This window comes from Fibrobacter sp. UWB7 (genome assembly GCF_900142945.1).
GTDB lineage: Bacteria > Fibrobacterota > Fibrobacteria > Fibrobacterales > Fibrobacteraceae > Fibrobacter.
In genome coordinates this window covers 57672-115342 of sequence record NZ_FRCO01000007.1, presented here as the reverse complement: position 1 = coordinate 115342, position 57671 = coordinate 57672, and the positions used below count along the sequence as shown (strand labels likewise).

The 57671-nt window shown below is 48.6% G+C and carries 42 protein-coding genes, 2 tRNA genes and 1 other RNA gene (2 of these 45 cut by a window edge); 13 read left to right on the top strand and 32 right to left on the bottom strand.

Annotated features, from left to right (window positions below):
- The 12 genes in view from BUC30_RS14485 to BUC30_RS14430 are tightly spaced (at most 26 nt apart) and all read right to left on the bottom strand, a layout consistent with a single transcriptional unit that may run on beyond the window.
- A protein-coding gene (locus BUC30_RS14485; RefSeq protein WP_073442983.1) for an NADH-quinone oxidoreductase subunit N crosses the window boundary here: on the bottom strand, nucleotides 1-667 show its 5' portion. 776 nt of this gene lie to the left of the window's left edge; 667 of the gene's 1443 nt are visible here — the first part of the coding sequence; it begins with the start codon at nucleotides 665-667; the stop codon falls past the left edge of the window.
- An 11-nt stretch (nucleotides 668-678) separates the two neighbouring features.
- Nucleotides 679-2193, bottom strand: a complete 1515-nt coding sequence (locus tag BUC30_RS14480) for a complex I subunit 4 family protein (RefSeq protein ID WP_073442981.1) — start codon at nucleotides 2191-2193, stop codon at nucleotides 679-681.
- Between the two features lie 9 nt (nucleotides 2194-2202).
- On the bottom strand, nucleotides 2203-4158 hold the full coding sequence (nuoL, locus tag BUC30_RS14475) for an NADH-quinone oxidoreductase subunit L (protein WP_073442979.1): 1956 nt from the start codon (nucleotides 4156-4158) through the stop codon (nucleotides 2203-2205).
- Nucleotides 4151-4456, bottom strand: coding sequence for an NADH-quinone oxidoreductase subunit NuoK (gene nuoK / locus BUC30_RS14470; protein ID WP_014546971.1), 306 nt, complete (start codon nucleotides 4454-4456; stop codon nucleotides 4151-4153). Before nuoK ends, nuoL begins: the two co-directional genes overlap by 8 nt.
- Nucleotides 4453-5025 carry an NADH-quinone oxidoreductase subunit J family protein gene (locus BUC30_RS14465; RefSeq protein ID WP_073442977.1) on the bottom strand — a complete coding sequence of 191 codons (573 nt, stop codon included), beginning with the start codon at nucleotides 5023-5025 and terminating at the stop codon, nucleotides 4453-4455. Before BUC30_RS14465 ends, nuoK begins: the two co-directional genes overlap by 4 nt.
- The gene (locus BUC30_RS14460) at nucleotides 5025-5498 is read right to left on the bottom strand and encodes a NuoI/complex I 23 kDa subunit family protein (RefSeq protein ID WP_073442975.1); all 474 of its coding nucleotides are present in this window, start codon (nucleotides 5496-5498) and stop codon (nucleotides 5025-5027) included. Before BUC30_RS14460 ends, BUC30_RS14465 begins: the two co-directional genes overlap by 1 nt.
- A 26-nt stretch (nucleotides 5499-5524) precedes the next feature.
- Nucleotides 5525-6646, bottom strand: a complete 1122-nt coding sequence (locus BUC30_RS14455) for a complex I subunit 1/NuoH family protein (RefSeq protein ID WP_083555955.1) — start codon at nucleotides 6644-6646, stop codon at nucleotides 5525-5527.
- 3 nt (nucleotides 6647-6649) lie between these two features.
- Nucleotides 6650-7789, bottom strand: a complete 1140-nt coding sequence (locus BUC30_RS14450) for an NADH-quinone oxidoreductase subunit D (protein ID WP_073442971.1) — start codon at nucleotides 7787-7789, stop codon at nucleotides 6650-6652.
- Complete coding sequence (gene nuoB, locus BUC30_RS14445) at nucleotides 7786-9045, bottom strand: NADH-quinone oxidoreductase subunit NuoB (RefSeq protein WP_014546975.1); 1260 nt, start codon at nucleotides 9043-9045, stop codon at nucleotides 7786-7788. Before nuoB ends, BUC30_RS14450 begins: the two co-directional genes overlap by 4 nt.
- Entirely contained in the window at nucleotides 9036-9416 is a 381-nt protein-coding gene (ndhC, locus tag BUC30_RS14440) for an NADH-quinone oxidoreductase subunit A (protein WP_014546976.1), read from the bottom strand. The genes nuoB and ndhC overlap by 10 nt, the downstream gene beginning before the upstream one ends.
- Nucleotides 9417-9442: 26 nt before the next feature.
- Entirely contained in the window at nucleotides 9443-10036 is a 594-nt protein-coding gene (locus BUC30_RS14435) for a hypothetical protein (protein WP_072827343.1), read from the bottom strand.
- Entirely contained in the window at nucleotides 10033-12180 is a 2148-nt protein-coding gene (locus BUC30_RS14430; protein ID WP_073442969.1) for a RelA/SpoT family protein, read from the bottom strand. Before BUC30_RS14430 ends, BUC30_RS14435 begins: the two co-directional genes overlap by 4 nt.
- Before the next feature lie 280 nt (nucleotides 12181-12460).
- On the opposite strand from BUC30_RS14430, the gene BUC30_RS14425 reads away from it, so the two are divergent.
- Complete coding sequence (locus BUC30_RS14425; protein WP_244536670.1) at nucleotides 12461-14059, top strand: glucuronyl esterase domain-containing protein; 1599 nt, start codon at nucleotides 12461-12463, stop codon at nucleotides 14057-14059.
- Nucleotides 14060-14192: 133 nt separating this feature from the next.
- On the opposite strand, the gene thrH is transcribed toward BUC30_RS14425, so the two are convergent.
- Nucleotides 14193-14810 (bottom strand): bifunctional phosphoserine phosphatase/homoserine phosphotransferase ThrH, encoded by a 618-nt coding sequence (gene thrH / locus BUC30_RS14420; RefSeq protein ID WP_014546980.1) that lies wholly within the window; start codon nucleotides 14808-14810, stop codon nucleotides 14193-14195.
- 146 nt (nucleotides 14811-14956) lie between these two features.
- Nucleotides 14957-15844 carry an Hsp33 family molecular chaperone HslO gene (locus BUC30_RS14415; protein ID WP_073442965.1) on the bottom strand — a complete coding sequence of 296 codons (888 nt, stop codon included), beginning with the start codon at nucleotides 15842-15844 and terminating at the stop codon, nucleotides 14957-14959.
- 138 nt (nucleotides 15845-15982) lie between these two features.
- Between BUC30_RS14415 and BUC30_RS14410 the strand changes: the two genes are divergently transcribed.
- Nucleotides 15983-16528, top strand: coding sequence for a DJ-1 family glyoxalase III (locus BUC30_RS14410; protein ID WP_073442963.1), 546 nt, complete (start codon nucleotides 15983-15985; stop codon nucleotides 16526-16528).
- Between the two features lie 363 nt (nucleotides 16529-16891).
- Here BUC30_RS14410 and sufB read toward each other — a convergent pair whose 3' ends face one another.
- The 5 genes from sufB to BUC30_RS14385 all read right to left on the bottom strand — a co-directional run bounded on the left by sufB (nucleotide 16892) and on the right by BUC30_RS14385 (nucleotide 24271).
- Nucleotides 16892-18307: a Fe-S cluster assembly protein SufB gene (sufB, locus tag BUC30_RS14405; protein WP_014546983.1), complete on the bottom strand. Its 1416-nt coding sequence runs from the start codon at nucleotides 18305-18307 to the stop codon at nucleotides 16892-16894.
- Nucleotides 18308-18541: 234 nt separating this feature from the next.
- Nucleotides 18542-21736 (bottom strand): type IA DNA topoisomerase, encoded by a 3195-nt coding sequence (locus BUC30_RS14400; RefSeq protein WP_073442961.1) that lies wholly within the window; start codon nucleotides 21734-21736, stop codon nucleotides 18542-18544.
- Nucleotides 21737-21819: 83 nt separating this feature from the next.
- The gene (locus BUC30_RS14395) at nucleotides 21820-22176 is read right to left on the bottom strand and encodes a hypothetical protein (protein WP_073442959.1); all 357 of its coding nucleotides are present in this window, start codon (nucleotides 22174-22176) and stop codon (nucleotides 21820-21822) included.
- On the bottom strand, nucleotides 22173-22754 hold the full coding sequence (locus tag BUC30_RS14390) for a hypothetical protein (protein WP_073442957.1): 582 nt from the start codon (nucleotides 22752-22754) through the stop codon (nucleotides 22173-22175). Before BUC30_RS14390 ends, BUC30_RS14395 begins: the two co-directional genes overlap by 4 nt.
- Before the next feature lie 110 nt (nucleotides 22755-22864).
- Entirely contained in the window at nucleotides 22865-24271 is a 1407-nt protein-coding gene (locus BUC30_RS14385) for a tetratricopeptide repeat protein (RefSeq protein WP_083555951.1), read from the bottom strand.
- Between the two features lie 174 nt (nucleotides 24272-24445).
- Here BUC30_RS14385 and BUC30_RS14380 point away from each other — a divergent pair, with 174 nt between their 5' ends.
- The 5 genes from BUC30_RS14380 to BUC30_RS14355 all read left to right on the top strand — a co-directional run bounded on the left by BUC30_RS14380 (nucleotide 24446) and on the right by BUC30_RS14355 (nucleotide 31837).
- Complete coding sequence (locus tag BUC30_RS14380) at nucleotides 24446-26212, top strand: PA14 domain-containing protein (RefSeq protein ID WP_073442955.1); 1767 nt, start codon at nucleotides 24446-24448, stop codon at nucleotides 26210-26212.
- Between the two features lie 440 nt (nucleotides 26213-26652).
- The gene (gene leuA2, locus BUC30_RS14370) at nucleotides 26653-28209 is read left to right on the top strand and encodes a 2-isopropylmalate synthase LeuA2 (RefSeq protein WP_073442951.1); all 1557 of its coding nucleotides are present in this window, start codon (nucleotides 26653-26655) and stop codon (nucleotides 28207-28209) included.
- A gap of 75 nt (nucleotides 28210-28284) precedes the next feature.
- Nucleotides 28285-28647 (top strand): hypothetical protein, encoded by a 363-nt coding sequence (locus BUC30_RS14365; protein ID WP_073442949.1) that lies wholly within the window; start codon nucleotides 28285-28287, stop codon nucleotides 28645-28647.
- A gap of 114 nt (nucleotides 28648-28761) precedes the next feature.
- A complete protein-coding gene (locus tag BUC30_RS14360) occupies nucleotides 28762-30456 on the top strand; it encodes a fibrobacter succinogenes major paralogous domain-containing protein (RefSeq protein ID WP_073442947.1) in 1695 nt (564 codons plus the stop codon).
- A 64-nt stretch (nucleotides 30457-30520) separates the two neighbouring features.
- On the top strand, nucleotides 30521-31837 hold the full coding sequence (locus BUC30_RS14355) for a pyridoxal phosphate-dependent aminotransferase (protein ID WP_073442945.1): 1317 nt from the start codon (nucleotides 30521-30523) through the stop codon (nucleotides 31835-31837).
- A 131-nt stretch (nucleotides 31838-31968) separates the two neighbouring features.
- On the opposite strand, the gene BUC30_RS14350 is transcribed toward BUC30_RS14355, so the two are convergent.
- Nucleotides 31969-33789 carry a glycoside hydrolase family 9 protein gene (locus tag BUC30_RS14350; protein WP_073442943.1) on the bottom strand — a complete coding sequence of 607 codons (1821 nt, stop codon included), beginning with the start codon at nucleotides 33787-33789 and terminating at the stop codon, nucleotides 31969-31971.
- Nucleotides 33790-34015: 226 nt separating this feature from the next.
- On the opposite strand from BUC30_RS14350, the gene BUC30_RS14345 reads away from it, so the two are divergent.
- Entirely contained in the window at nucleotides 34016-36148 is a 2133-nt protein-coding gene (locus BUC30_RS14345; protein ID WP_073442941.1) for a pectate lyase family protein, read from the top strand.
- 238 nt (nucleotides 36149-36386) lie between these two features.
- Nucleotides 36387-39113, top strand: coding sequence for a cellulase family glycosylhydrolase (locus tag BUC30_RS14340; RefSeq protein ID WP_244536669.1), 2727 nt, complete (start codon nucleotides 36387-36389; stop codon nucleotides 39111-39113).
- A 179-nt stretch (nucleotides 39114-39292) separates the two neighbouring features.
- On the opposite strand, the gene tgt is transcribed toward BUC30_RS14340, so the two are convergent.
- From tgt to BUC30_RS14305, 7 genes are all read right to left on the bottom strand, one after another.
- Nucleotides 39293-40432, bottom strand: coding sequence for a tRNA guanosine(34) transglycosylase Tgt (gene tgt, locus BUC30_RS14335; RefSeq protein ID WP_014546993.1), 1140 nt, complete (start codon nucleotides 40430-40432; stop codon nucleotides 39293-39295).
- A 146-nt stretch (nucleotides 40433-40578) separates the two neighbouring features.
- A tRNA-Leu gene (locus BUC30_RS14330) sits at nucleotides 40579-40662 on the bottom strand.
- 185 nt (nucleotides 40663-40847) lie between these two features.
- Nucleotides 40848-40931: transfer RNA gene (locus tag BUC30_RS14325), tRNA-Leu, on the bottom strand.
- A gap of 82 nt (nucleotides 40932-41013) precedes the next feature.
- The gene (murD, locus tag BUC30_RS14320) at nucleotides 41014-42375 is read right to left on the bottom strand and encodes a UDP-N-acetylmuramoyl-L-alanine--D-glutamate ligase (protein WP_073442937.1); all 1362 of its coding nucleotides are present in this window, start codon (nucleotides 42373-42375) and stop codon (nucleotides 41014-41016) included.
- 149 nt (nucleotides 42376-42524) lie between these two features.
- The gene (gene secG / locus BUC30_RS14315) at nucleotides 42525-43025 is read right to left on the bottom strand and encodes a preprotein translocase subunit SecG (RefSeq protein ID WP_073442934.1); all 501 of its coding nucleotides are present in this window, start codon (nucleotides 43023-43025) and stop codon (nucleotides 42525-42527) included.
- 25 nt (nucleotides 43026-43050) lie between these two features.
- The gene (gene tpiA / locus BUC30_RS14310) at nucleotides 43051-43812 is read right to left on the bottom strand and encodes a triose-phosphate isomerase (protein WP_073442932.1); all 762 of its coding nucleotides are present in this window, start codon (nucleotides 43810-43812) and stop codon (nucleotides 43051-43053) included.
- Between the two features lie 241 nt (nucleotides 43813-44053).
- Entirely contained in the window at nucleotides 44054-44497 is a 444-nt protein-coding gene (locus BUC30_RS14305; RefSeq protein WP_073442930.1) for a hypothetical protein, read from the bottom strand.
- Nucleotides 44498-44577: 80 nt separating this feature from the next.
- Between BUC30_RS14305 and BUC30_RS14300 the strand changes: the two genes are divergently transcribed.
- On the top strand, nucleotides 44578-45564 hold the full coding sequence (locus BUC30_RS14300; protein ID WP_073442928.1) for a hypothetical protein: 987 nt from the start codon (nucleotides 44578-44580) through the stop codon (nucleotides 45562-45564).
- Here the strand turns inward: BUC30_RS14300 and BUC30_RS14295 are convergent.
- The 3 genes from BUC30_RS14295 to BUC30_RS14285 all read right to left on the bottom strand — a co-directional run bounded on the left by BUC30_RS14295 (nucleotide 45484) and on the right by BUC30_RS14285 (nucleotide 48082).
- Nucleotides 45484-46161, bottom strand: a complete 678-nt coding sequence (locus BUC30_RS14295; protein WP_073442926.1) for a hypothetical protein — start codon at nucleotides 46159-46161, stop codon at nucleotides 45484-45486. The two genes, BUC30_RS14300 and BUC30_RS14295, sit on opposite strands and share 81 nt — an antisense overlap.
- A 248-nt stretch (nucleotides 46162-46409) precedes the next feature.
- The gene (recA, locus tag BUC30_RS14290; protein ID WP_073442924.1) at nucleotides 46410-47510 is read right to left on the bottom strand and encodes a recombinase RecA; all 1101 of its coding nucleotides are present in this window, start codon (nucleotides 47508-47510) and stop codon (nucleotides 46410-46412) included.
- A gap of 41 nt (nucleotides 47511-47551) precedes the next feature.
- Nucleotides 47552-48082, bottom strand: a complete 531-nt coding sequence (locus BUC30_RS14285) for a CinA family protein (RefSeq protein ID WP_073442922.1) — start codon at nucleotides 48080-48082, stop codon at nucleotides 47552-47554.
- 291 nt (nucleotides 48083-48373) lie between these two features.
- Between BUC30_RS14285 and BUC30_RS14280 the strand changes: the two genes are divergently transcribed.
- Entirely contained in the window at nucleotides 48374-49447 is a 1074-nt protein-coding gene (locus BUC30_RS14280; protein WP_073442920.1) for a DUF5683 domain-containing protein, read from the top strand.
- 107 nt (nucleotides 49448-49554) lie between these two features.
- Here the strand turns inward: BUC30_RS14280 and BUC30_RS14275 are convergent, their stop codons facing one another.
- Nucleotides 49555-50178, bottom strand: a complete 624-nt coding sequence (locus tag BUC30_RS14275; protein ID WP_073442918.1) for a histidine phosphatase family protein — start codon at nucleotides 50176-50178, stop codon at nucleotides 49555-49557.
- A gap of 72 nt (nucleotides 50179-50250) precedes the next feature.
- Nucleotides 50251-50347: signal recognition particle sRNA small type (gene ffs / locus BUC30_RS14270), an RNA gene on the bottom strand.
- A gap of 225 nt (nucleotides 50348-50572) precedes the next feature.
- On the opposite strand from ffs, the gene BUC30_RS14265 reads away from it, so the two are divergent.
- Both BUC30_RS14265 and BUC30_RS14260 read left to right on the top strand, forming a co-directional pair.
- Nucleotides 50573-56308, top strand: coding sequence for a cadherin domain-containing protein (locus BUC30_RS14265; protein ID WP_073442915.1), 5736 nt, complete (start codon nucleotides 50573-50575; stop codon nucleotides 56306-56308).
- 285 nt (nucleotides 56309-56593) lie between these two features.
- Nucleotides 56594-57671, top strand: partial view of a cadherin repeat domain-containing protein gene (locus BUC30_RS14260; protein ID WP_073442913.1) — the 5' end (the start) only. Its footprint extends 7526 nt past the window's final position; the window shows 1078 of its 8604 coding nt (coding positions 1-1078); it begins with the start codon at nucleotides 56594-56596; its stop codon lies off the right edge, out of view.

Here is a 57671-nt window from a genome sequence, read left to right as displayed (position 1 = left end):
TGAATCCGATTCCGCAGAAGAGGAACAGCACGGCAATCCACAAGAGCGGGCTAGAACCGCTTGCGACGGCGGCCTGAATCTCGTTGAAGTGGAGGCTTCCGGAGAAACCGTAGAGGTAGCTGAAGCCGAACAGTTCAAATGCTGTGGCGACAGAGCCCATCAAGATGTACTTGGTGGCGGCTTCGGAACCGTACTGGTCGCGTTTGTTCCAGGCGGCGAGTGCGTACATCGGGATGGTCGCAATTTCAAGGCCGAGGAAGAACGTGAGCAAGTCGCAGGCACTCACGACCGTGAATCCGCCGAACGTCGCAAAAGCGATGGCGCCGATGAATTCGGCAATCTGGTGCATGGGCGGTTTCTTGTCGGCGCCGTGTTCGAAGTAATCTTTGGAAAGCCTCATGCCAAGCAGTGCGCTCACCATGAGCACTTCGCGCATGAGCACGCCAAAGTCGTCCACTTTCCAGTTGCAGATAAAGAACTTACCATTGCCGCTCGCGAGCGGAATGAAGTTCAGCAAGAAGAAAATGGCGATAAAGCCGATGTTTGCCATGCGCCAAGGAACCTTGGATTGTGTAGTCACGAAAAGGCGTATCCCAATCACGACGAACGGGAAAATCAGCAGCAAAACGTCAGGTAGAATGAAGTTTGGAATTGCAAAATTTGTCATAATTAAACCTACTATAAACCTGCCGATGAAATCTTTTCAAAAATCGGAGCTATGCTCTGGTCCAGAAGTTCCGAAATCCAGCCGGGGCAAATACCGATGAACAACAAGCAGGCAACGAGAACGACGATGACCAACTTTTCGCGGAAGCATCCATCGGTGAGGCCTTCGTACTTTTGCGGGAGCGGGCCGTGAAGCATACGGTTTGCCGTTTGCAAAATGTAGACGGCGGTCGTCGTGATGGAGAGAATGGCGAGAATCGTCACGATGCGCGTGAGCGTGGAATCTTGCTGGAATGCGCCAATGAAGATGGTGCTTTCGGCGATGAATCCGCTAAAGCCCGGGAGGCCAAGCCCTGCGAAACCGGCAAGCACAAAGCCAACGCCGAGGAACGGCATCTTGCGCATGATACCGCCCATTTCCGTGATGTCGCGGGTGTGGGTGCGTTCGTAAATCATGCCGATGGTCGCGAAGAAGAGGCCTGTCAAGAATCCGTGAGAAATCATCTGGAGGCTAGCGCCGCGAAGTCCAATTGGCGTGAGGGCTGCAAGTCCGAGGAAGATGAGGCCCAAGTGGCTGATGGAGCTGTAAGCGGTGATGTACTTGAGGTCCTTGTGGCGGATGGCGATGAACGGGCCGAGAACCACGTTAAAGATGAGGAGTGCTACAACGTACGGGAGCCAAATCTTGGCGGCTTCGGGCATGAGGAACATGGCGACGCGCAAGCATCCGTAGGCACCCATCTTCATCATCACGCCGGCAGCGAGCATGGAAACGGCTGTCGGTGCGGCGGAGTGACCGTCCGGGCTCCAGAAGTGGAACGGGAAGAGCGAACTCGAAACGGCAAATCCCATGAACATGAGCGGGAATGCCCACATCTGGAAATCCATCGGGAGTGTCGTCTTTGCAATTTCAATGAGATTCCAGCTTGTGGCGCCACTTTCGAAGTAAAGCCCGAAGAGCGTTGCAAGAATCATCGAAGAGCCAAACGCAAGTGTCAAGGTGAGCTTTTTACCACCGTAGTCGCGCTTGCCACTGCCGTAGCAGGCAATCATCAAGTACATGCAGAGTGCTTCCATTTCGTAGAACACGAAGAAGAGCACCAAGTCAAAGCTCATGTACACGCCGTAAACGCTTGTTGCCAAGAGCTGGATAAGCGCAAAGAAAATCTTCTGATTCCCTTTGATCTTCAGGCTTACAAGCACGCCTGCCCAGACGATAAACGCCGTGAGTGCAAGCAACAGCATGTTGAGACCGTCTGCGCCAACAATATAGTGGGCGTTGAACATCGAGAGCCACGGGATGTCCGTGAAGAATCGGAGCGCAAGCGGTGCGGCAGCCGGATCTGTCGGAGTTCCCGAGAGGGCGTAGATGGCGTAAGTCAAGTAGCAGACAATTGCAAGGACAATCGTTGCCGACGTGACGTGGATGGTTCGGAGCGTCTTTTCGTACGTGGCGGGAATCAGTACGCAGGCGAGAACCGTTAAGAGGGGGAGGACCCAAATGGAGTTAAAAAGTATTGTATTCATGGGTGCGCCTTACAGGGGAAGCTGGCCGAAGAATCGCCAAAGGAGAACGCCAACAATCAAAGTACCCAAGTAGAACGGCAGGTAGCCGGCCTGGGCAAAACGGACCAAGTCACCGAGCTTGTGGACAAACCAGACCGTAAAGGCGAGGAGTCCTTCAATCACGTAATCGTTGAATGCGCGGGCAACGCGGGCGATGCCACCAAAGATGAACTGGCGGACAACGGCGTAGTACATTTCATCAAAGTAGAACTTGTGGTAAATGACTTTATAAATGCCGCTGCGGTTCGTTTCGTCGAGAGCGCGTTGGACTTTTGCCCACGGGCTTGCATAAAGCAACCAAGCAATTACAAGTGCGATAACGGCAATGCCCACAGCTACAAACGGAATCCATTCGGCATGATCGAATCTCACCAACTGCGGAACATGCAACGCACCCGGCTCAAAGAACTTCTCGAAAAGTCCCTTGCCGAGGATGCCACTCAAAAGTGCGGGAATTGCAAGGATGGCTATCGGGAGGGTCATTGCGAAATCTTCGTGCACATGGCCAGCCTTGACGCCTTCGTGACGCGGTGCGCCATGGAATGCAAGGAAGAACAGACGGAACATGTAGAATGTCGTAAGTCCGCTCGTGAGGAGTGCAAGCCCAAAGACGACGTAATGATGCCCCTGGAATGCGGCAAGAATGATTTCGTCCTTGGAGAAGAATCCGGAGAACGGCGGAATGCCCGAAATAGCGAGAATCGAAATAAGCGTGCAAGCGTAAGTGAGCTTCATCTTCTTGCCGAGACCGCCCATGGCATCGAGATCGTTTGTACCGACCTGATGAATAAGGCTACCGGCGATGAGGAACAAGCTGCACTTGAAGAAAGCGTGCGTGAAAATGTGGAACGTAGAGGCTGTCCAACCGGTAACGGCGACAACCTGACCAATCTTGCAAGCGCCAAGTGCAAACATCATGTAACCGAGCTGCGAAAGCGTGGAGTAGGCGAGGATGCGCTTGATGTCCTTTTGCGTGCAAGCGATGACGGCTGCAAAGACCATCGTGAATGCACCAACCCACATGATGAGTGTGAGGGCGTTATCGCAAATGGCAAAGAACGGGAAGAGTCGAGCGACAAGGTAAACGCCTGCGACGACCATCGTTGCACTGTGAATGATAGAGCTGACGGGTGTCGGACCTTCCATCGCGTTCGGGAGCCAGATATGCATCGGGAACATGGCGGACTTGCCCCAGCCACCGGTGAAAATCAATATGGAACCGAGAACGAGTGCTTCGGACTTTGGAATTGTCACAAGGCCGAGGTTGATGAATTGCTTCTGGAAATCGATGAGGCTGAGCGAATTGAGCGTCGAAAAGTCGAAACTTCCGACGACGTAGCTCACAAGCACAATGCCGAGCAAGAAGAAGCTATCGGCAAAGCGGGTGAGGATGAACGCCTGCTTGGATGCGCTTACGGCACTTGGCTTGTGGTACCAGAAACCGATGAGCAAGTAACTCGAAACGCCGACGAGTTCCCAGAAGATGAACATCTGGAAAAGGTTTGTAGCGATGACGAGTCCGAGCATGCTAAAGCTGAACAGCGAGAGCAGTGCAAAGAAACGCCCGGCGGCGCGGTCTTCGCGCATGTAGCCGATGCTGTAGATATTCACCATGAAGCTGATGAACGTGACAACCACGAGCATCATCACGGAGAGCGGATCTACGAGCATACCGATTCTTGCGACCAAATTCCCGACGAACGGGATAAACGTATGGTCGAACAGAATTGCCTTTTGCGGTGCAAAGTCCGAGCTGAAGTAGTGGAAGGCGAGTGTGCCTGCGGCGGCAAAGGCAAGGCCGTTGCAAATGACAGCGAGAATCGCTGCGGCTTTTGCGCACTTGTTTCCGAGGAAAAGCCCGTTCACGACGAACGTGATGAGCGGGAACAGAAGGATCAAATAGCCGAGAGTGATATCATCAATCATGGAGGTCCCTCAACTGGTCAACGTCAAGACTCTTATGGCGGCGGTACATGGTCACGATAATCGCAAGGGCGATGGCCATTTCGCAAGCCGTCACGGCAATGACAAAGATACTGAACAGAGCGCCTGCAGTCGCATCGTGTGCGGTGAAGTAGGCGAAACTGATAAAGTTGATGTTTGCGGCATTCAGCATGAGCTCAATGGAAATGAGCATGCCAATGAGATGGCGGCGGCGCATCAGGCCCCAAACGCCAATCCCGAACAGCAAAAATGCGAGAATCAAGCAATTCAAAAGATTCATTTGGAAGCCTCCTCTTCGGCATCTTCCTTGGTGCGGCGGGCGACCGTGATAGCGCAAATGAGCGTCATCAAGAGGAGCACGCTCACGATTTCAAACGGGATGATGAATCCGTTCGGATCGTTACCGAGTAAGCGCAAGGCGAAGTTCTGGAGTGAAGAATAGTCGGCGGGGGAGTTCACGATGCCGCTTGCCAAGTCCGGAGTCGGCAGCACGCATTTGACCATCACGAATACAAACGCGATGGAAAGCGCAAATGCGGTAAAAATTCGCGGCATCTTTGTCGAGAAGGCGTCTTCGCCCAAATGGCTCGTAAGAAGAATCGTAAACACCACGAAAATCACGACACCGCCCACGTAAACCATCACCTGGGCAAGCGCAATGAATTCTGCGTGCATAAGCATGTAGAGAATGGCGGTCGTGACAAAGCTAAAGATAAGGAACACGGCGCTTTGCAGGATGTTTTTCACGGCAACGCAACAAACTGCCGTCATTAAAATCACGAGTGCGACGACATAGAACGCAATGTCCATGCCTCCCATCGGGAATGATAAAGGCAAATCCGGGAACATTAACCTTGCCCCTCCTTCTTATTTAAAATCATTTCAAGATCGTTCGGGTCAGTTGTCGCAACTTCGAATGCGGGACTCATGCGGATGGCTCCAAACGGGCAGGCTTCCACGCAGAGGCCACACTGGGTGCAGCTGGCGAAGTGGTACACGTAACGTCCGAGAACCTTCTTGCCTGCAATGTTCTTTGTGGCAAGCACGTTGATGGAGGCGTTCGGGCAGGCACGTTCGCACATGCCGCAAGCAGTGCAGTGGTTGTTGCCGTCTGCATCTTCGATCATCTCGAGGCGGCCGCGGTAGCGGTCGTGCATTTTGAGCGTCTTGCGGTTTTCGGGGTACTGTTCCGTAACGATGCGCTTAGGATTGAAAAAATACTTGAGCGTCACGGACAATCCGCAAATAAGGCTCCACGGACCCGTAATGCAACGCTTCAGGTAGCGCTTGATATATTGTAATGTTGAAATCTGCTTATTCATAGTCAATAGTCATTGGTCAATAGTCATTAGAGACCGATTGCAATGAACGCTGCTCCTGCTACCAGCAAAACAAGGTTGACGGGCAAAAGGAATTTCCATTCAAAGTCCATGAGCTGGTCCACGCGCGGGCGCACAAACGTCCAGCGGACCATCATGTAGCACCAGACCATAAAGTAAATCTTGGCGAAGAACCATACGACGCCAGGTACCATGTTCAAGACGTTGTCCACAGCAGCGATGCCGATGCACGGCGGGAAGAATCCACCGAGGAAGCATGTGGTTGCAAGTGCGGAGTTCGTGATGAGGGCGATGTATTCGGCAAGGTAGAACATGGCAAACGGGGTGCCATTGTATTCCGTGTGGTAACCGCCCGTAAGTTCTTGTTCTGCTTCGGCAATGTCGAACGGAGCGCGGTTCATTTCGGCGGTACTAGAAATAAAGAAGAGGATGAATGCTATGAAACCGAGGACCGGGATTTTGAAAATCCACCAGTCAAAAATGGTTCCTTCCTGGCCCATCGTAATGCTCATGAGGTTCGTGGAACCAGAAATCATGACGACGAACAGGAGAATCATCGCAAACGAGATTTCGTAGCTGATCATCTGGGCGCCACTGCGGAGCGCACCGAGCAAGGAATACTTGTTGTTACTGCTCCAGCCGCCAAGCAAGATGCCGAGCACGCCAAAGCCGTTCACTGCGATGATGAGCGGGATGCCCATCGAGACGTCGGCCACGACGAGATTCTTGTCGAACGGAATCAAGGCGCAGACGATAAACGGTGCAATCAAGACGATTAGCGGAGCCAAGTAGAACATGAGCTTGTCTGCGCCACTCGGAGCGTACACTTCCTTGAAGAGCATCTTGATCACGTCTGCTATGGTCTGGAGGGTGCCGTGCCAACCAAGACGCATCGGTCCCAAACGGCATTGCACGTGAGCGCAAACCTTGCGTTCCATGTAAATGAGAATCGGGGCAGAGCCGATGTTCACCACGCAGACGGCGATAATGCAAATCACAGCGTTGATGAGGAAGGCGACGACGCTGTTGAGGTTTTCGGACTGGATGTTTGCGGGCAGATATTCTGCCAAGCGCGGAACCCATTCACGGACAAAGTCGCCAATAGGATGTGTTACTGAAGGTACAAACATATATTACCTGTCAATTTCTGGGATCACGGGGTCAAGGGTTGCCATGATGGTCACGAGGTCCGAAATCTTGTGACCTTGAGCCATCTTGTTAATCGCTCCAATATGCGGGAAGCTTGGACCGCGTGTGTGTATGCGGTACGGCTTTTCACCGGTCGTTGCGGCGACAACGTATGTGGCGTAAAGACCCTTTGCGGTTTCAATTTCGCTGTAGTAGCGGCCCACGGGGAGTCGCACTGGCTTTTCCTTGGAACGCCACGGACCTTCGGTCGGGAACTTTTCGACGCACTGGCGCAGAATCTTGAGCGATTGATGAATTTCAGCAATGCGGATCTGGTAGCGGTCGTAGCAGTCGCCATTGTGGAACACAGGCACGTCAAAGTCGAGCTGATCGTAAATGCTATATGGGTTTGCACGGCGCACGTCAAAGTTCACGCCGCTGGCGCGGAGCACAGGGCCAGAGCAACCGTAAGCGATCGCGTCTTCTTTGCTCAAAACGCCAATGCCGATGCTGCGTTCCAACACGATGATGTTTTTCGAAAGGAATCTTTCGTAGTCCTTCATCGTATCTTCCATGTGGTCGAGGAATGCTTTTACGCGCGGGATAAACGTATCCGGCACGTCATAGCGGCTTCCGCCCGGTCTAAAGAAGTTCGTCGTGAGGCGGGAGCCTGTGACTTCTTCGAGGATGTCGTGAATCATTTCACGTTCCTTGAAGCCGAACAAGAGGCAAGTCTGTCCGCCAAGGTCACCGCCAAAGCAACCGTAGAACACCAAGTGCGAGGCAATGCGGCCCAGTTCCTGGAGCATCACGCGGATGTATTCGCCACGGAGCGGAACGCCCACGTTCATGCCCTTTTCAAGAGCAATCACGACGCCCAAGTTATTCTGGATGGCGGTCAAATAGTCCTGACGGTCCGACATCGCGATGTACTGCAAGTAGCTCATCGATTCCGCTTGCTTTTCCATACCGCGGTGGATATAGCCAAAGTGCGGGACAACTTCTACAATGGTCTCACCGTCCATGCGGAGCGTGAGTCGCAAAGCACCGTGAGTACTCGGGTGCTGCGGACCCATGTTGATAAAAAATTCTTCAGTATTCGATTTGCGTTCGAGGCGAAATCCCGGAGGTAACTGATGACTCATATAGGCCTCCTAATCATTTCCGGGTGAGTAAAGTCTTTACGGAGCGGGTAACCCACGAAGTCCTTGTCCAAGAAGATGCGGCGAAGGTCGGGGTGGTTTTCAAACTTGATGCCGAACATGTCGTAAACTTCGCGTTCCTTGATTTCTGCACCGGGGTAGAGGTGCGAGATTGTTGGGACGCTTGCCAAAAGCGATGTCGGGCGTTTTTCTTCGTCAATCGAGAAGTCTTTCTTGAGCTGCACGCAAAGGAAAATCTTGTGGCCGATTTCAAGACTTCTGAGCATTGTGACCATGTCGAAGTGGTCGTCGTAGTCAATGGCGGTCACGTCAATCAGGTAATCCATCTTGAATTCAGGATCGTTCTTGACAAATTCAACAACGTTCAGGTAGTCTTCCTTTTCGAGCATGACTTCGAGCGGGCAGTCCGCAGGCATCTTCGCGACAACATCTTCAGGAGTGTCTTCACCGCGCGTATGCACTGTCACGTTCGGGAACTTGGCGCGGAGCTTTGTGAAAAGTTCAAGTTGCGTCATGCCAAAGCGCTTGGCGGGTACGCGTTCCACTTCCGGGAAATCCGGCTTCTTGACGCGAATCGGCTTGAATGCGCTCTTGTAGTCTGGATTTTCTTCCTTGAACTTCGCGCGGGCTTCGGCCATCTGCTCGTCTTTCATTTCTTCGAGGGCAGCCCAGGTCTTTGCGGCTTCGCGATAGCGGTCCATCGTCGAAACGTCTTTCGGTTCGCCTTCGTGCCAGGGGTTACGGCAAGTTTCCTTGAGAATCTTTTCGCGGAGCGTTAAAAGTCCGTGGAAGAGTGCTTCGGGGCGCGGCGGGCAGCCGGGAACGAACACATCGACCGGAATCAAGTTCTGTGCACCACGGACAACAGAATAGTTGTCGTAGATGAACGGGCCACCGCTAATCGTGCAGGCTCCCATGGCGATGACGTATTTCGGACCGGGAATTTGTTCCCAAAGCATCTGGATGGCGGGTGCCATGCGGCGGGTAATCGTACCTGCCAAAATAAACAAGTCCGCCTGCCTGGGGGACGAGCGGAACACTTCAGAGCCAAAACGGGCAATGTCATAACGGGCCATAGAGCTCGACATCATTTCGATGGCGCAGCAGCTAGTACCGTATGTCAGAGGCCAAATGGAGTTTGCACGGGCCCAGTTCACAACATAGTCGATGGCGTTTACAACGTACTTTCCACCGGGAATCGGGTCCAAAATCTTTGGAGCTAAATTAATTATTCCCATTTGAGAATTCCTTTCTTCCAGGCATAGGCGAGACCTGAAACGAGAATCGCAATGAAGATGATAAGGTCGATAACGACGACTGATGGCGGGAGCGCCGTGTGGCCTGCCATGATTTCCTTGAAGTTCATCATGACGGGGAAGAGAAACAGCGCTTCGATATCAAACACGAGGAAGAGCAAGGCGAACAGGTAGTAGCCCACCTTGAACTGAATTCTTGCGTTGCCGATGGTTTCCATACCGCATTCGTACGGTGCCATCTTGTTCTTTGTATTCTTGGTGCGGTAGCCTAGCAATAGGCCTGTGACGGTTGCCGCCGCCGCGATAAACGCGCCCAGAAAAAGGAATATTGAAAGTATGATGTATTCAGACATAGTCGTTAGTTTTTAGTCAATGGTCATTAGTAGAAATTCTGCAAGTCCTGAACGGTTCCGAATAGCGTATTGCCAATCTGGAATCGGTCCAGAACGTGTTTCAACAAGTCCTTAAATTCATCAATGGTGCCTGCGTTCATGGTATTCAACTTGCCTTGAATATCACTCACAAAGCCGTAAACGACAGGGCTTGATTTCATGCCCTGCATTTCCCCACTCCATTGCTGCAACACTTTATCCGTATCAATCCTTGCGATAACGTATCGTGTCGTCGAAAGAAGCTCCTGCAAAAAGTGCACGAGGAAAATTTCTTCTTGCAAAATACCCCAGCGTTTGTCTTTAGAGTAAAGCGAAGAATTTTCTGCCTTGCCGTAGAAAATGGCAGCCTGCGCATATTCGAGGCATGTCATCAGGAGTCGTTCGTAACGCTTGATGTCCTTGCTCAAATGCTGGTACCAGGCATTGTTCTCTTCGGGTGTAGAGTCCTTGGCTTCGGCGATTTCGTTCGGGAACAGCGCTCGGAACGCGTAATACACTTCTTCGTAATAACGGTTCCTCATGCGGCAGTTGAACGCACGGTTTTTTTGTGTGTAGTCGCAATGGTGTAGGGAAGATATCATGCTTTTTCAACCCCTCTGACGCCCTCGACTTGCCTTATCTTGGCCACAATGGCATCGACCTGGTCCTTGCGGAACGCCTTGAATTCCATACGGATGCGTCCCGTGTACTGGGCACTGGCGATACTCATTCTATCCAGCGACAAGTTCTCGTCTTTCAGAACCATCAGGATGCTTAACGGCAAGTTCCTGCGGTTGTCTGTTTCAATCGTGAGGTGCGTGGTAAATGGCTTCGAAACGTCGGCGCTCCAGTCGACAGGGAGGCGCTGGTCGGTCGGCAAGTCCTTGAGGCAAGGGCAGTCGCTCTTGTGGACTTCAATACCGATTTGCGGGCGCATCACGCCGACAATCTTATCACCCGGAACAGGGCCGCAGCAGCTTGCGAAATGGATGAGAAGACTGGTTTCTTGGCCAATCATCAACGGCATTTCGTCGGTGAGCGTGTTGTCCATGTCCTTTCCGAATTTCGGATAGAAGCGGATGGCTGCGGTTTCCTTGGATATGTCGTTTCCGCCGTTCAAGAAACGGTGGATGTCCTGGAGCGGCAGTTCGCCCTGGCCGATTTTCTCGAAAAATTCGTTGAGGCTCGTCATGCCGAAGTTCTTGAGGATGTCCTCTTCCTTCGGGCGTTTGTCCTTTTCAATTTTCAGGAGGCGGAGCTCGCGAGTCCAGATTTCTTTACCGAGGCTGCGGGACTGTGTGATGATGCTTGTCTTCATCCACTTGCGGAGCTCCTGCTTTGCCTTGATGGTCTTGACCATTTCAAGCCATTCCGGGCTCGGTTCCTGGTTCGGGCTCTTTAAAATCTGGATGGTGGCACCGTGCGGTACCGGTTCATCGAGACTCACAACCTTGTCGTTAATGCGTGCGCCGATGCAGTGCAGGCCAAGCTCCGTGTGTACTGCAAATGCAAAGTCCAAAACGATGGCGCCTTCGGGGAGTTCAACGGATGCTCCCTTCGGGGTGAACACCGTCATGCCTTCGGGCTTCAAGTCCACCTTCAAAAAGTCGAGGTATTCCTTGGAGTCCGAGATTTCGGATTGCAGCTTGACCATGTGATCGAGCCAGGCGAGTTCTTCACCTTCGTGCTGCGTTTCCATCTTGTAGGCCCAGTGGGCGGCAAATCCCTTTTCGGCGGTTAAGTCCATGTCCTTTGTGCGGATCTGGACTTCGACCATCTTGTTTTCGGGACCGATGACGGTTGTATGGATACTCTGGTAAAGGTTAGGCTTCGGGGTCGCGATGTAGTCCTTGAAGCGGCTTTGCAGCGGCGTCCAGAGGTTGTGAACGTAACCCAGAGCGAGGTAGCATTCCGGAATCGTTTCGACGATAATGCGGATGGCGAAAATGTCGAAGATGTCTTCGAATCCGCAACCGCGGGCAATCATCTTGTTATAGATGCTGTATATGTTCTTGGTGCGCCCCTGGATGGTGCAGTCGAAGTCTTCGAGCGCCATCTTGATCTGAAGCGGGCCAATCACGGATTGCACGTAGTTTTCGCGCTTTTCCTTGTTCTCGATAAGGGCGTCGACGAGCTTTTGGTATTCGTCCGGGTTTACGTACTTGAAGCTCAAGTCTTCGAGTTCGGTTTTCAGTTTGTATAGACCGAATCTATGGGTGAGCGGTACGTAAATGTCGAGCGTTTCCTGGGCGATAATCTTACGCTTTTCGGGCTTCATGTATCGCATGGTGCGCATGTTGTGGATGCGGTCTGCGATTTTGATCATGATGACGCGCGGGTCTTTGGCCATGGCCGTAATGAGCTTACGGTAGGTACTTGCCTTTTGCGCCGTCTTGCTTGCTTCCTGGACTGCGGTAATCTTTGTCACCGCATCGACCATGAACGCCGTGTCTTCGCCAAAAAGTTCAGAAATTTCACTGAGGGTATGCGGGGTGTCTTCCACCACGTCGTGCAATAAGCCTGCGAGTACCGTTGCCTGGTCTTGCTTGAGGTCTGCAAGAATCTTGGCCACTTCGTAAGGGTGTTCTGTGTAGGGCATGCCGCTCTTGCGGTATTGACCATCGTGGGCATCGGCAATAAAGGCTATAGCTTTTCTGAGAATCCCTTCGTCAAGTTTGGGATTCTTCTTAAGGAGCACACTTACAATGTGCTCTTGGTTCGTTGTAAATTTAGCCTGATCCATCATTCTCAATTTATCTAATAATTTGATACTTATGCGGCTTTTTTTCGAAAATATGCCAAAAATAAGACGAAAAAAGCATCGACTTGACTAGAAAAAAGGAAAAATTGAAAATTTCCAGTTTGCGGGTAGATGCATCTGAATGAGTGCGTTGTAACTGTTACAACAAAAAAGTTATTACACCTCGCCCAAAATTTTTAGAATAGATTAATTTAAAGGACAACAATTCCGCCGAATTCACGGCTGTTGTTGGGGTTGGTATACAATGAATAAGTGGATGAAAGTAATGCCAGTGGCAGTTGCTGCCTTTGGCTTATGGGCGTGCGGCGATGAAGCTATGACTTCTGCCGCGCAATGTACAACAAAAGAATGCTTGGAACAGGTCGGTCAATCCGCTGGAATTATTTCTGGTGGAGAATCTAGCTCCAGTTCGTACGCCGAAAATAGCGTAGAATCAAGTTCTGATGACGGTTCTGGCAGTCAGGGACCTGATTCTTCTGCAGATGCACAATCTCCGACGAGTAGTTCTGATGTCGCTATTTCTAGCGGTGCATCTAGTAGTAGTGTCCTTGGACCTCAGCTTTCGTCGAGTAGCGATGCTTTGCCTGGAAGCAGCAGCGATGCTGTCTCTAGTTCTAGCCGTGGACATCATCAATCTAGTTCGTCTGCAGCAAAGCCGGAAGTCTCTAGCTCTAGCGAATCAACGCCTCCGACTCCGGTAAATGAATTTGTTGAAGACCATCGCAGTGAATGCCAGATTGGCAATATCCCTTCAAGCGTGAACAACGCAAAACTGCCGGACCCGTTTATGGGTCTTGATGGCAAGCGTATTTCTAGCAAGGCTGATTGGAAATGCCGTCGCGAAGAAATCGGTGCCATGTACGAAAAGCTCATGTTCGGTACAAAGCCGCGCAATCCTGAAAAAGTCGAAGGCTCGTATTCTGGCGGAAAGCTCACCATTAAGGTCACCGACAAGGGCAAATCTGGTTCGTTCTCCGTGAAAATCAGCAACGCCGGTACCAAGGACAAGCCGAAGCCTGCGATGATCGGTTTTGGCGGTGGCATGATGGGCGGTTGCGGAAGCCTCGGCAACGCAACGAACGGTCTTGACATCGCTCAGATTACGTTTAACCCGGATGACGTCGCTCCAGAAAGCGGTGGAGGCATGTTCTTCAACATCTATGGTGGTAACACGAACAACTACGGCACCATTATCGCGTGGGCCTGGGGCGTGAGCCGCATTATCGATGCTCTTGAAAAGACGCCTGAAGCCGGTATCGACGTGCACCACCTCGCCATGACGGGATGCTCTCGTTGGGGTAAGGGAACGCTTGCCGTGGGTGCATTCGATGAACGTATTGCCCTCACGATTCCGCAGGAATCCGGTTCTGGTGGCGCATCGCTTTGGCGTGTGGGCGCTCAGGTGAACAAGCAGAAGGGTAAGCAGTTCGTTCAGGGCTTGAGCAGTGCTGGTTCCGAAGGCAAGTGGATGATTTCTAGCTTCAAGAACTACGATGGCAAGGAAAATACGCTCCCGTTTGACCAGCACATGTTGGTGGCTATGGTGGCTCCGCGTGCGCTCCTCATTCTCGACAATGCAGGTCAGGAATGGTTGGGCGAAGTTCCGTCGAACTATTGCGGACAAGCTTCTAAGGAAGTTTATGACGCTCTCGGTGCAACGGAAAATTACACCTACAGCCAGGAAGGCGGTCATGGTCACTGCCAGCTTCCGAACGGGCAGTTTGACGAAGTCAAGGACTTTATGAACAAGTTCTTGCTCGGCAAGGATGCCAAGACGGGTAAGATTGACTACACCAAGAATACTCAAACCATCAACTTCAAAAAGTCTGAATGGATCGACTGGGAAACGCCTAGCTTGAAGTAATTATTAGTCGTTAGTTGTTAGTCATTGGTTATTAGTTATTGGTTGTTTTTTCTAATGACTATTGACCATTGACTGATTATAAAAAATAACCGCCGACATTGTGTCGACGGTTTTTGTATACTTTGTGCTTTTTTTACAGAGAATCTTGGAACTTATGGAATTTGTCCAAAAGTTCTGCGTAGGTCTTTGTGGCTTCGAGCTGCGGGAACTGTGCCACGATGGAATCCGGAGCGCAGAAGAAACAGCCCTTGTCGGCCTGCTTGAGCATGCCCGTATCGTTGAAGGAATCGCCTGAGGCGAACACCTTAAAGTTGAGTTCTTGCAGGTGCTTTACGACCTTCGTCTTTTGGTCGCTCATGCGCAAGTGATAACCCTTGATCATGTCGTTTTCAACCACGAGATTGTGGCAGAAAATTGTCGGGAATCCGAGATTCTTCATGATGGGGTAGGCGAATTCCTGGAATGTATCCGAGAGGATAATCACTTGGGCTTCGTCGCGGAGCGTGTCCATAAAGTCGCGGGCGCCGTCGAGGAGACCGAGATTTGCAATAACGTTCTGGATGTCAGAGAGCTTGATGTTTTCGCGTTCGAGAATCTTGATGCGGCCCTTCATGAGCACATCGTAGTCGGGAATGTCGCGAGTGGTGAGGCGGAGGTCCTTGATGCCCGTCTTTTCGGCGACGGCAATCCAGATTTCTGGTGCAAGAACGCCTTCCAGGTCAAGAGTGACAACACATTGCTTAGTAAACATGATTTTAGGTGTTAGGTTGTAGGTTTTAGGTGGTTGTGGCTTAAGGGTCTTTAGCTATTAGTCATTAGTTGTTAGTAGATAATTGTGCTTACGGCACCAAACTTTAAAAAACTAAAGACCATTGACTAATGACTATTGACCTAGCACTATATTTTCTTATTTCTCTCGTCTATAATTTCTTGCATGTCGGCAGGTGTAATCGTGTAGTTTGTGCGGCAGAAGTCGCAGACAACGTTCAAGTCCTTGTTTTCGCTGCTGAGTTCCTGCAAGTCCTTGAGCGGGAGCGTTGCAAGTGTAGCGAGCATGCGGTCCTTGCTGCACGGGCAGAAGGGCTTCGGGTCGATTTCGCGCACCACTTCGATGTCGTACGGGCCGCGGAGCTGGTCCAGAAGTTCATCAAGGTCAAAGCCCTTGTCTGCTTTGTACATGTCACAGAACTTCGGGAGATTCTGCACGATGACTTCGATTAGGTTGATGTCCTTGTCCTCGAGGTCCGGGAATGCTTCGATGTAAAAGCCTGCGGCGTAATCGAGAACGCTCGGGTCCTGCGCGTTGTACTGGGCTTCGATTCCAACGGCGGAGCGAATCTGTTCGGACTGCAAAAGGTATGTAGCGAGGTTCTGACCCACGGAAACGGACGGAGCTTCGATAATACTTTCGTGAACGCGCTTGCCCTGTTCGTTCAACTTTACGACTTGCACGTGCTGAGGCACGAGGGCGGGTTCGTTTGCTCCGATTGCCTGGAGCTCAGTTTGCGGAATCATGGCGCGGACAAGACCCATCGGAGTCGAGTCTGTTTGAATCTTTGTGATTTCGCCACCAAACGTAGTGGTATAGGAAACAGTACCTGCAAATTTAAGGCCTGCGCTCAAGAAAATGCTTGCGATAGAGTTTTCAGCAAGCAACTTGAGGGCAAAACCCTTGGCGTTGTGGTGACGGCCGATTTCGTTCATGGTCTCTGTCAAATCGACCACGATAAGGCGGAAGGGCGTTTTTTTGCCCGTCGCGCGGATGATTCTATCTTTGAAATTCATACCTTAAATATAGAATTTCACGATATCTCTGATGTTGGTGCTGTTTAAAAATGAGTTAAGAACGCAAAAAAAATAATGAAAAAAGGTAATTGAATTAGAAAAAAAGCTATAATAACTAAGTAAACATTTGGAGGTATTATGCAGATTCTCGTCTTGTTGGCGGATGGTTTTGAAGAAACGGAATTCGTTGTTCCTGTTGATTTGTGGCGCCGTGCCGGATTCAAGGTGACGGTCGCTTCTGTTTCGGGGGCCGATGTTGTGGATGGTGCCCATGGGCTTAAAATTCAGGCCGATGTCGCATTGAAAAAGCTTGAACCCACTGATTTTGATGCCGTCTTCTTGCCAGGTGGCGGTGTTGGCGTGCAGAACCTCAAGGCAAGCGCTGCTGTTGAAAATGCAATTTGCAGCCTCAATGATGATAATAAATGGATTTTGGCTATTTGCGCCGCTCCGACGGTACTCAGCAAGGCTCGAATTCTTGTCGACAGAAAGGCTACGTGTTATCCTGGCTGCGAGACTGATCTTGTATGCAGTGAATTTTCTACAGACCGCGTCGTTGTTGACGGAAATATCATTACAAGCCGTGGTCCGGGTACAGCTGAAGAATTTGCTCTAAAGTGCATTGCCGAGATGGGTAGCACTGAACTTTCTGAACAAATCCAACGTCAAATCGTTGCTCGCTAAGTTGTCTGTATCATACTGTATCATGACAAAACCCTGAGGTATTCCCCTGTAACTATGCGGGGGATTTTTTTTATAGACGGTTTATAATTTGTTTATTCATTCTTAAGTTGTTAGTCAATAAGTACAATGTTTGTACGATAAAATATTTTTTTATTAAAAATTGAATTTAGGTGACACATTATATTGTAAAAAATGCTATATATAAAGTACTCCATATACACCAATAAGGGTCGGAAACTAAAATTTCCGGCCCTTTCCTTTTAATAATTAAATGTCCACAGTTAAAAAATCAAAAAATGCCCGGCATAGCCGAGCATGATTTTTTAGTCAATAGTTGCTGTTTTCGGCGTTTTGGCGCCAAAATTATCCGACGCTATGTTCGAGTTTTAAAGTCAACAGTTGGCGGGCCTCTGTGGCAAATTCGCCCGGGAGTTCCTTGAACACATCCTTGCAGAATCCACCTACCATAGCTTGTATGGCGTCTTCGCGCTTGATGCCGCGGCTCTCGAAGTAGAACAGCTGATCTTCACTGATGCGGCTTGTGGTCGCTTCATGCTCGGTCTGGGCGCTTGCGTTTGCGACGGTGATGTAGGGGAACGTGTGGGCGGCGCTCTTGGTGCCGACGAGCATGCTATCGCACTGGGTGTAGTTGCGGGCGCCTGTAGCGGACTTGCGGATGCTCACTTCGCCACGGTAGGCGTTGCTGGAGCAATCGGCGCTGATGCCCTTGGATATAATCGTGCTCTTGGTATTCTTGCCGATGTGGATCATCTTCGTGCCGGTGTCTGCCTGCATGTGGCCGTTCGTGAGGGCCACGCTGTAGAATTCGCCGACGGAATTGTCGCCCTGCAAGATGCAGCTCGGGTACTTCCACGTGATGGCGGAACCCGTTTCGACCTGCGTCCAGCTGATGCGGCTGTTCTTGCCCGCGCACTTGCCGCGCTTGGTGACAAAGTTGTACACACCGCCTGCGCCCGTTTCGCGGTCACCGGCATACCAGTTCTGCACGGTAGAATACTTGATTTTGGCGTTTTCTTTGGCCACGAGTTCCACGATTGCGCTATGGAGCTGCTTGCTTGAAAATTCAGGGGCAGTACAGCCTTCGAGGTAGCTCACGCTTGCGTCGTCATCGGCGATAATCAACGTGCGTTCAAACTGGCCTGCTTCCTTGTTGTTGATGCGGAAGTAGGTGGAAAGGTCCATTGGGCACTTGACTCCAGGCGGAATATAGACGAAACTACCATCGCCAAAGACTGCACTGTTGAGGGCCGCAAAGTAGTTGTCGCCAGCGGGGACCACGCTACCAAGATACTCTTCAATGAGTTCCGGGTATTCTTTGATGGCGTCGCTGATGGAGCAGAAGATAATGCCCATTTCCATGAGCTTCTTCTTGTGGCTTGTGTAAATGCTGACGGAATCGAACACGGCATCGACGGCGACGTTCGCGAGTCGCTTCTGTTCGTCAAGCGGGATGCCGAGTTTTTCAAAAGTTGCCAAGAGTTCCGGATCGACATCCTCGATCTTTTCGTGGCTCTTCTTGGTCTTCGGTGCGGAGTAATAGACGATGTCTTGCAAATCGACGGGATTGAAGTGGAGCTCGCCCCAGTTGGGCTGTTCCATCGTCTTGAGCTTTTCGTAGGCTCTTAAGCGGAAGTCGAGCATGAATTGCGGTTCGCCGCGAAGTGCTGACGCCCTGCGGATGATATCCTCGTTAAGGCCTTTTTCGAAGGCTTCGTTTTCAATATCAGTGACAAATCCGTATTTGTAATTTTCGCTCATCTTTAACCCGCTTTAAACGAGTGCAAAGATAGTAAAATGTGGGAGCGATTCCAAAGGAAATGTCCCCAATTCTGGTTTAACCTATAGATGTGGTAGGTTTGAGATTTGTCCTTGTTACCTTGGTCTGTCATGCCTGCCACTTGTCACCCCGGACTTGTTCCGGGGTCGCCATCCTGAAGCAGTCTTCCTCGACCTAGTCATCCTGGAGCCGAAGGCGATAGGATCCAGTGAAGTTTACCCTTTCTTTATCACTTCTACGGTGAGCTTGTTGAATGCAATCTTCCCGCCTTCGCGTAGTTCTAGCGCTGCCCTGAATGTCGTATCGTTTTTCTTGAACGGTTCAAGGATCGGTGTGGATTTGTTCTTGAGGAGCGTTTCGACTTCTTCATCGGAAAACTCGCGTTTGAAGAATGTTTTGGGAATCCCGTAATTGCAGGCGGGGTTCATGCAAACGTAGGCGGCAAGTGTTTGCACTTCGCCGTTTGGCGTTTGCGTGGTGGTGCCGCTACGGAATCGCAGTTGGTCGCCGCAGCAAGGGCAGGGGAGGTCTCTATGGACAAATTCAAAATTCGTGCGACCGTCTTCTCCGAGCTTTAGGTAGGCGTCGAATTCTGTTCCTTTCTTGCTCTTGAATCCGGTTAAAAGTTCGGTCTTGCCGCCGGTGAGGAGAGCCTTGATGTCTGCTACGCGGAGCTTTTTGCCCGCAACAGATTTGAACAAGGTCCAGTTACAAGCTGGGCAGAAGATTGCGTTCTTGTTTTCTTCGAGTTTCTTTTTGCAGAGCGGGCAGTTGAACTTGGTTTCGGTGCCGTGGAAATGACCGTCGTTCTCGAACGCGAATGTCGCCTTGAAATCTTTGTCCCAGACGACTTTGGCGTTGAAAGTCGTGCCTTTTTTGGTCAAGAATCCGCTGATGATTTGCGTTGTGCCGTTGTTGAAAAGTTCTGCAATTTCTGTGTCGCTCATGACGTGCCCGGCAATGGTCTTGTAGAAAACGAAGTCGCAAGTCGGGGCTGTGTTCGGCGTAAGCGTCGGGTCGCCATTTTCGTTGTTCGAAGTCGTGACGTCGCTCCCTTCGCAAATCAGGCGGTTGCCGGAATCCAGCAATGTCTTGCCGCATTTGGGACACTTGTAATTGGTCGGCGTTTTGGCCCGGGCGTCATCGGAAAATTCAAAGCCAATGTTGCCGTCATCGCCTAATGTGAGCGTGGCACTGAATGTCGTTCCCTTTTTGCTCTTGAAACCGCTGAGCAAATCGGACTTGCCGGTTTTCAGGAGTGTCCGCATTTCGGCGTGGCTCAGTGTGCGGCCTGCAATGGTGTGGCCCGCCTTGAATCCGCATTCGGCATTCTTGCAAACATAACCCCACGGCGCAATTTCGAGCGGGCTGGAACATTTCGGGCAGGGAATGGCGTCGGTGACGGTTTCGCGTTCGAACTGGCTTCCGTATTTTTGACGCAAATGTTCAAAGAGTTCCTTGACGTAATTCACGATGCCGTCGCGGAATTCGATAGGCGTGAGTTTGCCTTTTTCGACTTGCGAAAGTTTGAATTCCCATTCGCCGGTCATTTCGGGCGACTTGACTTTTTCGTCCATGAGCGCGATGACTTCGCGGCCGCGGGCGGTACTGACAAGGTAATTCTTTTGCGCTTCGATGAATCCGCGTTTTTTGAGCGTTTCGATGATGCCGGCTTGCGTGGCTGGCGTTCCGAGACCGCGTTCTTTCATGGCTTCGGCAAGTTCTTCGTTTTCGATTTGCTTGCCCGCCGTTTTCATTGCGGCAAGGAGCGTCGCTTCGGTGAAGTACTTGGGCTTGCTCTTCTTTTTCTTTTGCAGTTCTAGGCTGTCAAACGGTGCGTGGTCCCCGAGATTCCATTCCGGGAATGTCTCGACAATGTTTGTGATATCGTCGCCATCGCCTTTGCCTTCGGAATCTGCACCTTTCGCGTCGTTTGTCATGCCGGACTCTGTTCCGGCATCGCCTTTTTTCTTTTTCGACGGTTTCTTCTTTTCTTCTTTGACAAGTGCGCGGAATCCCAAATCTTCATTCCGCTTGAGCTTTAGGCGGAAAATTTCGCTACTTGTCATGCCGGACTCCGTTCCGGCATCGCCTTTTTTGCCAGCCTCTAGCAGAACCTCCATTTCGCTCCAGACATACGGCTTGAGCCATGCCTGCACAAAACGTTCTTTTGCGAGCTTGTAGATGTTTTCTTCCATCTCAGGGAGATTCTGCGGTTCTTCTCCTGTGGGGATGATGGCAAAGTGGTCTGTAACTTTACTGGAGTTGATGAAGACAAAGTTTTCGTTGCTGCCTCGCATGACGGATTTTTCTTGCGGCGTGGCAAGTCTTTGGGCAAGTGCGTAAGCTTCTTGCTGCATCGTGTCCGGCAGGTATTGCGAGTCCGTACGTGGGTAAGTGAGCAACTTCTTTTCGTATAGGTTTTGTGCGCAGTCGAGAACTTGCTGAGCACTGTATTTAAAACGCTTGTTGCCCTCTTTTTGCAATTCCGTCAAGTCAAAAGGCTTTTGCGGGAACTGCTTTTTCTGCTGGATGTCGATCTTTGCAATCGTCGCTTCTTCCGGCGGCGAGCATTTGTCTATAACAGCTTGGGCAGGTTCTTCTTTCTCGAAAATCGCAACTTTTAAATTGCTTTGTTTGTCCGCCGCGACTTTCTCATCTACAGGCGTGCCGGAATCGCCTTTTTCCTCTTTAGTTTCGCTTTTGACGAGCTGCGCCTGGAACCCTTTCCACGTTCCCACAACACTGTAATAAAACAGTTCCTTGAACTGCTCGACAATCGCATCGCGTTCCACGACAAGGTTTAGTGTCGGAGTCTGCACGCGTCCCACCGAAATCATTTTTCCGCGTCCGGCGGTGAGCGTGTAAGCGCGAGTCGCATTCAGCCCGACCATCCAGTCGGCACGCTGGCGGAGCCTTGCCGCATAGCTCAAATTCAAACGCTCTGTCGCGTCTTCCAGATTCTTCCAAGCCTTGTCCAAATCCTTCGCCACATAGCTGTTCACCCACAAACGCTTGATCTGCTTTTTGCGGAAGTCTGGCGTGTAGTCGAGAATCAAGTCGAAAATCAAATTACCTTCACGGCCCGCGTCCGCGCCGTTCACAAGAACATCCGCCCTTGCCATCATGTCGCGCACAATCGCGAGTTGCTTTCGCGTGCTCTCAATTTCCATCAACTTGAATTTTTCGGGCAAAAGCGGCAAGTTCGAAAGTCGCCAACCGCCCTCGAAACCGGGGTAGGCGTCCAACGGCGCAAGCGTAATCAAGTGACCCACGCACCACGTGATGCAATGGTTCTTGCCGATCAGGCACCCGTCGCCTTGCGTAAACTTTTCACCCTCAATACGCTCCAGCATAGGCTTGTAATGCTGATTGGCAACAGAAGGTTTTTCGGCGACGAGTAAAATCATAATTGCCGAAAAGATATAAATTTTTTCAGTTTTTAAGGGATTTTAGTCTACTTGTGGACTATCAATCTTTTTTAATATACCCGCTAAAACAAACCGACTAAAAATTCGAAAAAATGTTTTATATAGTAGATGATATCAAATACGAACAAGATTAACCCAAACGGGGCTATAGGCAGAATTGGAATAACTCCAATCGCCGCAAAAAACATCCACACCTTTCTTTGGACAATCTCTATTTTCAACGAAAACAAATCAAGCAACAACAAAATAGCCGACGCAAGCGTCACTAAAGAAAACAACAGCGCATCCGGTCTGTCGGAAACAGAATCAAGACTATTATCTACAAAAATCATGGACGTTGGCGCATAATGAACTGCCAAGCATACTGCAGAAATAAAAGCAGTCAAAGTAAAGAATATATTTATCAATTTCTTGATCAATTGAACCACTCCATAGCGCAATGAGCTGAAATGACATTCCTGCTCAGAGCGCTTTTCTGAAGTACGATTTTATTGCTAAATGGGCTTGGCTCTATTGTAAAGCCATCTAATGGTTCTGCATTATAAATAATTACGATAGAATCCTTTTGTTCATCAATTCCAATACCCGTTCCTTGAACAACAGCCCCAATTCCTCCACGGGGCGCAAACCTATATGTCAAAATATTTTTTCTAGTATTATCATCGTCTTGATACTGGAGATGCCAAACATAATAGGCCCTAGAATCAACAAAGAAATCGTACCAAAATGATTCGTTTTGATTCTCCCGTTCTAGGAAAATCCTTTTGCCATTCAATTCGCATTGCTTGGCTCCTTTATTTTTCACTCGAAAGCCATAAACATCTCCAGGATAGTTATTCTCATATATGGGAAAAGTCCCACCCTCAATTGGATTAAAACAGGAGTGACACAAAGACAAATATGAAAGAAAGATTATGGTAAAGGTAATTTTCGCCCACAAATCATTCTTTTTAAAAAACTGAACCGCTTGTGATACTGTTATCTTAGTTATTTGCATACAACAGATAGAATATACAAATTCTAGCCCGACTTAGTCGGGTTTTCTTTTTTGCATATTGCAAACCACTTTTAAAATCGATTTCTTTTAATCCCTTAAAATTCCATACGCTACAAATCATCTTCTAATTCACTGTAATCAAAATCGGGCTTATTATAGGAACGCATAGGCCCAGGATGTACTCGAGGAGGACTCAATGTAAAGCCTGCATCATCCAAAATACGCTTGCGGTTAGATTCAAAGTGATCACTCTCGATTACCCTCTGCATAAACGTTGCGTAATCTTCAATAACCTTGTAAACCTTGTCGAAAGTCGAGCGAAATGCTTTACGCTTGCTTTCCACACGCGGCGTCGGTAACTGTTTTGCAAGATCCAAGGCAAAAACTTGGACGGAGTCGAGCTGGCTCTGCATTGCATCATAAGCCAGACGAGCGCTATCACGAGAAGCTACGGACACAAACGGCTGTTCCGTGAGCTTTTCAGTCTGAATCAAGGCGTCGAAAGCGTTCTTGTAATCTTTCTTCATGAAGTAGCAGTAACCGATTATGAGGTAAGCTTCGGACACGATGAAGGATTCCGGAAGGTTGTTGATAATCCACTTGACGTACTTCATTGCTTCATCCGGCTTGTTGACCTTGAGGAAAGCCCATGCGATACCGAGCATAGCTTCGTCAAATACCGGGGAATCCTTTTGGACCTGACCATACATCTGAGCGGCAGCTGCGATGTCCGGCTTTTCACCAGAGAAGAAAAGGTGGCCGAGCTTGACCTTGGCGGCATTTTGTATGTCGCGTTCGGACTTGTTGAAAACCGGCTGTTCCGTAATGGCGCGGAAGCAGTTTTCAGCTTCGTCAAACTTGCTCATACGGCTGTAAGCGATACCCATGGTGTAACGGGCGTATAAGTAGTTCGCGTTACCCGGATGGATTGTGGCGAACAGGTCGATAGCTTCCTGATAGAGGCCCTGTTCGAACTTAATCTGGCCGGCAATGTAGTCTGCGTCAACCTTCGCATCGCTTTTGCCGAACTTCTGGGCGAAAATCTGGTACTTGTTCAAAGCTTCCGTGTACTTGCCTTCCTTATAGTCCATGTTCATCAACTGAAAGTGATACTTGGCGAGTAGGTTACTCTGCGGATAGCGCATGATGGCGTCTCGGTAAATTTCCCTAGCAGCCTTGTGCATACGGAGGTTTTCAAAGGACTTTGCCTCGTAAAAAGCAGCCAGGTCCACAAGGTGGAATGTCGGGTACTTGGTCTGGATTTCACCGAAGGCGTATGCAGCTTCTAAAAACTGGCGGTTCAAGAAAAGACGCTTAGCGGCGCGGTAGTCGTCGAGCGGACCCGTTTCAAATAATCCTGCCGAGTTCTCGTACATCCAGGTGCTACTACCATATTCGGGAGACCACTCATCTTGCTGATACTGATTCGGCGTGTCGGTGGCCTTTGCAAACAAAGAAGTGCAGGCTACGGCAAGCCCGATAGCGGCCGTTTTGACGAAACTAGTACGCAACACCATTTTATTTATGCTTGAAATAACTCTTCTATAAAACCCACTTCAATATACTTTATTTTGTTTGGGTGAACAAGCGATTGAAAAAGTGTTTTTTGAGAGGTTTTGACTGTTTTTTTGAAATAATATATATTTCCTAAAAAAAAGATTTTGTCTTTAATGAAGTCTTGGGGGGCTTTCATGAAAAATACACTTGAATATTTTTTAGGGGTATTTCTCCTATTTTCCGTTTGCGCATGGAGTAAAGCATCTGATATCCTTATCGTCGTTGACGACGAAATGATAAAAGACAACGAAATCAGGAATGCCATAAACACCTATACAGATGACATCTGGAATACTTATCAGGTAAATGCCTCTATCGTATCTTTCAAATCCCAGAAGAACGGCGGGAAAGCGACCGACCTAAAAGAAATACTCGTAAGCAAGAAGGATTCTATCACGGGAGCCGTTTTTGTTGGAGACATTCCGCGAGCTCAATTTGAATTTTACCAGAAAACAGAAGAAGGATTCCGATACCAACGTTGGGTAACAGACTTATACTTCATGGATCTTGACGGTATTTGGAAAGACACTGCTGCCGGAGGCCCCGAAGCCTATGGCGGAAAGTTGTTTGACACCACCACGACAACATTAAACTTCAATGTAGTCAACGGTTCTCCGATACCAGGGAAAGTGCCGGCGGATAGTTTTTCAATTGCATATTCCGGATACATCAAATCTCCTGTCACCGCACTTTGTTCCCTGCAACTTACCACGGACAATGACAGACGCCTTTGGATTAACGATTCCCTGCTCATTGACGCATGGTTCAACAACTGGGACATTCCCTATTACAGCGCTTTTCAATTCCAAAAAGACAGTCTCTACAAATTCAAACTGAACTATGCAGAAGAATTTGGCGACGCTTATCTTACCCTAAAATGGAAATGCGGGGATAATGCCTCCTATCAACCAATCCCTGATTCCGTTTGGCGTCAAAATGACAAGAGCACACGCGGTCTCAATCAAACCTATTACGGAAATATTTTCATGATAGATTCGCTCCCCGAAGAGGACATAAAGCACCTTTGGATTTCTGGAAAATCCAATGGAGTTTTTGACGGGCACTATTCCAAAAGTGGCGCAGTTTCTGATTCCTTTGAAATATGGGTTTCTCGAATTGACCCCAACACGGCCGGTTTCTACGGTAACCCCAAAACACTTTTATTGAGATATTTCGAGAAAATCCACAGCTACTATCTCGGTTTGTTCAAGAAACGTACGCGTAGTGCCATGTTCCTAACTGAGGAAGGAGGCTTAAACAATCCTCTAGACCAAAAATTCGTTGATGGTTTGAGTCTTCTTTATTCCCCAGACTCCCTTGATAAGTCTATCGCTGACGGGCAGGAATATCTAGACAACATAAAATCAGATAAGTATGATTGGGCCCTTTACGGTGGGCACGGAGGCCAAACTGGCCTTGGAAACGGACTGGATATAACACAAGTGGAAAGGAACATGTGCGTCTCACCGAGATTTTTCCACTTTGCTTGCTGTGGTCCACTTACCTGCTATGATTTCTACGGCAACGCCAATAGTGCCTCTGTTGGAAGCGAGCATATCTTTAACACGATTAACGGCGGTTTTGTAAGTATCGGTTCGTCCAAAACCAGTGGAAGCGACCAAATGGATTGTTTCATGTACTACGCTTTTGAGCACAAGTTCATTGGCGAATCGTTCCGGGAATGGGTGAATGAAAGGGTGAAAAGAAACCAGTACGGCCATAAGGAAGACCTTTACGATTGGTTCTATGGAGAATCGATTATCGGAGATCCGATGCAAAAACTGGAAGTGCCAGAACAAAAAACGATTCGCATCCACAAAGTCAATGCACAACAGAAACCACAAAAAAACGGCAAGCTGTATGACCTTTTGGGAAGAATCAAAGGCTTGACAAATTTATAAAATAGTGTACATTTGTGTATGTAGCAAAGGAGGCTTTGCAATGAAATTAGAAGGCTTTGGACTTTTTGTCGATGACATGGCGACTATGACTTTTCCGATGCGCACAAGGTTGCTCCGGACAAGTTAAAGACCGTAATCCGCCATCCGATTCGGAAAAAGTGATTGTTCGGAAATACCGAACAACCACTCCGTGCCCCCTTGCCATTCCCCTCGAAACTTTGTATATTCATGCACATGAGAAAAACCTTGAACCTTCTACTTCTACTTAGCATCGCTACCGAAGCGAGGTTTTAGGGATTTTTCAAAGATTTTCAAAGAATTTAAACCTAAAAGCGCCCGCTTCGAGAATGAAGCGGGTTCTTTTTTATGGTGAAATTCTATTTTTGGAATTGAAAAATTAAAGGAACTTTGCGGTCTTGAAGCCGGCAAGGAGATAAAAAATGACTGAAACGAGAAAACCATTCTTCTATGACGTAACACTGCGTGATGGTAACCAGGCTCTTCCGAAGCCTTGGAACAACGCCCAGAAAAAAGATGTTTATCTGTTGCTCTTGAAGCTCGGTGTGCAAGGAGCCGAAGTCGGTTTCCCTGCGTCTAGCGAAATGGATTTTGAATCGGTCATGGAACTTGCAAAGCTCACCGCGCAGATGGCGGAAGAAGGCGACGAAACGGCAAAGAATGTCGTGGTTTCCGGCCTCGCTCGCTGCATCGAAAGCGATATCCAGCGCTGCTGGGAAGCGGTCCAGTACGCTCCGCATCCGCGCATCCATACGTTCCTCGCCACAAGCCCCTTGTCCATGGAAAATGTGCTGCACATGACGCCCGAACAGGTCAAGGAAAAGGCTGTGAAGTGCGTGAAGTTTGCAAAATCCTTGGTTGGTGACAAGGGCGATGTGGAATTCAGTGCCGAACATTTTGGCGACTGCCTCGAAAACATGGATTTTGTGATCGACGTTCTGAAGGCTGTTGTCGAAGCCGGTGCGACGACGATTAACCTGCCGAATACGGTGGAACGCTACCGCCCGAAGCTCTACGTCGATCAGGTCAAGCAGGTTTACGAAGCTCTGCCCAAGGACATCACGATTTCTGTCCACTGCCATAACGACCTCGGCATGGCAACGGCTGCTACTGTCGAAAGCTTCTTCGTTGGTGCTACCCAGCTTGAAGTCGCATTGAACGGCCTCGGTGAACGCTGCGGTAACACGAACTTCTACGAAGTCGCGATTGGCCTGCATAACTCCGGTGTCGATACGGGCCTGCACCTCGAACGCATTTACGAAACGGCAATTCTCGTGAGCCATTGGAGCGGCGTGCCTATATACATCCGTGCTCCGTTGATCGGTACCGAAGCTATCGTCCACCGCAGCGGCATTCATCAGGATGGCGCTTCCAAGACGAAGGACATGAAGAAGGGCGCATACCGTCCGATTGATTACTCGATCATTGGTCGTAACCAGAACGATACGCTCAGCTTCACGAGCCAGAGCGGCCGCACCGCCGTGTACGAAATCATCACGAAGTTCGGCTACAAGATGACCTTGCAGGAAGCTTCCAAGTTGCAGCCGGTGCTGAAGCGCTTGAGCGAAGCCGAAGGCGAACTCAGTGCCGAACGCGTGCTTGACGTGTTCCGCGAACAGTTCGTCAACGTGAACGGTCGCCTGGTGTTCAACAACATCGAAGTTATCCCGGACGAAAACCGCTTCATTTTCCACTTCAAGAAGGATGGCGAAGCGCTTGTGAAGTCCGTGACGGCCGAAGGCCCGATTGAAGCTGCCCTTATGCTCATGCGTGAAATCGGCATGCCGGTTGAACTCGTGAAGTACCGCCAGCTTGTTGTTCCTGAAAAGGACAAGTTGTGGGCAGGTCGTGGCTTAAGCCGCATTGTCTTGAAGGCTAACGGCGAAGAAGTTGAAGGTCGCGGTGTCTCGAGCGATACGCTCAAGGCCAACATGCGTGCTCTCTTCGGCGGCGTGAACCTGATTTACAAGAAAGCATAACGTTACGCGTAATTGAAATGTCATGGCGGACTTGATCCGCCATCGCCTTCTTGTTGAGGGAATAAAGGAGAAAATATGTTAGAACAATTGAAACGCCCTTTCAAAAAAGTTTACGGCAAGGTGCGCTCCTATGTCAGCCGTTTTGTCGGACCCGTCAAGGATTCGGCGTCTAAGTTGTTTGCTCTGATTCCCGGATTCAAGGCTTTCGCCGGTTCCGAAGACTTGGCGAATGCAAACGATGCTGACGGTGCCGTGGATGGCGAAAACGGCAAGGTTGCAAAGCTTGGCATTCGTGCAAAGCTCAAAAACTTCAAGCAGTCACTCAAGGGGCTTAGCGACGTTCAAAAGCTGATTCTCCTTACGATAGCTGTTGTGCTCCCTGCGGGTATTGTCCTCGCGCTTGCCCTTGCAAGCTTCTTGAAAAAGCGCAAGAAATAAACACGTTGGCTGCGCACTTTTCAATTGCGCTCCTCATATAAAGTCCGCCTTTGTGCGGATTTTTTTTTGTCCAAATAAATTTTTGTATATTTACAAAATAAGGAAGGAGTGTTTATGAATAAACGCATTGCATATTTTTCTTTCGTCTGTATTCTTTTGTCTAGTCTCATCGCTTGTGGAGATGATGAATCAAATAATCCCATAGCAAATGATGTAGAATCGTCATCATCCGAAATTCAAGATGATGACGATAAATCCAGTGATTCAAAATCCGTTAAATCAAGTTCGTCAGAAAAAGCGGCGATAAAGTCTAGCGATTCTCAAAAAAAGGAATCTAATTCATCTAGCAGTGAAACGAAAAAATCAAGTGATGCGAAATCTGGAACTGAAAGTTCTTCAAGCTCCGCAAAATCGTCAAGTAGCTCGTCGGATAAGAACGCCTCATCGAGTTCTTCAGAAATCAAGACCTATGCAGCCTCGAAGGTAAAACCCTCTGGTACTTACGATTGCAAAAAATACAAGTGCTTTACGACGGAATACCTGAATCAGAAAATGCTTGCCGCCGGGGATTATGGTGAAATCCTCGACGAAAGAGACAATCAGGTTTATAAGACTGTTATTATTGACGATCAAGTATGGATGGCTCAAAACCTGAATTACGAAACGGCGTATAGCTATTGTACCGATGATGATTGTGCTAAGTATGGTCGTTATTATTTGTGGTCTGCCGCGGTAGATAGAAAGGGCTGTGAACATGGTAATTTTTGTTCGCTGCCACCAAGTGTGCAAGGTGTGTGCCCTGCGGGCTGGCATTTGCCTTCGAAAGACGAGTATCTGAGATTGTTCGACAACGTTGGCAAGTACGGCGGTACCAATAATGAATTCGTCGCAGCAGAACTCCGTGCCCAGCGAGGATGGTCGGTTGAAGACAATGCTGATGATTATGGTTTTTCTGCGTTGCCTACGGGCTATAAGCTCGGTTCAGCAGGTAATTTTGCTGATGTCGGAAAGACAACGCATGCATGGACTTCTACAGAGGTAAACTCCATAGGTGCGTATCAATTCAGAATTTATGAAGATCGTCTATATGTATCCTTGATTGATGACAGCAAGGGGTATCCTCTCCCTGTTCGTTGCGTTATGGATAAAGATTCTTTGCCTAAAATCCAAGCTCCTGCGCTGTATTTAGAACATGTTGACGAATGGTTAGGTGTGGTTTCTCGAGAGGAATATCTTAACCCTAATGTTATCTATGATTCTCTTGTGGATCCTCGAGATGGACAGGTTTATAAGACAAAGAAAATTGGCAAACAGGTATGGATGGCTCAGAATTTGAATTATGCGGATAGCACAAAAACTCCAAGCCTTGCGAATGGAAGCTGGTGCTATAATGATGAACCTGAATACTGCAAGTTGCTAGGGCGCCTTTATAATTGGACAGCCGCAAAGGATGTCTGCCCGGATGGTTGGCATCTGCCGAGTTATGATGAATGGAAGGTGCTGGAATCTAAATTTGGTGGTCAAATTATGGCGGGGCAGTTCCTCAAAGCTCAAGCGGGGAGCCTTTCTAATAATGGCGACGATGAATTTGGTTTTTCGGCTTTGCCTGCAGGTGGAAGATTTATTGATGACAGCGAACATGATAAAGTCAATTATCTTTATTTGGGAGATAACGCCTTCTTTTGGAGCTCAACCCCAGAGAATGATGATTATGCATACCGTATGAATATTCCTTATTCATCCAATACTACGAATATACGCTCTATAAAGCAAAAATACGGACATTCCGTCCGTTGCGTCAGAGACTGATGGAATTGTGAATTAGGAAGTCGGATTTCAGAGGGCCATTTGCATTTGCTAGATTTGAGCTACCATGCTTTCATCTCGACTTCCTAAAGATCTTTCTCCGTCGCCGTTCTTTGATGAATTGGAACGCGCCAAGGCCGATGTTCTTGCAGAGTGCGTCGGAGCAAACTCGCTTCCGTTTATCGACATGACGGTGAGCTCGCCTGTGAAGGCTGGCTTGCCGGTGGATTTGGATGATGCGGTTGATGAAGGTCGTAAAGCTTTTGGCAACTGGAGTCCAGATGCGGCGGGTTGGAAATCGGCACGCGAGGCGGTGGTGGAATATTACCGTGAACGCGGTGGTAACTTTACGGCAGGGCAGATCATCCTTACCGCAAGTACGAGCGAAGCTTATTCTGTGCTTTTCAAGACGTTCTGCGATCCGGGCGATGTGATTTTGACGCCGATGCCAGGCTATCCGCTACTTGATACGCTTGCGCAGCTTGAACATTTGGATTGTGCACCGTACTTCTTGAAACTTGTACGGCAACCGGTTAAGGCGAAAAAAAACGTCATTCTGAGCGGAGCGAAGAATCCAGTAAAATCGAGTTTCCGTTTTGTCCTAGATTCCGATAGCCTCTTGGCGGCGCCGGAGCGTGCGAAAATCTTGTTGCTCGTCTCGCCGCATAACCCGACGGGTCATTGCGTCTCGCGTGAAGAATGGAACGAGGCTGTGCGATTCTGCGAAGAAAACAACATGATTCTCGTCGTTGATGAAGTCTTCGGCGATTACGCCTTCTCGGATAAAGTTTCCCGCACTTGGCAATACGTTTTTGACTCGTGTCATCCTGAGCGAAACGAAGTGGAGTCGATGGATCTCTGGGATGCGGGTGGAGGCGACTTTATCAATCTTCCCGAAGACGGTCCAAAATGCCCGATTTTCTGGCTGAACGGCTTAAGCAAAGCCGTTGGTTCGCCGCAGCTAAAGCTCGGCTGGATGGCATTCTACGCTCCGCGCGAAAATTTCGAAGAAATTCGCGCGGCTCTCGAATTCGTCGAAGACGCATACTTGAGCGTTTCTGCACCTGCGCAGGCGCTTGGCATTTCGCTTTTGCCTAAGGCTTCTGCTTACGAATCTAAAGTCCTCGATCGCTTGCAACAAAATTGGCAGACGCTTCGCGAAGCGTTTCCGTCCAAGTATTGCCCTGAAGTTCTCGGCGGCTGGTACGCCGTTGTGCGTCTCGGCGAAGACGATGAAGAGCTCACGCTCCGCTTGTTGCGTGAAAAGCATGTGCTTGTGCAGCCGGGCTTCTTTTTTGATTTTGACGAAGACGGTTGGGTCGTGATGAGCTTATTGCAAGACCCTGCGATTTTCAAAGAAGCGATTCAACGCATTAAGCAATAACGCAAAAAAGCCCGCGCATCTTGCACGGGCTTCTAAATTCGATCAAATTGCTTCGAGTGCCGCGCACTCTTGCAATGACATTTTCTACTAGTAACTATTGACTAATAACTAGTAACTGCGGCGGAGCCGCTTTAGTAATTATTCACCTTGAACGTCTTGGTGGCGTTCTTGGAGGTAACCTTGATGATCTGCATGCCCTTATTCTTGAGGCTTACATTCAAGGTTGCTCCCTTGCTAGTGAATTCCTGATCAAGTTTGCCGTTAAGACCGAAAACCTGAACTTTGAACGGAACAGAATTTGCGCTGTTGATCGTAATCGAGGAAGTGCTGCGCACAATGCTGAATGCATTTGTATTCAAAACGCGACCAGAAATGATCCCTTCTTCTTGGTGCTTCTTTTCTTCTTCCTCTTTCTTTTTACGTTCCTCTTCTTCTTTCTTCTTCTGTTCTTCTGGGTCTTCAACGTCACTTGCGACCTTTTCCACCGGAGCCTTCTTGCTCAAGATGTAGCCGAGTGCGCCGACGAGCGGAGCATTCAAGTCCACACAAACTTCGTTTACCTGCCAGTCTGCTGTAGAACCGTTGTGGCTGCCGCTTGTGAAGTCGCCTGCAATCATGCCGCCCAAGAGCTTGTTCTTTTCCGGAGGAGAACCTGCGCCGTTCACATCGCGACCCGGGTCTTCGTTGCCATAGTAGCCGCGGTGATGTGGTCTTGTCGGAGCGTTTGCGCCATTGCGGTTGAAACCGACAACGTAGGACTTCTTATTGCTGTTATCGCCGAGAAGGAATGCAATATTCTTTTCGATGGCTTCATCGTAAGAATCGTCTTTTGCAAACTTGGCGTAAAGGGCGTAGAGGTATGCGCCGCCTGCCGGAGAGCGAGTCGGGAATGTACCCGGGCCCTTGGCGTCCTTGTTGAAAATACCCTTGCTGTCCGTGACGTTGAGGTACATGTTGTCGAGGTAGTTCTGCACGCCGGCGTAGTCACCGAGCGGGTTCCACCCGAAAACGAATTCGCCGAGAAGGTCCGAGAGCGGGCTTGCATCCGGGTAGCTAAAGCGGGAGAATCCGTTTTTGCCGAAGTCAATCTTGTCGTAGAAATTCTTGGCTTCGGTCTTGTAAGTTTCTTCCTTGGTCGTGCGGTAAAGTTCCAATGCGGCAAGGAACGGACCGTCTTCCCAAATGCCGTTCCACCAGCTGCTTTCGTAGAATCCCTGGGAATTCGTAACGCCCTTGTGCTTCTTGGAATAGGCAAATGCAGTCTTTGCAGCCTTCAAGTACTTGGCGCGTGCAGATTCATCAGGATCGATACGTGCCATCACGGCGAGCATTGCTGCAGCCATACCCGGCGTGTAGGCGTCATTGGCGTTTCCTGTGATTTCGCGCGGTTCGCCACCGTCACCAGTACCGAGCTTGCTCATGGCACCTGCAGTCACCCACTTCATGTGGTCCTGGTTGCCGTTTCCCTTCACGGTCACGAAGTTGTTTTCGTCGATTGCTGCCTTGACCCAGAAATCGGCTTCATAGCGGAGTTCTTCAAGGAGGTCACGCACGTCGTTAGGCTTGCCGCCCTTGCGGGTGTAATCCTTGCTAGCCTTATAGTCGGTGTAATCGCCAGTGTAGAGGTCGTAAAAGCCTGTCGTAAATTCGGCAAATGCGAGTGCCAAAACGTAAGAGGAGTAACCTTGGGACTGACCGTACATCACGTGGTCGCCGCAGTCGAACCAACCACCGCTCACGTCTTTGCCGTTGTAGCTATCCTTTGTAAAGCTGGTCGGATTATTCGTGCCGTCCAAGATCCAGTTCGGACCTTGACCAGAGCGCTGCGCTCCAAAGAATCGTGTGGTCATCCAAGCCGCTTCGACGTAATCGTCCGTGCTCAAAGCAGCAAAGCTATCGGTGAATGCGAGGCCAAATACAGCAAGGCCTGCTAAAAAAGACTTTTTTAACATTGTCATCCTCTAAGGTTTCCCATCCACACTGTAGCGTCCACAATATAAAATTTTATGGAAAATTTTCACGCAAAATAAAATTCACTTTTGGGGAATATATCAAAATGCGCCGTTTATGTAACTTTTTCAATGCAATGAAAAAATATGTTGCGAAAAATTGACAAACGTTTTATATTAATCCTTGGTGTGGGGCTATTGTTTAGCCCTTTTTGTGGTGGGATGTTTTATGAAACACGTTGTTTCTGTTTTCGCGTGTGCTGGTCTTTTTGTTGTTGCCAACGCACAAGTTTCTCTTCAGACAGCTTCTGGTGCTTTAGAATCGGCTTATGCTGAATGGGCATCTGATGGTTCCGATAGCTACAACGTCTATTATTCGGGCGCTGGTGCTAGTGACGTCAAGGTGGATGCTCCGCTCATCCGCAAATACGGTTCCAAGTACCGCGTGGACGTGGTGGGCCTCAAGGCTGGGAGTTACACGCTGAAGGTTGCATCCGTCAAGGGTGGCAAGGAGACTGCTTCGACCACATCCAAGTCGCTGACGGTCAAGGCGCATGACCGCGCTGGATTCGCGTTTAGCAACGGCCATGTTCCGGGCGCCTATAACGCAGACGGTACGCTCAAATCGGGAGCTGTCGTCCTCTACATTTCGGAATCGACAAAGAACACGGTCAAGCTGGATGTCGTCACGAGCAACAAGGGCGCCGTTACGGAAAGTGTGGGCCTCCAAAATATCTTAACTTCGTTCAAGAAGGGCTATGATAAGCGCCCGCTGGTGATTCGTCTCCTGGGAAATGTGACGGACCCCGAAGTGACCGACAAGGGCGACATCACCATCGATATGGGCAAAAAAGAGGGCCTTTCGATGACTGTTGAAGGCATCGGTAATGATGCGACTGCAAATGGCTGGGGTTTCCGCGTCAAAGGAACCCAGGATTTGGAAATCCGAAACATCGGCATTATGAATGTTGATTCCGACGAAGGCGACAACATCACGCTCCAGCAGGATAACCAGTATATCTGGGTCCACAACAATGACTTTTTCTACGGCCATGCGGGTAGCGACAAGGACCAGGTCAAGGGCGATGGCGCCTTGGATTGCAAGCTATCGACTTATGTGACCTTTAGCTACAACCATTTCTGGGATAATGGCAAGTCAAATTTGCTCGGTCTTAAGGAAGGTGCCGATGGGGGCTATTACATCACGTATCACCATAACTGGTACGATCATTCCGATAGCCGTCATCCGCGTGTGCGTTACTACAGCGCCCATGTGTACAACAACTATTACGATGGCAATGCCAAGTACGGCGCAGGCTCTACGCTTGGTTCGTCCGTGTTCATGGAAGCAAACTACTTCCGCAATTGCAAGTATCCGATGATGACCTCGTTGCAGGGGACCGACGTCTATGCGAGCGGCACTAAGCGCGATCCGACGAACAACGGTACGTTCAGCAAGGAAGCGGGCGGTACAATCAAGGCTTACAACAACTACATGGAAGGCTCCTACACGTTCATTCCGTATGGTGCAAGCAAATATGTTCTCAAGGGTGCGGAAACTGCAATTGGCGATATTGATTCTAAGGTCGATTTCGACGCCTACGTGGTGACCTCGCGCGATGCTCAGGTGCCGTCTAGCGTAAAGTCCTATTCAGGCGAAAATACGTACAACAACTTTGATACGGACAAGTCCATCATGTACAGCTACACGGCAGATTCTCCAGAACAGGCTGTGGCGAACGTGCGTGCTTATGCAGGTCGTTTGCAGGGTGGCGATTTCAAGTGGACTTTTGACAATTCTGTTGATGATGCTTCCTCCGACGTGAACCAGGCGCTCAAAGATGCTCTCATGGCTTATAAGGGCAGCAATGGGGAAGTGGTGGAATATTCTTCCTCCAGCGTCATACAGAGTTCGTCGAGCGAATCTCCGAAGTCTAGCTCTAGCAGCGTGAAGGTTGAAAGTTCAAGTTCTGCAAAGTCTTCGAGTTCTTCTGAAACCCCGAAATCTTCGTCCAGTTCCGTGGTCTCTTCGTCAAGTGAAAAAACGCAATCTTCCTCTAGCTCCAGCAGCGAAAAGGTCGAAAGTTCAAGTTCAGAAGGGACGATCGGTCTCGCAAATGTGATGCCGATGGTATCTCGCGAAATCTTCTACGATTCCCGCACGTCTAGCCTTGTCATCGGAACCTCAGACGTCATCCGTTTGGATATCGTCGGTATCGATGGTAGTCGCGTCAATTTTGCTGGTTACACGAATGTAGGATACGCACGTGTTGTTGACTTGAGCATGCTTCGCGCTGGCGTTTACATCGTCCGCTTCAAGACCTCTCTTGGCTTGCAGACCATGAAGTTCGTGAAAAACTAGTTATTGGTCATTGGTTGTTGGTCATTAGTCTTTGGTTGAAGGATCTTTTGGGGGCTTTAAAAAACTATTGACCATTGACTGATGACTACTGACTTTAGTAAACATTTTTAATCAAAATGCCGTTTTTTGAGCATTTTTGAATGTTTCCAAATTAATTACAACTATAGTAAACCCATATTATATATCTTTCGCTTGGGATTTGTGATTGCGGAGATTGGGTGAACCCAAAAGGATGTTTATGAAAAAAGTCTTCGCATTATTGACGTGCGCTGCCGTAACCTCTGCTATGGCAGTTACTGCAAGCCGTGTTGGCCCTGTGAGCACATACGGTGAACTCGTCGCAAATGGTGGCAAGCTTTCTGGTTCTTGCCCGGAATACTCTCAAAAGGCTGTTCAGGTCAAGGGTATGAGCCTCTTCTGGAGCTCGGGCAACACCTATTCTACCGACTTCTACTCCGAAAAGGGCATCAACCGCTTGGTTGATGACATGGGTATCGAAGTTGTGCGTTTTGCTCTTGGTGCCGCCGACGAAAAGTTCAATAGCTCGGGCCGTTCTTACACGACGGGTGGCGAAGGCTTCCAGAAGGCTTTGCTCAAGTCTGTGGTGAACGCTGCCATTGACAAAGACATTTACGTGATTATCGACTGGCACATCGAAAGCTCTGACGGTTTTACGTCTGACGCTGTCAAGTTCTTTGAATACGCAGCTCAGGAATATGGCCAGTATAACAACGTGATTTTCGAAATTTGGAACGAACCGACCGGAAGCATGGAAGCCGTGAAGCAGCATGCCGATCAGGTTATTCCGGTAATTCGTAAGTATTCTGATAACCTCATCCTCGTGGGTAGCCCGGGATGGTCCAGCCAGCCGAATGCTTGCGCTTCCGCAGGCATCAACGACAAGAACTATGGCTGCACGCTCCATTTCTATGCTGCAACTCACTATATGGGCGATGGCGGTTACAACAAGGCTGCAGAAACGGCTATGGCTGCAGGCGTGCCTGTGTTTGCTACCGAATGGGGTACCGTCAATGCTAACGGTGATGGCCAGCCGGACGAAGGCTCCAGCAACAAGTGGGTAGAATGGATGGCTCAGAAGGGCGTGTCCTGGACAAACTGGAACGCTTCTGCCATGAACGAAACTTCTGCTGCATTTGCTAATGCCGTGTTCGAAAACGGTTTCACTTACACCAATTCTGGTAAGTATGTGAAGGGCAAGCTCGGTGGTGCATCTTATAAGGATTGCGGCCTCCAGAATGGTTCTGCTTCTGAAGAAAGTGGCTTCTCTGCTGGCGTTGCCAATGGCGCTACGACTTCCATTCTCGATGATATGGAAGATGGCGACCGTTACGGTTACCTCGGTGGTGCATGGGCTGCTGTTGAAGACCAGGAAAACGGTGGTGCAAGCTCTATTTCTAACGAAAAGATTGAAGATGACTTTGGCAACACGACCTATAAGGTTGTCTACCCGGTCAGCGGCGATACCAAGAATACGTCCAAGTATGTTGCAGCCCTTAAGGATGTTAAGATCGGTAAGGGTTCCCTTACTTACGGTCCGTATATCAAGATGTTCCTCACGCTTTTGAAGGAACCGGCAAAGGATTCCCCGAAGGCTTATGCAGATTTCTCCAAGTGCAAGACCATCAAGTACAAGTACAAGGGTGCAAGCCATAACTTCGCAATCGAAACGACCGATGTTACCGACTACAACTATCATCGCGTGAACAAGGACGCTTCTGAAGGCTGGAAGGAAGTCGAAATTACGACGGACATGTTGAAGCAGGAAACTTGGGGTGATGATTCTCGCTCTAAGCCGATCAAGATGGAAAACGCAACTCGTCTTTCTTGGGAAATTAAAGGCCTCGAAAAGGTTCCGGACGATATGAACCAGCCCAAGTATCCGTACCTCTATGTGGATGACGTGAAGTGCGACGGTCTTTCCTTCACTGCTGTTAGCGGTGGTGCTAGCGAAACTCCGAAGTCCTCTTCTAGTGCTGCAGTTGGTCAGAGTTCTTCTTCTGTTGTTGCTGGTTCTTCTAGCAGCGCAAAGGCAGTCTCTTCTTCTAGCGCAATCGTTCCGGGTTCTTCTGCTACGGTAACCTACAAGACTATTGTTGATATCGACGACGTTGAAGATCTTGATGAAGTTCTCAAGACAACGGGTACCTGGTATGCTTACACGGATAAGGAACCGGGTGGAAAGTCCTCTATTTCTAACGTCTATGACCAGAAGCTTGGTGGCTATGTGGTTGCCTTCCCGGGTACTGAAGATCCGACGAATGGCACTAAGGGTTATGTTGGCTTGAAGGACATCAATTGGGATCAGGGAACTTATACTGAAGCTCCGTTTGTGGCTCTCGGCCTCAACACGAATGCTGATACCTCCAAGGGTATTGACTTGAGCAAGTGCGGTGCTATCAGCTACCGTTACAAGGGTTCCGCTCATACCTTCAAGGTTCAGGATGGTTCTGTGACGGACTACGCTTACCACGAATATCCGCTTGATGATTCCCAGGTTTGGAAGACCATGGTCATCAATGTCGAAGACATTGCTCAGCCGAACTGGACTCAAGATCCGAAGGACCTCAACTGGGGTGCTATCAAGAAGATGGCTTGGGAAGTCATTGGCTACAAGGGCATTGTCTATCAGCCGACAATCAACTACCTCTATGTGGATGATCTCAAGTGCGTCGAAGTGCCGAAGGTCGGCTTCAAGACTGTTGCTCGCGCTGCTAGCGGCATCAAGGTCGGCTTCAAGGGCAATATGCTCAACGTGAACTTCAGCAAGGCTGGTGAAGCTCGTATCCAGGTGTTCGACATGATGGGTCACGTTGTTGACAGCCGCGTTGCTAACGTCTCTGCCGGTGCAAACCAGTTCTCTCTCAAGAACATGGCTAACGGCAACTACGTTGTGCGTGTGATGATGAACGGTGCAGCAAAGACTGCTCGTATCTCCATCAAGTAAGACTGATGCGCTCCTTCGCGGAGCGCTTAAGTAACCATCAAAAACGCCCCGGACATTTAGTCCGGGGCGTTTTTGCATCTATGACAAGGGAGGGCTCACGCCCTCCCCAAAGCTGTCATCCTGACGCCGAAGGCGGAAGGACACAGGCTGTCACCCCGGACTTGTTCCGGGGGCGCCTTTTACTCAAGGTTTCTCTGAAGAACTTCGCACTTCGCTTTTGCCCATTCCTCGAATGTATCGTCGGCGAGGTGGTCTTTCGCTTCTTGCATCAAGTGCAGGTAAAAGTGCAGATTGTGGATGCTGGCGAGCGTGTAGCCGAGCGATTCGCCGGCGTGGTGCAGGTGGCGCAAGTAGGCTCGGCTAAAGTTGCGGCAGCAATAGCAGTCGCAATTGGGGTCGACCGGCTTGTCGTATTCTTCGGCGTGGCGGGCTGCCTTGTAGCGGAGCACGCCTTCGCTTGTGAAGAGCATGCCGTTACGGGCGTTTCGCGTGGGCATCACGCAGTCGAACATGTCAACGCCGCGACCGATCAATTCCAGCAAGTTCCACGGCGTTCCGACGCCCATCACATAGCGCGGATGGTCTGTCGGCAAGTAGTCGGTGCAGAAGTCTGCAATCTCGTACATCGTTTCGGTCGGTTCACCGACCGAAAGTCCGCCCATGGCGTAGCCATCGGGGCCGAGTTCCGCGATGCGTTCGATGGCCTGCTTGCGTAAATGTGTGTGCATTCCGCCCTGGATAATGCCAAAGAACTGCTGATCGTAACCGTGGATGGGCGGGTGTTCTTTGAGCCATTCCATTGCTTCGGCGGTCCAGCGGAGCGTGTAGTTTAAGCTGTGTTCCGCTTCCTTGACCGTGCTCGGGTAAGGTGTGCATTCGTCGAGCGCCATGATGATATCCGCGCCGATTTCGCGTTGGGCGTTCATCACGCTTGCTGGGCTAAAAAAGTGCTTAGAACCATCCAGAATGCTTCTGAATTCAACGCCTTCGGGCTTGATCTTGCGAAGTTCCTTCAAACTCCACACCTGGAATCCACCGCTGTCCGTGAGCACGGGACCATTCCAGCTCATGAACTTGTGGATGCCGCCTGCGGCAGCGATTTTGGGCGTTGTGGGGCGCAAGTACAAGTGGTACGTGTTTGCGAGGATAATCTGTGCCTTGATGTCTTCCTTGAGTTGTGCGGGCGTTACAGCCTTTACGGTTGCTTCGGTGCCCACCGGCATAAAAATCGGCGTTTGGATGTCGCCGTGGTCGGTGTGCAAAACACCCAGACGGGCCTTGGATTTCTTCGACGTCTTTTTCAGTTCAAAACGGTTCATGCTCGCAAATGTAGAATTTTATGAAATGGATGTGAAGACATTTTTTTGCTCTGTCACCCCGGCCTCTGTGCCGGGGTCGGCATACGCGTTTTGATTTGCGTTTTAAACTAAATGAAAAAAGACTCGATTTTCATCGAGTCTTTTTCTGCGGTCGGACAGACTTGAACTGTCATGAGATTGCTCCCACTAGCACCTCAAGCTAGCGTGTCTACCAATTCCACCACGACCGCGTGGTCCTTAGCGGAACGAACACAAAGATAGTATAATTTTTTGATTTTGGAAACTCTTGTTGCAAAAATAATTGAATTTTTTTTGACGATGTCACCCCGGCCTCTGTGCCGGGGTCGGCATACGCGTTTTGATTTGCGTTTTAAACTAAATGAAAAAAAGACTCGATTTTCATCGAGTCTTTTTCTGCGGTCGGACAGACTTGAACTGTCATGAGATTGCTCCCACTAGCACCTCAAGCTAGCGTGTCTACCAATTCCACCACGACCGCGTGGTCCTTAGCGGAACGGCACAAATTTAGTTTAAATGTTTGATCTTGTAAAGGGGCTTGTGCGCATTTTTATAAAAAAATTTTAAACCCCTTCAACGAGCTTATCAAACACCTGTCCGCGGACTTTGTAATTCTTGAACAGCCCAAAGCTTGCGCATGCGGGGCTCATGATTACCGTTCCGCCTTCGCCTATGTTCAAACTATCAGCAAAAGCTTCTTCGAGTGTGGGGAAGATGGCTGTCTTGATTCCCGCTTCATCCACGCCTGCCTTTTTCAAGTCGGCGAGCATGCGTTCGGCGGTCGCGCCGATGAGTGCCACGCGCTTCAGGTTCGGGCGCTGCTTTACGAGAATCTCTGAAAGTTCCGTGAAGTCGGCATTCTTTTCAGAACCGCCGAGAATCAACGCAAACGGACGCTTCATGCTGCCGGTTGCTGCAATCGTAGCGTCTGGGCGAGTGGCGTAGCTGTCGTTATAAAATTCAATACCGCGTTTTTCTCCCTTGAATTCCATGCGGAAGGGGAGTGTCTCGTAGCTCTTGAGTGCTTCAAACGCATCGGCGACTTTTATGCCCAAAGCTTTGCAGGCGAGCGTTGCTGCTGCCATGTTTTCGAGCTGGTAGATGCCGCGCACTTTGCAGTCGGCGAGGTACAGCGTCACGCCGTCAATCGTAAGTGTAGCGCCGTCAATTACGGCGTCTCCGTCACCATTGCTTGCGCCATCAGCGAGGCTGACGGCGTACTTTGTCTTGGCCGGGCTTTCCGATGCAATCTTAGCTGTCGGTTCTGCGTCTTTCAGATAAACGCATGTGCCTTCGCGCTTTTGCCAACGCACAAGATTTGCCTTTGCATCGCGATATTCTTCAACGCTCTTGTGCCAATCCAAGTGTTCTGTCGAAACGCGCAAAACAACGCCTACATCCGGCGATACGGACAAAGTCATAAGCTGGAAACTCGAAAGTTCCAAGATGCTGATGCGGTCTGGAGTCTCGTCTTCGAGCAAGTCCAAAGCCGGCACGCCAAAGTTTCCGCCGATGGCGTTCGCTTTGCCACATTTGTCCAAAATGTGGCTGATCATGCTCACAGTAGAACCCTTGCCGAGTGTTCCCGTGACACCTACGGTTGCTTTTGATTGAGTTTGTTCTAAAAAAAGCTGAATCTGGCTCGTCATGAGCCCGCCGTTCATCTGGAACTGGAACAGCTCCTTGCTCATCGGATAAACGCCTGCCGAACGCACGACCGTCACGCAATCCTTAAGACCATCCAAATAGTTTTCGCCACTGCAAACCTTGACATTCACGCCTGCGGGGACTTCCGGCAAGTTTACCGGGTTCTTGTCCATCACGACAATGTCCTTGACGCCTTCGCGGAAAAGGTAACGCAACGTGCTCTGGCCTTCAACGCCAAAACCTAAAATTCCAACCGGAGAAACGAGTGTGTTCTGCATAAAAATCCTTGATGTAATTCCGATTAAAATTTAGCAACCCTTACCAAATGTGGGCGCTCAGATAATCAAAAACAAAAAAATCCGCTCTCTTTCGAGGGCGGACTTCTGAATGCGGTTTGACCGACTTGAAACCAAGTCAATCTAAACTTTTACTTTGCGGCTTTCTTCTTGCCTTTCTTAGCTTTCGGAGCTTCTGCCGGAGCTGCAGCTTCAGGAGCCGGTGCGGCTTCGGTCTTTACTTCGGCAGCAGGTGTGGCCGGAGCTTCAGCCTTGACTTCAGCGGCAGCCGGTGCAGCAGGAACTGCTTCAGCTGGAGCGTTGAATGTAGCCGGAAGTGTCGGAATTTCCGGTGCCTGTTCGGCAGCGCTTTCGCGTGTTGCCTTCTGCATAGCGGATTCTTCGACAGCCTGATCCTGCTTAGCCGTGATGAGACCAAGAGCAAAAACCACGATGAAGAAAATCACAGCAACGACACGAGTCAACTTCTGGATGAAGGTCGCTGCGCCAGCGGTAGAAAATGCAGATTGCGAAGTCATACCACCGATTCCTGCCAAACCGCCCATCTTGTCGTTCTGGACGAGAACGAGGAGTGCGAGGAAGAAGCAGAGAAACACGTGGAGGACGATCAATACCCAAAAGAGAGTTGTCATTAGTGACGTTTCCTTTCGTTAAAAGTTACTTAGCTTCAGCAGCGTCGATGATTGCCTTGAAGGTGTCAGCCTTGAGGCCTGCACCACCGATAAGACCGCCGTCGATGTCCTTCTGAGCGAGGAGGCCCGGAGCGTTTGCACCCTTCATGGAGCCACCGTACTGGATGCGCATGCCTTCAGCAACAGCTTCGCCGTAGATTTCCTTCACGACAGAACGTGCGTAAGCCTGAGTGTCCTGAGCCTGTTCGTCCGTAGCGGTAACGCCGGTACCGATTGCCCAAACCGGTTCGTAAGCGAGAACGCACTTTGCAGCGTCTTCAGCAGAAACGTCCTTGAAAGCACCCTTGATCTGGAGACCGAGGATTTCCTTGAGGATGCCGCCGTTGCGCTGGTCGAGAGTTTCACCAATGCAGATGATCGGCTTGAGGCCAGCTTCGAGAGTCTTCTTGACCTTGAGGTTCACGGTTTCTTCCGTTTCGTGGAAGTACTGACGCTGTTCGGAGTGACCGATGATCACGTATTCAGCACCGATTTCCTTGACCATGTCAATGGAAACCTTACCCGTGTATGCGCCCTGGTCCTTCCAGTGGATGTCCTGGATAGCGAGCTTCACGTTCGTGCCCTTGATGACGTCTGCAACCTTAGCAGCGGCGAGGTAGGTCGGAGCGATAACGACTTCGGTCTTCTTCACGTCCTTGACGGCTTCCACGATATCCTTAGCGAGCTGAACGGATTCGCTAACGGTCTTGTTCATCTTCCAGTTACCAGCAATGATATACTGACGCATAATTAACTCCTTGAGAGGTTTAAAATTTAACGCGCGTAAATGTAGAAAATTTTTGAGTTTTGACGAGTGTTTGCTCGCATAGACTCTTGTAATTTGCATAAAAAAAGCCCCTCGGCGGTTCAACCAAGGGGAGCAGTGCTTTTTTAGTTCATAGTCATTAGTTATTGGTTGTTAGTATAACTGTTGCGGCTTTACCGCCAATATAAACTAATGACTACTGACTATTGACCAACGTCAAACACTAGTGATCGTACGTGCTCGAACGGCTAGAAGACGGCGGAGGAGATCCACCATAGCGGTCGCCTTCGATCTTGTCGAGAACCTTTTCGCCTTCGTAACCCTTCAGACGAGCCTGTTCCGGATACTTCCAGAAGAGACGTGTGATGAGTTTACCTTCACGAGTGAAGTATTCCCAGACCATGCCATCAGCAGTTTCGTGGTCGGGAGGTCCCCACAGGAGGTTCACCATGTCGGTCGTCATGCCTTCTTCGATGTACCCCTGCTTGAATGTGTTCTGCAAGTGCTTGTCGATGCCCATGCTTTCCTTGGAAATGAAGTACTCGCGTTCGTATTCGTTTTGGCCGACGCCGCGTTCAATCAGCACAGGCGACGAATACTTGCTGTTCGTACATCCAAAGAGCATGAGTGCACCGAAGGATATAGCGCACAGATGTGAAAATTTCATTGGATCTCCTTGTATTTGATGACCACAAAATAAGAATTTATTGCGCGAGTAGCTAAATAATTTTTAGATTTTACACTGAAATGAATAAGATTAACGCTTTGTTTAAAATTATTTTACTTAATGTTGCGTTTTTGGGCGCCTTGAGCTTTGGTGCTGTCTGGGTGGACCAGTCTAGTTTGGTCGGATTGCGGTATGGTCCGAATTTGTCTTGGGGAGGCATGGCGAATTCTCCGATTGTCTGGGGACAGTGGGTGCCGCAGGCAAATGTCGGTATGCAATACACGTGGCTTGAACCCTTGCAGCCCTTGAATTACGGTGAATCTATTGGTCTTGCTTCGTCGTACCTCAAGATGGACGCCTCTATTGAGCTTTCTCCGTTTTACGGTGGATTCCGTGCAGGGCTTGGACTTAGGCCGTTCCAGATAAACCCGCAAATTGAATTTGGTTTTGCCTACGAAAGCTATTTTTATTTCAAGTCCAATCTCGAAATGGTGAATGCCGATGTCAAGGGGAAGGGGCATATCGCAGAGACCTGGAATTCCGATTACATCTTCGATCATGTAGGCAAGTCGGATTCGTCCGATTTTGACTACGCACAGCTTTTTGACATGAGCGTTGATTTTAGCTACTACTTACCCCATGGAGGCGTTATCGGGCTTGGCGCTCATTATGTGTTGACCGATATTAGCACAGATTTCGAAGGTAAAAGCTACGATTACGAACGCAATATTCCAGTGTTCAGCCGCGACTACATTGTTGAATTTCAGAGCTTTGGACGCTTCCCGGTATCAGATTTTATATCCATCCTTTACGAAGGCTGTTATATCAAAACGGGACTTTTACGCAGTGGTGGTAGCGTAAAAAAAGAATCCTTGAGCTACCGAATGGTGCTTCTTGGAACTCATTTCACATGGAATGAGGGATTACGTAATTTTATTGTCAAATTTGGTGGCTGGAGCCGCGATAAAAAGCGCTTTTACAATGGTTCATTCGCTCAGCAGCTTTTGATTCAGCTTGAGTATAAGGGGTATTTTTCGTTCCCCTTCCACAGCAATTTTTCCAAATAACTTAGGCACCGGGAGCAAAATCTTTGGTTTGACAGGTTTTTGCACTGGGTCCATTTCTAGAGCCTGGGCAGGGTAGGCGGATCGAATCCAAAGGCTTCCGCTGTAATCTTCGCTAGACATGCTTGCCAAGGTCGGGAGCATGTCGCCCGCAAAGGACTTCCAGTTCGTGATAGAAAAATAGCGGGGTTTCTTCGGGGCTCCGCGCATTACGGCTTTTTCTGGATTGGGGAGGGTGTCAACGACTAGACTCCACCAGGTATTCGAAACTGCCGTTGAAAATACATTGGGATTTTGCTCCAGTTTTGTAGAGTCAGGGCACTTGAAATAACCGTTTGCCAAAAGTTCCAAATCGTCAAGCTTGAGCGGTGTATTGCCGATGTTTTCTCGGAGATGATGGAGACCCAGCTGTCGTTTGATTTTTCCTCCTTCGAATTCCATGTAGCGAAATTTGCCGGCTGTAATGTAATTGAACGGGCGGCTGCCGCTGGGATTTACAAAGAATGTGTCGAGAGCATCGTTGTGATGTCTCCATTCGATTTTGATGTTAGTCTTGTTTTTTTCCTCGTTTACGAATTTCCCTTCGACATTGATAATCATGGCTGAATTCGTTAAGAGGTGTGGGCAAACTTTTTGCAAGCTGCTGTTGGCCATTGTTGCTACGGCTGAAATACAAATGGCGAAAGCTGTTAATTTTATGCCTCTAATCATAAAATCGAATATAGATAAATTTTTGTATAAAAGAAAACCCCGACCCATCCCAATGGCTAAAAGGAAAGGTCGAGGTTTGTGTTTTTCAGGAAGAAAATGTTCTTTGTCATGCCCGCCACCGAGCGGGCATCTCCTTGTTAAGCATCTTCTTGGATCGCTTCGCCTTCTCCGTCGTCGCCAAGATCGACGGCATCGTTTTCACCGAGCTTGAAGAGTTCCACGTCCTTCATGCTTTCACGAATCTTCTGTTCGATTTCGTTGCAGAGGTCTACGTTGTCCTTCAAGAACAGGCGTGTATTTTCACGACCCTGACCGATGCGTTCGTTGTTGTAGCTAAACCAGGAACCACTCTTCTGGATGATGTCCAGTTCGCAGGCGAGGTCGAGAATGGAGGCTTCGCGAGATATACCCACACCGTAGAGAATGTCGAATTCGCACTGGGTAAACGGAGCGGCGACCTTGTTCTTCACAATCTTTACGCGGGTGCGGTTCCCGATGACTTCTTCACCGTTCTTGATAGCGGCGATACGGCGGATGTCGATACGCTGCGTAGCGTAGAACTTGAGCGCGTTACCACCGGTGGTCGTTTCCGGGTTGCCGAACATCACACCGATCTTCATACGGAGCTGGTTGATAAAGAGCATGCAGGTGTTCGACTTGGAGAGAATGCCGGTAAGCTTGCGGAGTGCCTGGGACATGAGACGAGCCTGGAGACCGACGTGGTTGTCGCCCATTTCGCCGTTAATTTCTGCCTGCGGTACAAGAGCTGCAACGGAGTCCACGACGATGATGTCGATAGCGCCAGAACGCACGAGCGTTTCGGCAATGTCGAGAGCCTGTTCACCGGTGTCCGGCTGGGACACGAGGAGCGATTCGATATCGACACCGAGCTTGCGGGCGTAGACCGCGTCAAATGCGTGTTCAGCATCGATGAATGCAGCAACGCCACCAAGCTTCTGGGCTTCGGCAATCGCATGCAATGCGAGAGTTGTTTTACCGGAAGATTCCGGTCCATAAATTTCGATGATACGTCCGCGGGGAAATCCGCCTACGCCGAGAGCCATGTCGAGCTGGATGCATCCCGTCGGAATGACCGGGATATCTTCGACTGGCTGTTGACCGAGGGCCATGATAGAACCTTTACCATAATTCTTTTCGATTTGGGCAATTGCCGCTTCGACTGCTTTGGCTTTTTCGCTGGAAAGGTTGCTGGTGGGTGTTGTTGTTTTCTTAGCCATATAGGACTCCGTTTTTTATCTTTTTTCTGTTAATATACTAATTAGTGAACTTTTGTGCAAGTGCTTTTTTGACCATTCAGTAAAAAAAGAAGCTTGCTCATTATCATATACACGCTTTTTTCACGGATTTGTTCACGGTTTCCTGCAAAAATTTCGCAAAAAGCTTCATTTTGCAAACTATTGGCGACACACATCCAAACCGTACCGACGGGTTTTCCCGGTTCTGCTCCGGTGGGTCCCGCGATTCCCGAAGTGGCGACCGCCCATTCGCAGTGGAATTTTTGGCGAGCGCCTTCTGCCATGGCTTTAACGGTCTGTTCGCTGACTGCACCGTATTTTGCCAAGATTTCCTCGTCCACACCCAGCAAGTCGTGCTTGACTTCGTTTTGGTAGGCGACGATTCCACCCTTCAAAATCGCAGAAGAGCCCGCTTCGTTGACAATGCTCGATGCGATAAGCCCGCCCGTGCAGGATTCCGCCGTTGCCATCATCTCACCGCGCTTGATCAGTTCTTCCTTGATTTTCATGGCTAGTTCGTGAATTTCGTGTTTGATATTGATTATCTCGTTCATCGTTACACCCATAAGTTAAAAACATTAAATGTCAAAAACAGACAATTTGATGAATTCCTTAAAAAATGTTATTCCTGCATTTCGCTTTGTCATTCCCGCCTCCGAGCTCTTTGATCACTTAGTGCTTTAGCACTTATGTGAGCATGATCCGCGTATGGGGAGGGAATCTCCATTTGCCGCAAAAATTAAATAAATTCAAGCTCTTGCAACTCCAGGCTCTGGCGCCGCTCGTATAAACTTTTTCTATATTCGCCGTCAATGACTTTAAAAACCACCATAATGGCGCTTTTTATGCTTTGTGCCTCGCTTTTTGCTCAGGCTGTAGCGCCCTCTGTTGCCCCCGATACGGCTCAGGGGCGTGCTGCTGTATCTGCTGGTGGTAATGTCGAAACATCTGCGGCCGATGATGACGATGAATCCGAAGACGAGGAGCCTACGGAAGCTCCTGCCGAAGCTGATTTTGAAGTCTCTACGACTCCGCTTTTAAGGGGCAAGACGGGGATTGAAGCTATTGATACGCTTCCCGTGAATGAATGGGACATCCCGACAAAGCGCAATTCTCTCAAGTACGCGATGCTTTTCAGCCTTCTTCCCGGTGGTGGTCAATATTACACGGAACATTACGTCCGTGGCGGGTTCTTGACGGGCATCGAGGGTTTGCTGATTTATGACGTTTTCTTCAACAGGTCTTATCAAAAAGATCGTCTTTTAGATCGTGCCCGTCCCTTCCAGGATTCAGTTCTTTATTTCTCGTCTCGGCTTTTGAATGGTCCTCGCGATAGTATTCAGTATTATCATGGAAAGCGTGTGGAATTCCTCGAGCGCGTGCGTGCCCAGAGTGACAAAAAAATGGAACAGGAGGATGTACGTAAGGCAGAAGTCGCATGGCTTATCGGCATACACCTTTACGGCATGTTTGATACGTTTGGAATTTGGTTCAACAACAACCATCGAAGCACGGAATATCGTGATATGAAGACTGCGATGCTGTGGGCGCTGTTGCCCGGTGGCGGACAGATTTTTAATCGCGATTTTGGTAAGGCGGGTCTAGTCTATATGGGCATTCTTGGCGCTGTGGCGAGTGTTGCCACTTCGCAGAACATGGTCAATTATTACCTTGATCGTAAGCACTTGATTGAAAGGGAAAATACGTCATCTGAAGAATATGACCGCATCAAAGAACGTGTGACGTACTATCGAAAGAACCGCAATACGTATATTTGGGGTGGTGCGTTAATTTACTTGTACTCTATCGCCGATGCCGCTGTTGATGCGCTTCTGAGCGATTTCGACAGCCCCTTGCACATGGCTCTTCTTCCGAATTTTGAAGGCGGCGCCCAAGCCGTCATGACTCTCGACTTCTAACGCATCTTTAGTCTCACATTGTCACCCCGGACACTGTTCCGGGGGCGCCATATTCCTGCATGATTCTCGTCATCCTGAGCGAAGCGAAGGATTCAGTTAAGTCTTGCCTACGCCTTTTCCATCTTGAGCGAGGGCATTGGAATGCCGTCGTGAATCTTCGTAAACGTTCCGTGGTACATTCCCTCAGCATTACGAGTAAATTCAAAACGTGTTACCATGGCGTACGTAAACATCCCCTCAACGAAGACCTCGTCTGGCAGTCCGCAGCGAGAATGCTGCAAAGAGGCGATTACGCCTGCGTGCGTGATGCACAGGAATTCTCCATCGTCTGGGAGTGAGTCCAGGAACTTTCCTGCACGCTTGTCGATGTCATAAAAATTTTCGCCCTCGGGGAATCTGTATCCACGGAGGTTGCTCGTCCAGGCGTGCATCTCTGAACGGGGGACTGCAGTCAGCTTTTGACCTTCCCATGTTCCGAAATTGAGCTCGATGATAGCGGGTTCTTTTTCGACAGGGAGTTCTAACAACTTGGATGCTTTGTCTGCAAACTTGGTGCAGCGGATAAGCGGACTCGAAAAAAGACGGGTCGGCTTAGCTTTAGCTTCAACCAAGGCTTTGAGGGCCTTGTCCGATTCTTCTTCGAACGTGGGGGAGACGTCAAAGTCCAGTCTTCCGTAGCAAACATCTTTCGGGTTGTATGGCTTAGTATGTCGAATCGTCCAAAGAATCATAGATAGGCTCTTAGGTGATAGGTCGTGGGGTTTAGGGCAAAAAAAAACGCCCTTGCCGGGCGCAATATAAAAAAATCCTAGGCTACCTGAGCACATAAAGATCCGCAAGTCCGTTGCTGCTTTCGCCCTGGCGAGTTGCCCGCAAATAATCATTGCGCAGGGCCTAGGACTCCGAAATATAGAATCAAAACGCTTTTTTTTCAAGGGTTTTATGTTGTTTATGAAACGAATCACCCCATATAATACAAACTCTGTGTGATAACTCTCAAAAAGTGGTCGAAATTACCCCGATTTTTGTACTTTTCTTCGTAACTAATGTTTTACTGTTAAATATTTGTTACTATATTCAGTATTAGGTGTTTGAGGTAGTAGACTTTTTTTGTAGGGGTCTGTTATGAAAAAAGGAAATTTAATTTTGAGAACAGTTTTGAGTACTGTTTCGGCCGTACTAGGGTTGGCGGTCTACTCTTCGGCAGCAGAAGAAGAACCCGCCGTTGAACGTGTTGTCATCAAGTTGGAGCCGCTAAAGTTTGTCGGCGTAGATGACGAAGAACAGGGGCAGAAACTCTGGAATGAGCTTATGAAGTATAAGCTCTGGGGCACTGATTCTGTTGTCTTCAATAAAGAGGACTTTAAAATTGAAGAACCGAGTGGCTATACTGGTACCGCTAATAACAAAGTTATATTCAATAACGGTAAACATACGCTAGGTGGTCCGATTGTTTCTGGCGGTGATTTGCAGTTTAGCTATCCTGGCTCAAGTGTTAGTAATGATCATTTGATAAAAGGACCGGTTCATGCAAATTGGCTTGTTCTCGCTGCTTCGTATAATGCAGAAAATACAAGCTATGAAGGCGATTATTGCTTTGAGGGTAATGTCTATTTTGATGCTCCTGATCGCCACACAAACCCCTATGGTCAAGCTTCTGATGCCGTGAATAAGTTTATTGAAAATATTCACAAAACGGGTGGACATATTTACGCGGATTGGGATAAAGATTATAGCGATCCGAATCTCGGTCTGTTTGAAGGCTTGTCTAACTTGAATCTTGATGGATCTTATGAAAACTGCCCCTCAGATGTTCCTAAACCAGAAAAGAATCTTTCTGTGCCAAAATTCGATGAATCCGGAATTACATGGGAACCGGCTGTTGATTTGAAGTCTAGTTACTATGGTGAAGTTCAGTATATTCATATTCCTCCTATTACTGCTGAGGATATCAAGAATGAACATACTTGGTTTGATAAGTATGTAGAGAATATTCACTTTGCAGGTAATTTTGGAAAGAAACTTTACATTTTGATGCCGTCGACAACGCAAAATGCCGATAGAAAGACTACTGGACGCTTGACCCGTATTTTCACACAAAAGGGTGTTAATATCGAAAGTTCGGCGAATGATACTAAGATTCAAGTGGCTTATGTTGGTAGCGATGCTACGTGGAATTCAGAAGCCAATCAATGGAATTTTGATGAAGCTAATATAACTGTTGTTGCTGATACTAATTATGCCGGCAATTTGATGTTCTTTACGAATGCGGATATTACGTGGGATCCTATGAATTCGAATAAGGAATCGGATTACCAAGGAACCTATGTTACAACGGGTAGATTTACGATTTTTGACCATATCAGTGTAGCTGGTCAGTTGATTGCGGGTAAAACTCTTTGGTTTGAATCTCGTTTTGATGGTAAGTTCCATTACGTTCCGTTCAACTCTCCCGAAATCAAGACTGACGTCTTTGTCAAGAACGTCTTCAAGGAAGATGATAAGACTTGGTATGACATGCAGTTCTACTTGACCGATACTGCCCATACCGAAGTTTCTTTTGACTACTGTTTCGCCTTCTTCGGCATTGATGCGGATACGACTGGCGGTAAGTATGATAGGTACAAGAGCTCTACAGGTACTTTTGCTGAACCTGCTGATTTGGGTGAAAGTGATGATGAACATGTGATGCCGCTTTGCAGCAAGGGCGAATCGAGACATATTGTCATCAAGAAAGGTCAGCGTCGCCCGACGGTGCCGAAATACTCCGCTTATCTCAAAGTCATTGAAGATGATAAAATCGAAGATGATGAATACATGTTGTTCAAAATCATGAACTTGAACGGTGCCGTCATTTCTGGTAATAAGTTCGATGGCGGTCTCTTGGTCAAGATTATGGATTCCGATAACAAGCCTCCTAAGTTTGTCGATTTGGACAAGCTCAATCTCGCTGTTCCTGAAAATGCAACGAAGGCTAGAGCGGGCAAGATCAAGGCTTCCGACGAAGAAAATGATGGATTCAAGTTTGAAATTGTTGGCGGTACTGCTGAGGACTTGTTCGAGATAGATCCGTCTTCTGGTGTAGTGACCATGAAAGCCGGTGTAGATCCGTTTGATTACGAAACTTGGATAGACGCTGGAACAAAGTACAATATCGAAGTCGAAGTCTGCGATGAAAAGGCTACGGGATATAGCGCAATGCTTTGCGATAGCCGTGTGTTCAAGATTAGCATTACCGATGTCAACGAAACGCCTTACTTTACCTATAAGGCTACCGACAAAAAAGAAATTAAGATTGCTGAAGATCAACCGTTCTCGACTGATGCTGTCAAGTTTGCTGATACGGACATCCACAATACAGACGGCTTGTTTACAAACAACGAGGTTATCGCCATTAATGGTGATACCGATTATTTCGATGTGACCCCTGCTGGCTATATTTATCCGAAAAAAGGTGTTGTTCTCGATTACGAAACGAAGAACTCCTACACCATTACGTTGCGCGTTCGCGATGCAACGGTTGATGATAATGGCAAACTTGTGTATCCGGATCTTTATGACGATATGGAATTTACCATCGTTGTAACGGATGTTGATGACGGTCCGAAGTTTGACTATAAGGCTTACAATGGAACCGTAGATGAAAATTCCATCGCGGGCACCGAAGTCGATATGGATAATGCCATTAATGCCACGACAACTCAGACGGGTGCCGTGATTACATACAAGCTGTTGGATGAAACTGGATCGTTTGAAATTGACCCGAGCACGGGTGTGATTACTGTGGCAACGGGTGCTGCGCTTGATTATGAAACCAAGAGCACCTACGAAATGAAGGTCGTGGCTTCTGATGAAGACAAGTCCAAAAAGAATCAAATCGTGCAGACGGATACGGCAACGGTTGTCATCAAGCTTAACGACTTGAATGAAAAGCCGATTTTTGTCGAGCCGACCAAGACGTTGACTTTCCCGGAAAATAAGAAGGGATACGAAATTGGTACGCTTACCTTTGATGACCTTGATACGGCATCGAAGTTCCGCAACAACAAATTTGAGTGTCTCGAATGCGATGAATTGGGCTTCAATCTGAATCCGGAAACGGGTGTTCTGACAACGACTCGCAAGTTTGACTACGAAACTGAATCCAAGACATACGAGTTGACCGTAATTATCCAGGATGCTTCGGAAAGGGCTGACCTTGTCGCTACGGGTACGATTACAGTTGAACTCACGAACGTTTACGAATTTACGGAACTTGTATATACTGTTCCGGAATCGGATTCTGTCGGTACGTCTTTCAAGAAGTCTCTTGAAGTGGATAATGTCGAAGGCGCTAACGGTGACCTTAAATTCTACATCCTCGATGGTTCCAAAGAAGTAAGTGCCACCAAGGAATTCAAGCTGAATTCCAAGACGGGAACCTTCTCTGTAGCATCTCCGCTGGATTATGAAACGACAGAATCTTATTCTGTAAGAGTTCGCGTCAAGGATACTGAAGGCGGATACTCCGATACGACTGTGACTATCAAAGTCATTGACGTCAATGAAGCCCCGTCTGTTGTGGTTGATACAATCTACGTGTCCGAAGACCAGGTCATTAAGGAACCGTTCAGCACTGTTAAGACGGACAAGGATGACCCAGATACCAAGAATGCTGATTTCCGCAACAACGTCTATGAAAATACGGACAAGAACGATGTCGTCTTTGTTAAGTCTAATGGCGATGTCATTCTCCTGAAGCCCGTCGATTACGAAGTGGATTCCGTCTATACGATTATGGTTCGCGTGACGGACAAGGACGACAAGACTCTGACTTCGACGAAGAAGGTCGTGGTCAAGGTTAAAGACGTCTATGAAAAGTCTGTCGTCGAAATCACTCGTGTCGAGAATAAGGATTCTGTCTACCTCAAGCCGACTACAATTTATGTGAACGATTCCATTCTGAATGTCGAATGGACGAGGGATGGCAAGTTTGCCTCTAGTGTCGATACGGTTCAAGAAGGTTGCCACCTCATTATCAAGACGTACAAGGACCCGACCAAGAACGACCCGGGTGCAGACACGGTTGAAGTTTGCTACAGCACCGCTGCTCCGATTGTAACGGTTTCCGCCAATGGTGAAGATGTTACTGCAGATAACATTTATACCGTTGTCGAAAAGGCTACAAAGAATGATAGCGCCGTCTATGTGAACGAGAAGAAGAACGATATCAAGGTGACGGTCAAGGATACGGCTGCCAATGTGTCTAAGTCGTTTGTTGTGAACGTAAGCCTCGATACGGTTTCTGTTTCGTCTAAGGAATTCAAGAATGTGCAAAAGATTGCTGATACTGAAGTTGCCCGTAAAAAGGATCCTGCTTCGGGAATCACTTCTGTTCCTGAAAATGGCGATTACTACAAGAACTCTTATACCGAAACGGTTAACGGCGTTAATGTGACGGTCTCTTACTACACGGATAAGAATGGTAAGGATGTCAAGAAATCTGTAATCACTTCTTCGGGTAAGACGAAGGAAATTGCCGTTATCGAAGTCTCTTATACGACGAAGATTGATGGCAAGGACGTTACAATCTCGTACTATGCAGATGCCTCTACTGGTGAACGCGTGACTCTGAATACGGGTCTCACGGATAGTGAATCTGTGCTTTCTGCTGATGGCGAAGATGTTACTGGTTCGTACAAAGTATCTTATACCTATGAAGATAAGAAGGGCAATACTGTTGAGGTCTCGTACTTCCTGGATGAGAAGGGCAAGATTGCTAAGAACAACGAAGGTAACATTGGCTATAACGTCAGCTACACCTATGTGAACATCTACGGCAATTCTTCGACGAAGGATGTATTCATTGTTCTTGACCAGAAGGGACCTGTCGTAAAGATCGAGTCTCCGACCGAAGATCAAATCCTTACATCGAATTTTGCAAATGTCAAGTGGACGGTCAATGGCATCGAGCAAGATACGCTTAATGTTCAGGGCCTTGACAATGGTGTGAATACGATTATCCGCGTGTTCCGTGACAAGGCGGGTAACGAATCTCGTGATTCTGTTCATGTCATGGTCAAAAACGTCAAGAACATCAATATTGACGTTGAAAAGCCGGTAACGCTTGTCAGCCGTGATTCTGTTGAAAAGTACTACAAGGAAAATCCGCCCAAGAAAGACCAGAACTACGGTGTGACATTCTATAACTACAAGAAGGGTGAGGAAACCGAAGCTCTTGTGGGTATCGACGGCAAGGCTAAGGATGGCTCTGGTGACGTTCCGTATCCTGGCTTTGATGGTCACCTCGGACCGACTCTGGCAGTCGACGCTCGTGTGCCTGTCGTAAGTGCTGTGGGTGGACTGGCAACGCTGGACGATATCGTCATCAATGGCGGTATGATTGCTCTGGACGGTGTGGATGCAGCCAACAGTAGAAAGGTTTCTGTCGAAGAATACGTTGAGAAGTATTGCACGGATGAATTTAAGAAGTCCATGACTTCGGACTATAGCAAGATGAACCTCTACTGGACGACGCTCAAGGTTAAGATCTGGGTGTACTCGAACACGGGTGTGTTTGCGGATTACTACAGCTTCGATTACGACCTTGACGATCCGGATTATGTGAACGATGCTGGTCTTTTGAAGTTCTACTTCGAAATGAAACCCGATGAAAATGGTGATGTGAGGACTAAGGATGGACGTCTCTATGGTACGGGCGCCTACCTCTTCAAGACCGAAGTCAAGATGACGTCGAAGCTCCGTTGCGATCTCCCGACGAGTCCTGACGAGGATAGTTCTAACAAGAAGAAGAACGCCGTTATCAAGTCCAGCGATGAACTTCTCAAGTCGTTCGGTTACAGACGTCCCGTTAATAAATAGTTGAAACGATTGTTAATAAATTGAAGTTTGACTGTCACCCCCGGTTCTCTTGCCGGGGGTGTTTTTTTGACCATTCATATAATACGCATGATACGCTTTTTGCAGAATAGTAGCTCAAAAACGGCGGAAATGGTATTTTTTTCTTACATTTTTACAAGATTTCACATTGCTTTCGTGAACCTCGTTACTATATTTCATAGTAAAAGTGTTTGGATGATTTGGGAAAGAAACTGTGACAAATTTCTGGAGTGGATTTTGTCGTAGCAAAAGGAGCATAAGGATATTATGTGGTTTGGCAAATTAAGTCTTAAAGCTGCAGCCCTGGTCTTGGCCGGAGCATTCTCTTCTGCATTTGCTGAGGTTGGTCCGTTAGATATTAGTGCCGATGACTGGAATTACCTCTCCAACTTTAAACTTTGGGGAACTACTGGTATTGATACCCGTAATAGACCTGAATTTTATGATTCTAGGTTCTACGATCGTAAGAATGAAAATGATTTTAGCGGCTACACAGGTGTTGACCCCGATACGCTTGGTTGGGTTGGTACCGCTAAGGGCGATTTGACAACAGATGAAGTTGGGTGGTTTGATGGTCCTGTTATTGTTGGTGGTGCAGTAACTGTTCCGAGTGATTATGCGGAAAGCCGTAGGGCATATCTTTTGACTGGTCCTATTCGTACTACGGGTGGCATAGGTAGTGCTAGGTCTAGAGGTACCATATGCCAGGGTGCAAATAGAGCTTCATCGGGTGCTTGCGCTAACGTTCCTGAAGTTCGTCCAAATTTGAGTGTTCCTGGATTGACTGGTGCAACGTTGTCGGGGACGTATCAGGTTAGTCGTCCTAGAACTGTTCTTAATGTGAGTTCTTATTGCGATGATAATCAAATTTGTGATATCTTCTTTGATAAGATTTCTTTTGAAAATGATAGCCGATTGGTTGTTCAGATGCCTGCAGAGGGGCAGCCTACACGTATTTTTGTAAATAGCATTAGTTTTGGAACTCATCCTGAAATTGTTGTGGCTTATCAGGGAAAAGGTGACTTAAAGCTGGATGAATACGATGGCAACTTGCTGATATATTCTAAAGGTGATGTCAACTTTGATAATACAGATAATGTGCCTATAATGGGTACAATTGTTAGTAAGGGAACTATAAAACTGGGACGCAATATGATTTTTGCGGGACAGTTTATTGCTAATAAAATTGAAGTTGGTAACGAAATTAAAGCAGAAACTTTTGTCTTTAAAAAGTTTGACCCGAAGATTGAACTTTTCATAGGAAACAAGTCTAAAAAGATTAAAGAAGGCGATAATGTTTCTTTGGATGTTGTGCTCAGTGAAACTTCTAAAAATGATGTGACGT

Coding starts and splice junctions, on each gene's coding strand:
- BUC30_RS14480 (WP_073442981.1), bottom strand. CDS start 2,193: ATGAATACAATACTTTTTAACTCCATTTGGGTCCTCCCCCTCTTAACG.
- nuoL (WP_073442979.1), bottom strand. CDS start 4,158: ATGATTGATGATATCACTCTCGGCTATTTGATCCTTCTGTTCCCGCTC.
- nuoK (WP_014546971.1), bottom strand. CDS start 4,456: ATGAATCTTTTGAATTGCTTGATTCTCGCATTTTTGCTGTTCGGGATT.
- BUC30_RS14465 (WP_073442977.1), bottom strand. CDS start 5,025: ATGTTCCCGGATTTGCCTTTATCATTCCCGATGGGAGGCATGGACATT.
- BUC30_RS14460 (WP_073442975.1), bottom strand. CDS start 5,498: ATGAATAAGCAGATTTCAACATTACAATATATCAAGCGCTACCTGAAG.
- BUC30_RS14455 (WP_083555955.1), bottom strand. CDS start 6,646: ATGTTTGTACCTTCAGTAACACATCCTATTGGCGACTTTGTCCGTGAA.
- BUC30_RS14450 (WP_073442971.1), bottom strand. CDS start 7,789: ATGAGTCATCAGTTACCTCCGGGATTTCGCCTCGAACGCAAATCGAAT.
- nuoB (WP_014546975.1), bottom strand. CDS start 9,045: ATGGGAATAATTAATTTAGCTCCAAAGATTTTGGACCCGATTCCCGGT.
- ndhC (WP_014546976.1), bottom strand. CDS start 9,416: ATGTCTGAATACATCATACTTTCAATATTCCTTTTTCTGGGCGCGTTT.
- BUC30_RS14435 (WP_072827343.1), bottom strand. CDS start 10,036: ATGATATCTTCCCTACACCATTGCGACTACACACAAAAAAACCGTGCG.
- BUC30_RS14430 (WP_073442969.1), bottom strand. CDS start 12,180: ATGATGGATCAGGCTAAATTTACAACGAACCAAGAGCACATTGTAAGT.
- BUC30_RS14425 (WP_244536670.1), top strand. CDS start 12,461: ATGCCAGTGGCAGTTGCTGCCTTTGGCTTATGGGCGTGCGGCGATGAA.
- thrH (WP_014546980.1), bottom strand. CDS start 14,810: ATGTTTACTAAGCAATGTGTTGTCACTCTTGACCTGGAAGGCGTTCTT.
- BUC30_RS14415 (WP_073442965.1), bottom strand. CDS start 15,844: ATGAATTTCAAAGATAGAATCATCCGCGCGACGGGCAAAAAAACGCCC.
- BUC30_RS14410 (WP_073442963.1), top strand. CDS start 15,983: ATGCAGATTCTCGTCTTGTTGGCGGATGGTTTTGAAGAAACGGAATTC.
- sufB (WP_014546983.1), bottom strand. CDS start 18,307: ATGAGCGAAAATTACAAATACGGATTTGTCACTGATATTGAAAACGAA.
- BUC30_RS14400 (WP_073442961.1), bottom strand. CDS start 21,736: ATGATTTTACTCGTCGCCGAAAAACCTTCTGTTGCCAATCAGCATTAC.
- BUC30_RS14390 (WP_073442957.1), bottom strand. CDS start 22,754: ATGCAAATAACTAAGATAACAGTATCACAAGCGGTTCAGTTTTTTAAA.
- BUC30_RS14385 (WP_083555951.1), bottom strand. CDS start 24,271: ATGGTGTTGCGTACTAGTTTCGTCAAAACGGCCGCTATCGGGCTTGCC.
- BUC30_RS14380 (WP_073442955.1), top strand. CDS start 24,446: ATGAAAAATACACTTGAATATTTTTTAGGGGTATTTCTCCTATTTTCC.
- leuA2 (WP_073442951.1), top strand. CDS start 26,653: ATGACTGAAACGAGAAAACCATTCTTCTATGACGTAACACTGCGTGAT.
- BUC30_RS14365 (WP_073442949.1), top strand. CDS start 28,285: ATGTTAGAACAATTGAAACGCCCTTTCAAAAAAGTTTACGGCAAGGTG.
- BUC30_RS14360 (WP_073442947.1), top strand. CDS start 28,762: ATGAATAAACGCATTGCATATTTTTCTTTCGTCTGTATTCTTTTGTCT.
- BUC30_RS14355 (WP_073442945.1), top strand. CDS start 30,521: ATGCTTTCATCTCGACTTCCTAAAGATCTTTCTCCGTCGCCGTTCTTT.
- BUC30_RS14350 (WP_073442943.1), bottom strand. CDS start 33,789: ATGTTAAAAAAGTCTTTTTTAGCAGGCCTTGCTGTATTTGGCCTCGCA.
- BUC30_RS14345 (WP_073442941.1), top strand. CDS start 34,016: ATGAAACACGTTGTTTCTGTTTTCGCGTGTGCTGGTCTTTTTGTTGTT.
- BUC30_RS14340 (WP_244536669.1), top strand. CDS start 36,387: ATGAAAAAAGTCTTCGCATTATTGACGTGCGCTGCCGTAACCTCTGCT.
- tgt (WP_014546993.1), bottom strand. CDS start 40,432: ATGAACCGTTTTGAACTGAAAAAGACGTCGAAGAAATCCAAGGCCCGT.
- murD (WP_073442937.1), bottom strand. CDS start 42,375: ATGCAGAACACACTCGTTTCTCCGGTTGGAATTTTAGGTTTTGGCGTT.
- secG (WP_073442934.1), bottom strand. CDS start 43,025: ATGACAACTCTCTTTTGGGTATTGATCGTCCTCCACGTGTTTCTCTGC.
- tpiA (WP_073442932.1), bottom strand. CDS start 43,812: ATGCGTCAGTATATCATTGCTGGTAACTGGAAGATGAACAAGACCGTT.
- BUC30_RS14305 (WP_073442930.1), bottom strand. CDS start 44,497: ATGAAATTTTCACATCTGTGCGCTATATCCTTCGGTGCACTCATGCTC.
- BUC30_RS14300 (WP_073442928.1), top strand. CDS start 44,578: ATGAATAAGATTAACGCTTTGTTTAAAATTATTTTACTTAATGTTGCG.
- BUC30_RS14295 (WP_073442926.1), bottom strand. CDS start 46,161: ATGATTATCAATGTCGAAGGGAAATTCGTAAACGAGGAAAAAAACAAG.
- recA (WP_073442924.1), bottom strand. CDS start 47,510: ATGGCTAAGAAAACAACAACACCCACCAGCAACCTTTCCAGCGAAAAA.
- BUC30_RS14285 (WP_073442922.1), bottom strand. CDS start 48,082: ATGAACGAGATAATCAATATCAAACACGAAATTCACGAACTAGCCATG.
- BUC30_RS14280 (WP_073442920.1), top strand. CDS start 48,374: ATGCTTTGTGCCTCGCTTTTTGCTCAGGCTGTAGCGCCCTCTGTTGCC.
- BUC30_RS14275 (WP_073442918.1), bottom strand. CDS start 50,178: ATGATTCTTTGGACGATTCGACATACTAAGCCATACAACCCGAAAGAT.
- BUC30_RS14265 (WP_073442915.1), top strand. CDS start 50,573: ATGAAAAAAGGAAATTTAATTTTGAGAACAGTTTTGAGTACTGTTTCG.